Genomic DNA, 55,807 nt, shown 5'->3' on the forward strand with positions numbered 1-55,807 from the left:
GTCACAACCGTCTCTCCGGCCCGTCACCAGCAACCCTCAAGCGCCGGTGAAGGGCTATTTACGGAACACCTCAAATACCCGCAACCCCCATTTCACATAAAAAAACGGAAAAACTTGGAGGAATATTGGTTTGCTGTTCTTATTCAGTGAGTTATGCGCCACTGGAACGGCGAAATTCGGCTGAAACCGCATCCGGGCAGACAACTCTCATACGCCTCAACCACAGAATCCCCGGCACAGCGGCAGAAACTCACAAAGTTACCTACAGACTCGCTGACCTGAAGCGGCGACTCGGCCTCGAATCCTGGCTGGATCAAGCCGCCAGTTTGCGGCGAGGCAACGGCAGGCGCAGGGCCAACAACCCGAGGATGACCGCGAGATACACGAGCGGTTCAAGCTGGAACCCCTTAGCCAGCATCACATAGTGCAGCCCGCCCAGAACCGCCGCCGGATAAACCAGCTTGTGCAGCGACCGCCAGCGCGGCCCCAGCTTGCGCACCGACCAGTTGTTCGACGTCACCGCCAGCGGCAGCAGCAGCGCGAAACCGGTCATGCCGATTGTAATGTAGGGCCGCTTGAGGATATCCGCCCAGATCTGGCTGAGGATCTGCACGTCCAGCACCAACCAGACCAGCAGATGCAGCGCCACATAAGAAAAGGTCAGAACCCCGATAGCGCGCCGGAACTTCATCAGGTTGAGCCCCGCGAGCCGCCGCAGCGGCGTCACTGCCAGCCCCAGGATCAGCAGTTGCAGCGCCAACTCGCCCAGCTCGTGCTCAAGCGCCTTGACCGGTTCGACCCCGAGACCGCCGGTCATGCCCAGATAGAACAGCCAGGGCGCGGGCAGAGCTCCGATCAGATAGATCAGCCAGACCGGCACACGGCGGAGTATCGAGTTCACGTTGCTCATGGGATTAATAGTATTTCGACAGGTCCATGCCTTCGTATAGACCCGCGACCTCTTTTTCATACCCGTTGAACATCAGCGTCGGCTGGCGCTTGGCGAACAATCCGCCGCCCAGACGCCGCTCGCTGGTCTGCGACCAGCGGGGATGATCCACGTTCGGGTTCACATTGCTATAAAAGCCATACTCGCCCGCATTGGCCATGTTCCAGCTTGTCGGCGGCTCCTTGTCGGTCAGCGTGATGCGGACGATCGACTTGATCGACTTGAACCCGTATTTCCACGGCACCACCAGACGCAGCGGCGCGCCGTTCTGGTTCGGGATCGGCTTGCCATAGATGCCAGTGGCCATCAGCGTCAGCGGGTGCATCGCCTCGTCCAGCCGCAGCCCCTCACGATAGGGCCATTGCAGCACCGGGAATTGCGTGCCGGGCATTTCCTCGGGCCGGTAGAGGGTTTCGAAGGCCACGTATTTCGCCCCTTCCTTGACGCCTGCCATGTTCAGCAGGTCGGCCAGTTCAAACCCGTTCCACGGCACCACCATCGACCAGGCTTCGACACAGCGGAAGCGATAGATGCGTTCCTCGATGGTCATCTCGGACAGGATGTCCTTGAAGTCGTAATCGCCCGGTCGCTCCACCAGACCATCGATCTTGACGCTCCACGGTTCGGTGGTGAGCCTGTGGGCATATTTCGCCGGATCCTCCTTGCGGGTGCCGAACTCATAATAGTTGTTGTAGTTGGTGATCTCTTCCCAACTGTTCAGCTCCAGTTCTTCGGCGGCCACGGGGCGGGCCATCGCGGCCAGTCCTAGACCCATCGCCCCGGCCATGAAGTGCCGCCGGTTGAGAAAGGCGGCCTCGGGGGTCGCGTCGGCGTGGGTCAGGTCATTCGTCCAGCGATGGGCCATTGGGGTCTCCGGTCATTTCAGTCGCAATCGACTTAGCCCTGCATACAGGCAAAGCCAAAGCAAATGCTCTCACAATCAGGCTATCGGATTGTAACTTGGCAGAATCTCATTCATCGGCACCGACCGTCCATTGGCCTGCATGATCCGCACATGCCGCCGCCGCATCTGGCGCGGCTCGGGGACGCCGACGGAGTGGGCAATGGTCTCGACCTCGTGGATCATTTCGCGCGCATAACGGGCGACGCGTTGGTATTTATGCTTGACCACCAGCCCCTTCTGGAAACGAGGATTATGGGTGGTGATGCCAGTCGGGCAGGTGTTGCGGTTGCATTTCAGCGCCTGAATGCAGCCCAACGCAAACATGAACCCCCTGGCGGAGGTGATGAAATCCGCCCCCGCCGCCAGTGCCCAAGCCACGTCGCTGGGGTTGATCAGCTTGCCGCTGGAAATCACGCGAATCCGATCCTTGAGCCCGTGTTCATCGCGCAGATTGGCAACCAGAGGCAGCGCCTCGCGCACCGACATGCCGACCAGATCGATGAGCGGCATCGGCGCGGCGCCAGTGCCGCCCTCGCCGCCATCGATGGTGATGAAGTCAGGGGCACAGTCGGCGCCGCGTTCCTGAATGGTCTGGAACAGGTCGCGCATGACTTCTTCCGAGCCGACGACCGTCTTGATTCCAACGGGTTTTCCGGTCACGTCGCGCACGCGCGTGATCATGTTCAGAAGGTCATCAAAGCTTTTGACCTCATGGTGCCGGTTCGGGGACTGGCTGTCCTTACCCCGATGGATGCCCCTTATCGTGGCGATTTCGTTGGTGATCTTTTCGGCCGGCAGGATGCCGCCCTTGCCGGGTTTTGCGCCTTGCGACAGCTTGATTTCGAACATGCGCACCGTCTCATGCGCGGCGATCTCGCGCAGTTTTTCATCACTCAGATTGCCGTCGGTATCGCGGACGCCGTATTTGGCGGTGCCGATCTGAAAGACGATGTCGCAGCCGCCTTCGAGGTGGAAGGGGCTGAGGCCGCCTTCGCCGGTGTTCAGCCATACGCCTGCCTCTTTCGCGCCGCGGCTCAGAGCCTGCACGGCGGGTTTCGAAATGGCGCCGTAGCTCATGCCGGAAATGTTGAAAAAGGACGGCGCCATAAAGGGTTGGCGGGCGGTGGGGCCGATCATCAGCGGCTCGGTTTTGGCGGCCTGATCATCGAGCGGCGGAAAGGGCGCATTCACGAAGATCGCGGTGCCGGGGACATTCAGGTTGCGGGTCGAGCCGAAGGCGACGGTGTTCCCCTTGCCGTCCGAGGCCCGTCCGACCCAGTCCCGCTGGGCGCGGTTAAAGGGCAGTTCCTCACGGTCCATGGCAAAGAAATACTGCCGGAAGAACTCTCCCAACTCGCTGAAAATATGGCGGAATCTCCCGATCACCGGATAGTTGCGGCGGATCGCATCGCTGGTCTGGAACCGGTCGATGAAGAAGAAGACCAGAGCGGTCAGGGCGACAAGGCCGATGAGGCTGACGAAGAGGAAAGCCATGGCCTCGATTGCATTCATCGCAAAACCCATGCGAAAACTCCGATATGTTAATCTGGCGCGTTGGGGCCAGACTGGGCGGGAACGGCCACCTGCGCAACCCACGGGTGTTCACAAAGGGAGAAGAAATTTGAAACAGATTTTGGTGAGTTTGGCGCTTATTTTGTGGGCTTCTTCCGTGACGGCACAAGATATGGTGAGCTACACGACCTCCGAGAGTTTCGACGACGTTACCTTTGGAGTCGAAAGCGCCATTCTGGACCGGGGGCTGCGGATCGAGCATGTGGCCCATGTGGGCGAGATGCTGGAGCGGACGCGGGCCGATGTGGGCTCAGACAAGGTACTGTTTTCAAACGCGAATGTCTACTCGTTCTGCTCGGCGTCACTGTCGCGCAAGGTGATGGAGGCAGACCCGATGAACATCATGTTCTGCCCCTATGACGTCTTCGTTGCAGAGTTGGCGGACCGACCCGGAGAGGTGATCGTGGGCTATCGCGGCTATCCGGAGGGACCGATGCAGGAGGTTCAGGCGCTGCTCGACGAGATCGCCCGGGAAGCGGCGGGCGAGTGAATTCTTCCGGATTGTACAGGGTTTGAAGGGGCGATCTTTCGAATTGTACAAAGGGTTTGGTGGTGCGAGTTGCGGTTTGAGGGCAAAGTTCAGGTGGGTTCCGACCATTCTTGGATGACGCCCTGGAGTCCAACTTGCAACTGCGTCGCGAGACCGCAAATGGCTGTGTCGGTCGGCGGGCCGCCATCGGAGAGCTGCCCACCGAGCCGTGTTGCGGAAGGTGTCAGAACTTTCCGTTTTCGTGCGCCATTTCTTCGGGGATCGGCGAAACGACATCCCAATGCTCAACGATCTTGCCGTCTTCGACGCGCCAGAGGCCAAAAAAGGCCCAGGGTTGGCCACCCATGATTGCATCGGTCGCGACGAAGACGAAATTCCCCTCGGCCACCGCGAATTGGGGTTCGAATTTGGTGATGACCTGACCCTGCGCGGCAAAGGATTCAACCGCTGCCATGAGCCCGTCCAGACCATCGTCGATCATCGGGTTGTGCTGCATGTAGACCTCGGGATCCATGTAATTGGCGACATTTTCCGGGGCCGCCCCGGCCAGCACGTCGCGAACAAAACCAAGGACAAGCTCTTTGTTGGCCTGGGACTGATCCAGGTCGGTGATTTCCGTGGCGCCGTCTGTCATTCCGCGACCGGATACGGTGGTGTCCGGAACCGGCTGCAGATTGTCCCAATGTTCGGCGACTTTGCCGTCCTTGACCCGGAAGACATCGAATGCGGCAAGTGACGATGCGCCAAAGGCATCGGCATTTTCATAAGTGTTGTGGAGCACCACCAGATCGCCCTCGGCGATCACCCGGTGCGTTGTCACCGTCATGCCGGATTGTTCGACCAGCGGTATGAGCCCCAACAGACCTTCAGCGCCGGTGGGGACCTGCGGATTATGCTGGATGTAGTCGGGCGTCACCAGTTGGCCCGCGGCCTCGGGGTCGTGCTCGACGAAGGCTGCGGTGAACAGGGCAAGGACCAGTTCTTTGGGGGTCATGATGTGATTCCTTTCGATTCGCGTTATGGCAATAGTTGGTATTAAATCTGCACCACATTGCAATTACGCACTTGTTAGGAACGTGGTTGTGTCGAGGATACCGCGTTGAAATTCAGGTGCTTGAATCAGGAAGATATGGTACTATGATCGTCTCTAGTATGAAAAATGAACCAGAGGTTTCAATGCTACCTGTAGGTGTCAACAGTAAAGCGGAAGCATCGAACTGCTCCATTCGTTCCGTTCTGTCCAATGTCACGGGTAAGTGGCGGATGATCATCATTCTGGCGCTGGAAGACGAACCCAAACGGTTTGGAGAGATCAAACGCTGCATCGGAGATGTGACGCAGCGCGTGCTGACCGAGAACCTGCGCGGCCTGCAGCGCGACGGCTACCTGACCCGTACCGTCGATCCGGGCCCTCCGGTTGCCGTATCCTACGAACTGACCCCATTGGGCCGCAGCCTGCTGGAACTGCTGAAGCCGCTTGTTTTCTGGTCGCACGAGCAAATGGAGCACGTGAAGACGGCGCGTATGGAGTACGAGCGGTCGCAGTCAAAGTGACGCCAATACCTTCGTTGGCGCTGATCGCAGCAAATGTCGGCGACGTCCGCACTGCCGTCGTTGACGCCGCATGACCCGCCATAAGCCCGACCAAATCCCTCAGATGACCGGTGTGAGCCCAAAGTGTCGAATGCTGCAAGGTTTTCTAAAGACGCCAACGCGCAGAGGAGCGAACATCGGGAAGTTTAGTGAGGCCTCAAGCAGATCAATCAAGAATTGAAGACCGTATCGTCGACGGAGTATGATTTTCTCTAGCGCAGCAATAAAGAAAAACGAGATTGACGAATGAACCTGTTCATTGATGCCAACATATTTTTGGACTTTTACCACCTTAGCGGCGGCGACATTGAGGAGTTGAAGAAGCTCGTAGCGCTAGTCGAGAACGGCGATATAGCATTGTACTCATCACCCCAGCTCCGAGAAGAGGTCAAGCGCAACCGCGACGCCAAGATATCTGACGCTATGCGAGATTTCAGGAAAGCCAGCTTTAAGCTCTCGTTCCCGGCATTTTGTAAGCACTATGACGAATACGAAGAGCTACGCACGTGCATAAATGATGCGAATAAGAAGCATGCAGAGTTGGTCCAGAAGGCTATGAGCGATGTGAAGGGTCGCTGCCTTGCTGCCGACGTGTTGATTGAAGATCTACTTGGAAAGTCCAAGAACATTGAGCCAGTGAAGAAGCTCTTTGATGCCGCTATCAAGCGCTTCCGACTGGGTAATCCGCCGGGCAAGAAGAAAGTCACACTCGGGGACGAAATCAACTGGGAGTCCCTACTTGCCGGTGTACCCGACGAAGAGGACCTCATGTTTATCTCCGGTGATGGAGACTTCTGTTCGCCCATTGATGGCGACACCCTAAACGCATTCCTTCTCGAAGAATGGGAAGAGAAGAAGGCGTCCAAAATTCATTTCTATAAGTCGCTGTCTGACTTCCTGAAGGACAAGTTTCCGCATATTCACCTCGCCAGTGACGTTAAAACTGCCTCTTTAGTAGAACAACTGGCGCAATCTGGCTCGTTCGCAACGACGCACGCCGTCATCGCCTCTCTGAGCAAGTTCACTGATTTCTCGGCTCATCAGGTCGAAGAGTTGGTCAACATTGCCGAGTTAAACAATCAAGTCGGTTGGATCATCGACGACGATGACGTCATGGAATTCTACAAAGGTATCTTGGGGAAGTACAGCGACGCCATGAAGCCTGCCTCGAAAGAAAAATTGGAGGACATGCTAACGCCGAAGGAGGCATTGCCTGACCCAATCCCCGATGAAATTCCGTTTTAGCAGCGTCCGCTTCGGGCTATGCGGCAGACATTCCGGTCTGCTGAATGAAAAGTGGCTTTGTCCGCTCAACAGACCTCGGGAGCAAAAAAGCACGGACTTCGAATTCTCGAAGCTGCGTGACCGCTCTAACCAGCCGGTTTGAACTTGGCGGCTATCCCGCCAGCCTTCTGCTGCGCCGTCGCGAAATCTGCGCTTGAGTAAGCCCGAACCGTTTTCAAATTCGACACCGTACCTGATGCTCCCGCGACCATCAGAGCAGGGAGAATATCTTCCCCGTCAGCAGCCTCGCAGATCATCAAAAAATCGGTCTCTCCCGTCGTTGCATAATAGGACAGCATCTGTCCGCCTGCGGCCTCGACCAACGGTTTGACGGCAGCGGCTCGATCCGATGGGTTTGCAATCATACCCTGGATCGCCTTGGCCGTGTAATTTCCGGTAACGATAAAAGTCGGCATTTGTTCCTCCCTGAAACTTGTTCCAACAATTGCCAACGATAACACGTTTCCTAGAGATGGCCGCAGGTTCTCGCCTGAGCAACCCTCTTGGGGGCAAACAGGCGATTGTATGATTGTCCAGCGCACGACTCGAATGGCAGCAATGGTCCGCAGTGCTGCCATATGCGGTTTTTCCTGTTGCGCTGGATCCGATGCGGTGCGGCTGTTTCTGCTGGCCGTGTCGAAACGCGCCGTATGCTAAAACGTGCATTATTTATCCGCATCGCAAGCAAACCCCCGCAATAAAGACGAGGGCTGTCAGCGATCTGTGGCGGGCTGAAGCCCGCCCTACTCTTTTGTGGACAGGCCGAAGGCGCGGACGATCTGGCGGAGGGCTTTGGCTGCGGCTTTGGTTTCGCCGTCGCGCGATTTGCGGTCGGCGATCCCCAGCGCGGTGGTCAGCTTGTCGCCGATCTCGGGGTTTTGCCGAGTTTTTCTGTCGGCCAGCCGTCCGACCGCCTTGCGCAGCGCTTCCCAAGACGGGGGTTTTTGCGGGGCCTCGGATTCGGGCGGTGGTTGTTGCGCCTCTTTATGGGGTGTGGCGGGCTCGGCCAGTTGCACCCGCAGCTTCAGGCCGTGGCTGTGCAGGTAGCGTTTGACCTTGCGCGCCAGTCTGGGCGGGGGCCGGTTCGCGCAGGTCAGGGTGAGCACCCTGCCCTTGGTCGACGCGGTGCCGAAAGCGATCTTTGGGGTCTCTCCCTGTTGACGCGCCTCGCGGGCCATGGCGTCGGGCGCGCGGTCGCGGTGCATGACCAGAACCGAGGTCTCGACCTTTTTACCCAGGCAGAACCCAAAGCTCAGGTCGCGCTGCCGTGACAGTGCGATCAGGTTTTTCAGCTCATCTATGTCCGGCCCGGAACTGCCCATCCGCCTGCACCTGCCTGTTTCCTGCACACAGCATAGACGCAGGCCGGGCGAGAACTCAAAGCAGAGATGACGATCCGGGCCAAAGTGCAGCCCGGCATCGGGGCTCAGCCGCCCTGGGTCAGATCCTGCGCGAGCATCAGGGCGTTGCCATCGGGGTCATAGAAGGTGGCGGTGCTGACCATGCCCTCGATCGTGTCGGTGTCGCCATCGAACCGGACGCCTTCGGCCTCGAGCTTGCGGCGCGCGTCATGAATGTCGGCGATGCCGAAGACGGGAACCATGTTGCCCGGCGAGGGCTCGGCCTGCTCTCCCAGACCGAGGGTCACGCCGCTGGTCCTGGTTTCCAGTTCGCTCCATCCGGCCTCGTCAGCATGGTAGAGAAGATCGAACCCCAGTTTCTCGGAGTACCATTTGGCGCTGGCGTGCCGGTCGCGGACGGACAGGGCGATGGTGATCGTGTTTTCCAGAGAGATAACGGACATGGTACTTCCCTTCGATCCTAAAATATAGTAACTATACTTTATGGACATTGATCTGGTTGTCAAGATTACCTCTCGCGCCTGGTCGCTGAAGATCCTTGCCCTGATGCAGGCCGGTGTTCCGGGCCGGCAGGCGCCGTTGTTGTCCGCGTCGGGAGCCAGCCGGACAGCGTTTTCCCAGAGCCTGAAACATCTGGTCGACCTTGGGCTGATCGAGCGGAACCCCGGCCACGGCCATCCGCTGCGCCCGGAATACCGGCTGACGGCTCTTGGTGCGCAGATCGCGCAGGTTGCCCGGCGCATCGAAATGCTGGCGCCGCGGCCCGACGAGACCGCCCTGCTGCGCAGATCGTGGACGGTTCCAATATTGGCGGTCAGTCAGGCGCCCAGGCATTTCTCCGAGATCAAGACCGCGCTGCCGCCGATCACCGACCGCGCGCTTTCACAATCCCTGCAGCATCTTCAGGCGCAACACTGGCTGCAGCGCCGCGTCAACACATCGTCGCACCCACCGCGCCCGTTGTATCAGGCGACCAATACCGGGGCGCAGATTGGGGCGGCACTGGGTTTGGTGGTTTGAGGGCGTGCGTTTGGCGTCGCGGGTCGAAAGGTCTCGATAGAGCCGGTTAGTGGATTATCAATGCGAGGCAAAGTTGCCACTCGATGGATTCGCCGAATAACCGCTTTGGATCGCTAGAAACACACAAGTTTCATTGTGTCGTGCCAATCACTATGCTTGAAACCATCGTGGTGAGAATGCTGGTTTTCTGAGCCTAGTTTAAGCAACAAGCGCGGGAAATCTCTCCACCGTATCGCAGCAACGGTATATGCCAGTGGAGTGACAATACACAGCACCAATCGCAGGATTTTCCATTCATCATTTTCGCTAAGTCATTTTTAACAAATGGCGCAGCCAGAGGCGGATTGATGTGATGTCGATGAAGCCAAGGTAGCTTTCGGCGGTCTTGTGATAACGGGTGGCGACACGGCGGGCATTCTTCAGCTTGTTGAAGCCGCGCTCCACCAAGTTGTGAAGGCGATAGAGCCACCGGTGGACACCGACACGTTTCTTGCGTGATTTCCGCATGGGGATGACCGGCAGCACGTCGCGGCTGTTCATGGTTTTGCGAATGCTGTCGGCGTCGTAGCCACGGTCAGCCAGCAGGACGCTCGGCGTGGGCGGATTGCCTGCCATGAACAGATCGAAACCGAGATAGTCGGATGTCGTAGGGACTGACGGTGTCGTGGATCGTCTTGGTGGCGACATGGGTGTATCGCGCCGTGGTTGCCAGCTTGGCGTGGCCGAGCAGGACCTGGGTAACGCGCCCATCGGTGTTGGCTTCCAGGAGATGCGTCGCGAAGCTTTGCCGGAGGGTGTGCAGTGTCGCGACCTTATTAATCCCTGCCATGTTCTTGGCTGACGTGAAGGTGCGGCTCAGTTGGCACGGCGGGATCGGGCTGTTCTTCGGCTTACCCGGGAACAGCCAGCCCTCGGGCCGAGCTTCGGGACAGTACTCGCGCTGCAAGCCGAGCAGGCCTGGAGCCCCATGCGCTCACCACTCCCCGTGCACGGGATCAAGCGGTTTGGATCAAGTGCGCGCAATCGGCACCGAAGGGAGTGGAACAACCTGAAGGATGTCTCCGTTCTTGATTTTTCCAACTAGAACGGGCGGATCCGTCAGGAGTTCGGCAGATGAACTTCGCCACAGGTTTCCAGAGACGTCCACCGTGCGTCAGCCATAGAAGAACGGATGCAAGCCATAATAAACTGCATCCCCAGGCGGCCATCCATGATCCCTGGTAGTTGGTTTAAGTGCGATCGACGGGGATTGACCCCGGCCTCTCGGATCAGCGCTGCTGCCTCCGAGTAAATTGTTGCGAAACCTTCGATGTATCCTTCGGGGTGACCGGGAGGCACTCGGATCGTGCGGAGGCCACCTTTGGTAGCTCCTGCACCGCCTCTGGTCATTATCTGTTTTGGTTGTCCGAAACGGGTGAATGTCATGGCATTTGGATTCTCCTGTTGCCAGGCGAGCCCCCCCTTGTCGCCATAGATGCGAAGGCGCAGCCCGTTTTCTTCTCCTACAGCGACCTGAGATGCCCAGAGCATTCCCTTTGCGCCCCCTTTGAAGCGCAGAAGAACCTGCACGTTGTCATCCAGTTGCCGGCCTTCGACAAATTTATCGAGATCGGCAGACAGTTCTTTGACTTCAAGACCCGTCACAAAATGGGCCAGATTCAGGGCGTGCGTGCCAATGTCTCCGACGCAGCCGCCTGCGCCTGCGCGCTTTGGATCGGTGCGCCAATCGGCTTGTTTATTGTCCAAGGGTTCGGCCAGCCAGTCCTGAGCATACTCCACTTGCACCACACGAATTTTGCCCAAATCTCCGCGCGCCACCATCTCACGCGCCTGTCGCACCAGAGGATAGCCGGTGTAATTGTGGGTCAGGATCAGATGCTTGCCGCTGTCTTCCACCGCTTTCGCAATGGTCTCCGCCTCAGCCAGCGTGGCCGCCAAGGGCTTGTCGCATATGACGTGAATGCCCGCCTTCAGAAATGCGAGTGCGACGGGAGCATGCATGTGGTTTGGCGTCACGATTGCCACCGCGTCAATTCCATCAGAGCGTGCTGCTTCCGCGCGGGCCATCTCCTGGAAGTCAGTATATGTGCGATCGGATGCCAGACCCAACTCGGCGGCCGAGGTTCTGGCACGCGTGGGATCTGAACTGAGCGCCCCGGCCACCAACTCCCAGTGGCCGTCAAGCCGGGCAGCCATCCGATGAACCGCGCCGATGAACGCCCCTTGACCGCCACCGACCATGCCAAGCTTTAGTTTCTTCATCACGCAGTCCCCAGCATGGCTTTGATCCGACCAGCGTCCGTGTCGCCGCCTGCGAAATCGTCAAACGCCTTGTCGGTCACATCGATAATGTGACGGGAGATGAACGGAGCCCCCTCGATAGCGCCTTGTTCCGGTGATTTGAGACAGCATTCCCATTCCAGCACTGCCCAGCTGTCGTAACCATGGGTGGCAAGGCGGGAAAAGATGCCGGCAAAATCCACTTGACCGTCGCCCAAACTGCGAAAACGACCCGCGCGTGAAATCCAAGGCTGATAACCTGAATAAACCCCTTGGCGTCCGTCCGGATTGAACTCGGCGTCCTTGACGTGAAAGGCGCAGATACGCTCATGGTAGATGTCGATGAAGGCCAGGTAGTCCAGTTGCTGCAGCAGGAAATGCGACGGGTCATAGTTGATCCGGCAGCGATTGTGTTGATCCAGCGCGTCAAGGAACATTTCGAATGTGGCGCCGTCAAAGACGTCTTCGCCCGGGTGGATTTCAAATCCGACATCCACTCCGTGCTCTTCGTAAACATCCAGGATTGGGCGCCAGCGCCGGGCCAGTTCGGCAAATGCCTCGTCGATCAGACCCGCCGGCCGCTGTGGCCAAGGATAGAGAAACGGAAAGGCCAACGAGCCTGTGAAGCTCACCGAAGTATCCAGGCCAAGCCTGCGGCTGACTTTGGCAGCCTTTTTCAGCTGCTCTGTCGCCCACTGTGTTCGTGCGGTCGAATTACCCTGCAAGGATTTGGGCGCAAAGGCGTCAAAGGCAACGTCATAGGCCGGGTTCACGGCCACCAATTGGCCTTGCAGGTGGGTCGAAATCTCAGTGATCTCGACACCGGCATCAGCGCAGACCCCTTGGACTTCCTGGCAATAAGTGTCGCTTTGAGCCGCTTTATCCAGATCGAAAAGACGCGCATCAAATGTGGGTATCTGGACCCCTTTGTAACCAAGACCTGCGGCCCATCCGACAATAGATTCCAGCGAGTTAAACGGTGGTTCATCTCCGGCGAACTGCGCCAAAAACAGCGCCGGCCCCTTGATTTTTCCCGGCATTATTCTCTCCTTGACATGTGCGTGATTGTCAGGCGCATGTGTTATGCGCCAGCGGCCTTTAGATTTTCCGATTGCGGCGATACCCGTCCTTCATTGCAGCAACTCTCTTGCCTCTGCCGGAGAAAGCGGCGCCGGCCGATCGCATCGCGTCGATATGTCGATAAATGCCCCCTCTTCGCCGGAGCGAAGGATAGCGGTCATCACCTCGACCACATGCAACGCAAACACACTGTTGCAGCGATGTGTTTGCTCTTCGATTATGGCGCTGGCCATGTCGGCCAGACCAGCGGCGCGGTAATTGGCGTTTGGTCTTTCGTTGACCCGTGCAAACGGGTGATCCCACTTCGGAACCTTAGCGAACTTCCCGCCGGAGGTGACTTTCACTTCTCCCCCGAAGAAATTCGGATCCGGCACATAAAGCGTACCTTCGGTACCGTAGAGCTCCATGTTGGAGTGCCCGTGGTGCTGCACGTCCCAAGACGTGCCGTATAAGATCTGCGCGCCGGTTTCGAATGACAGAAGGGCGTGTACGGTGGTCGGCGTTTCCACCTTTATCTTCTCTCCGCGCCGCGGTTTGGATGTGATGGTGCGATACTCGGTTGCGGCGGACGTGATGGCCGCCACCCGATGAACGGATCCCAGGAGCTGTACAAGGTTCGAGATGTAATACGGCCCCAAATCAAGGACCGGACCTCCACCCGGCTTGAAGAAGAAATCAGGATGGGGGTGCCACATTTCCATGCCGGCGCTTTGCACGAAACACGTGCCGGATGTCACTTTGCCCACTGCACCATCATCGATCAACTTACGGGCCAATTGATGAGCGCCGCCCAGAAACGTATCCGGTGCCGAGCCGATGCGCAGACCTTGTTCCTTGGCGATTGCGGTCAGATCAAGCCCTTCCTGAAGGCTCAGTACAAATGGCTTTTCCGAATAGACGTGCTTTCCGGCCTTCAGTGCCTGTTTCGACACCTCGAAATGGGCGGAGGGAACCGTCAGGTTCACAACGATGTCAATATCGTCGGCAGCCAACAGATCTTCGACGCCCTGCGCGCGGAGGCCGAATTCCCTGGCCCTGGTTTGGGCGGCCTTCGCATTTACGTCAGCGCAGGCACGTATTTCGATCCCTTTGAAGAGCGGCGCAAGGCGCATGTATGCCGCCGAGATATTGCCGCAGCCCATCACGCCGATACCGAGCTTGTTCATGGTGTCTCCTCAGAAGCTCTTGAAGGTTTCGATGGAATTCCGGGCAAACCGAGCATCATCTGACGGGTTGTCGTGCTCCATGATAAAGAGGGTGACCCCCTTTCTGCGCAGACTTGCGGTCAGCCCGGCCCAGTCCACAATTCCATGGCCGAGATCGGACCAGCCATCTTCGTCCGCATTCAGGCCATCGGGTGCTATGTCCTTGACATGTGCGGCGGTGATCCGGTGGCCGTATGTTTCGATCCATTCAACCGGGTCTGCACCACCGCGGATGATCCAGGCGATGTCAGCTTCCCACTCCAGCGCGGGATCAGCCTCAAGAAGGATCCGCATCGGGATGCCGCCATCCTCCAATGGTCTGAACTCAAAGTCGTGGTTGTGCCAGCCGAAACCAAAACCCGCATTTCTGAGTTTGTCTCCGATGGCCGACAATCTGGCAGCGAAATCGGTCCAGCCTGCCGTGTCACGCGCCCGATCCTCTTCTCCGAGATAAGGCGCAAAGATCTTCTGCACTCCAAGCAGCCTTGCCTGAGCCACCGTGGCGTCGAAATCGTCTTCCAGCGCCTCGATGCTGAAATGCCCCGAGGGCATGGACAGCCCGTTCTCATCCAGCAACTGGCGAAACCTTACCGGGTCATCGTAGACTGCGCCGAAACCCTCGACTTGCGTGTAACCAAGCGTAGCCAGAGTCTCTATCACGTTGGACCAGGGCGTAAAATTTCGTGACGAGTAGAGCTGATAAGAGACGCTCATTTAGGATTCCTTTCCGGGTCCAAGACGTTTCAAAGCCGGTTTTCACTGGTCTTGGAGAACAGGTTGACGAGATTGGCGTTGAAACCGAGAGGCAGGTCAGCGCCCGGTTCGATCGGCGTTTGTCCGTCCAGACGCGCCCAGACCGATTGACCCGCAACGTCGCACCGCACCAATGTGTCGGAACCAAGTGGCTCGACCAGGTCGACGGTTGCCGGCAGCCGCACCTGAGCAGTCGCGGCCTGATCACCGGTCAGAATATGTTCGGGACGAATACCAAGCAGGGTGGCACCAGCTGACGGAGTTGCAGCAAACTCGTAACCTTCGACCGAGAAATCACCCTGCGGGCACGAAAATGCCGTTCCCGATAACGTGCCGTCAAAGAAATTCATGGTGGGCGAGCCTATGAATTCGGCAACGTACTTGTTCGCCGGGCGGTTATAGATCTGGTTCGGGGTATCGAGCTGCAGGATCTTGCCGCCCTTCATGATCGCGATACGATCCGCAAGTGTCATCGCCTCGATCTGGTCATGAGTCACGTAGATCATGGTATTGCCAAGCGTCTGGTGTAGTTGCTTGATCTCGACCCGAAGCTCGGCGCGCAGCTTTGCGTCCAAATTGGAAAGCGGTTCGTCAAACAGAAACACCTCGACGTCCCGAACCAGAGCCCGACCAATGGCGACGCGCTGGCGCTGGCCGCCAGACAAGGCGCGCGGTTTGCGCTTGAGTAAAGGTTCGATCTGAAGTGTCTTGGCCGCTTGCGCTACCTTTTCGGTGATCTGCTCTCGTGACACCCCCGCGTTTTTCAGCCCGAAGCTGAGATTACCTTCGACGGTCATCTGCGGATAGAGCGCATAGGACTGGAAGACCATGCCGATGCCTCGGTTAGATGGCTCCTCCCAGGTCACGTTGCGTCCTCCAATGTGAATCTGGCCGTCCGTGACATCCAACAAACCGGCGATGCAGTTCAGCAGGGTGGATTTGCCACAGCCAGAAGAGCCTAACAGCACCAGAAACTCGCCCTTGGCGACGTCCAGATTGAGATCCTGAAGAACGTTGATTGCGCCAAAGCTAAGGTCGAGGTTCTTGATGGCGATATTTGTGTCCATTATGATCAACCTTTCACAGCGCCGGCAGCAATGCCGCGCACAAACAGTTTTCCGGAAACGAAATAGATGATCAGCGGCACCAGCCCCGTAAGCAGGGTTGCGGCCATGTTGACGTTATATTCCTTGATACCCTGAACCGAGTTGACGATGTTGTTCAGTTGCACCGTCATCGGGTAAGTGTCTGGCTTTGTGTAGATCACACCAAAGAGAAAGTCGTTCCAGATGCCGGTGACCTGCAGGATGATCGCGACGACGAAGATCGGCAGTGACATCGGCAGCATGATGCGAAAGTAGATGCCCCAGAAACCGGCTCCATCGATGCGTGCAGCTTTGAACAGCTCCTCTGGAATTGCCGCGAAATAGTTGCGGAACAGAAGTGTCAGGATCGGCATGCCGAAGACCGTATGAACCAGCACCAGCCCACCGAGTTTGCCCATAAGGCCGATCTCGCGGAGGATGATCACCAACGGGTAAAGCATGGTTTGATAGGGGATGAATGCCCCGATGATGAGGATGGTGAAAAACAGCTCGGAGCCGCGGAATTTCCAGTTTGCCAGCGCGTAGCCGTTCACCGACGCCACCGCTATGGACAGTATCACCGAGGGTATGAGGATCTGGACCGAGTTCCAGAAGCCACGCGATAGCCCGTCGCAATTGATCCCGGTACATGCTTCGGCCCAGGCCTTGACCCAGGGCTCGAGCGTGACCTCCACCGGCGGGCTGAAGATGTTGCCAAGCCGGATCTCTGGCATGCCCTTGAGCGAGGTCACGACCATCACGTAAAGCGGCAGCAAATAGTAGAGCGATACCACAAGCAAAGTGCCATAGAGCATGATGTTTGCCGGACTCAAACGACGGCGCGGCTTTGGTCCTCTGGGACCGTCAAACGAGAGCTGGACGTCAGTCACGTTTCTTTCCCCCGAACTCGAGATACGCCCAGGGCACGAGGATGATGATGACCGAAACCAGCATCATGGTGGAGGCCGCAAAACCTTGCCCGAGATTCTGCGCCCGAAACATGTAGTTGATCACGTATTTCGCAGGCACCTCCGAGGCGATGCCTGGGCCGCCGTTGGTTTGTGCGACAACGAGGTCATAGAGCTTGATGATGCCCGAGGCGATCAGCACGAGCGCGGTGATGAACACCGGGCGCATCATGGGGATGATTACGCGGATATAGGTCTTCCAGGTGGGAATGCCGTCAACCCGCGTTGCCTTCCAAATGTCCTCGTCGATTCCGCGCAGTCCCGCGAGCATTATCACCATGATCAGCCCGGTGCCTTGCCAGAGACCGGCAATCAGGATGCCAAAAATCACGATGTCCGGATTGTTCAGCGGGTCGAACGTGAAGCTTTGCCATCCAAGGCTGCGCACCGTGTTCTGGATACCGAAGTCAGGGTTCAGGATCCATTGCCAAGCCAACCCCGTGACCACGAAGGACAAAGCAAAGGGATAGAGAAAAATCGTCCGGAACACCGCCTCCCCACGGATTTTGCGATCCAGAAGTGCAGCCAGGAAGAAGCCAATGGACAGTGTCAGGATCAGAGAGCAAACCCCATAGATCGCGAGATTTTCGATGGAAACAAGCCATCGCCGGGTGGACCAAAGCCGCTCGTATTGGTCGAAGCCAACGAATTTGAGCTTGGGCAACAGTCGGGAGCCTGTAAAGGAATGCAGAACCGTCCAGGCGGTTCCGCCGACAAAGACGACCAGAGCCGTCAGGATCATCGGAACAGATGCGATTTTGGCGCTTAAGTTCTTGAATACGGAAAGAGGCTTCCGGGCCGACTCCATTTTCACCCTCCCTGGACACGAGTTTTTCCGGAGCAGGTGCGCCAACGGTACAGCGCACCTGCGTCAGGAGTAATCAATCGGCCGAAGCAACAATGCTTGCGTAGCGCTCCTGAGCGTCTGCAGCGCTCATGTCTGAGGTCCAGAACTCGGCCATAAGATCTTCAATCTGGGTCTGCGTATCCGCGCTCAGGTTCATGTCTCCTGACGGAAGGACATTCCCCTTAGCGAGAATTTGCAGACCCTTTTGCATGCAGTCGTTCGCTGTCGAGAGGTCAATGTCGCCACGGACCGGCAGCGACCCCTTCTTCAGGTTGAAAGCGACCTGAACCTTGGGTGACACAATAAGCGAGGCCAGTTCCAGTTGCGCCGCTTTGATGTCATCGTCTTCGATAACCGGGAAATAAAAGGCATCTCCACCGGTATCCAGAATTTCATTCACGCCGAGCCCTGGAAGACAGGTATAGTCGGTTCCGGCAACCTGCCCGGCAATCTGGAATTCACCCTGCGCCCAGTCCCCCATGATCTGGCCGCCAGCTTTGCCGGTAATGACCATGTTTGTGGCCAGGTTCCAGTCCTGGACGTTGGAGGAACGGGCAAGTTCGCGGGCGTCGGCGGCGGCCTGAAACACTTTTGCGTATTCTGGCCCGGCTGCGACCTCTGCATCCTTGTCGACCAGAACCTTGCGCCAGGCGTCAACACCGGCAATGGCAATCTGCAACGTGCCAAAGGCCAGATTTTGCTGCCAGCCTTGCTGGCCCATTGCCAATGGCACTATACCGGCTTCTTCCAGTTTGGGTGCCGCAGTAACAAACTCCGCCCAGTTTGCTGGCACATCAAGACCGGCTTGCTCATACGCGCTGTGGCTAAGCCATAGCCACTGGGCTGAATGGATATTGACCGGCGCGCAGTATATGCGGCCCTCATAGGTGCAGGCATCAAGCAATGAAGGCGGGTTGACGATGTCCCGCCAGCCTTCCTGTTCCGCCAATTCGGTCAGGTCTGTGAGAAGGCCTGCCTCGATCAACTCTTCCGCCTGGCGACCATGATTTAGCTGCGTTGCGCCCATCGGATCGCCACCGAGAATGCGGCTGATGATGATCGGGCGGGCTGTACCTCCGGACCCGGCGATAGCGCCGTCGACCCAATTGTGTTCCGTGTCATCGAAGGCTTTCGCCAGTTCACTGACGGCCGCGGCCTCGCCTCCGGACGTCCACCAATGGGTGACCTCCAAGTCCGCTGCGGCAACCGATGTGGCAGCGCAAAGTGTACTGGTGGCTATCAACGTCTTCCGAATTGCTTTCATCTTCTCTCCTCCCTGATCGGGCCCAATTCTCAACTTGAGCCTGGGCCTTGCCCGCCTGGTTCACGCAAGAGCGGCGCTGTAATCGATTACATTTGAGGTCGAATCGCCTTGCATGTAATCGATTACATAGATAATCATGTCTTGTGGAAAGCTGTCAAGCGCCCCTTGATGGGAAAACCAGAAGGTCTTTGATGCCCAGACGAGAACCAGAAAAATCAGTTACAGTACAAGATGTTGCGCGACAGGCCGGCGTGTCGGCGGCAACTGTCAGCCGCACGATCAGTACGCCGGAAGTCGTCAGTGAGCAGACCCGGGATCTGGTTCTCGAAGCCATTCAGCATACCGGATACCGAGTCAATCAGGCTGCACGCAACTTGCGCAAAAAGAGGTCGGGTGCAGTTCTTGTGCTTGTACCCAATCTTGGAAACCCGTTCTTCTCGCAAATCCTTGCCAGTTTGAATGCGACATTCTCCAATGGCGGGTACTCAGTTCTGATCTCCGACTCGAACGTGCAGGAATCACCGGGGCGCCAGGTGGTCGACTATTTGCTTGACGGAAGGGTTGACGGGGTCGTCTGCCTGGATGGCTCTCTCACGAATGACGATCTCGAACAATTCCGTTTGAACGGCCTGGAGAACCGCATCGTTTTTGCCTGCGAATGGCTCCAGGATGCCCCTTACCCGTCGGTGCGAAGCAACAATCGCGAGGGTGCGATAATGGCGGTCGAACATCTCTATGAGTTCGGCCATAGAAAGATTGCCCACATCACTGGGCCGCGCGGAAACGTCCTTACGGCAGCACGGCGTGAAGGCATGCTGCACGCCCGTCGCGAGCTGGACCTCCCGCTGAGAGATGAATGGATCATACGTGGCGATTTTTCGGTGCAGTCAGGGTGGAAGTCGGGTGACGATATCTTGAAAATGAAGGAGCGCCCCACAGCAGTTTTTTGTGCTTCCGACATGGTTGCGCTTGGCCTGATTGCACGTCTAAACGCAGCGGGCCTTTCGGTGCCTCAAGACATGTCGGTTGTTGGGTTTGACGACATCGAACTGGCGGCATTCAGCCTTCCGTCCCTGACCACGATACGCCAGGACCGTAGCGCCCTGGGAGAGCAAGCTGCGGGTCAACTGCTTAAACGGCTTGAAAACGATGGAGAGCTTAGCGCTGCGTGCGAGATTAAAACGATCGACGTAACCCTGATCAGCAGAGATAGTTGCTCGGCGCCCGTGGCCAACCCCACTTAAGTGGTCCGTTGCGATTGGTAGTACGGGCGTGGATTGAAGCTTTGCCGTCTTCGGCTCAACGAAAGGCATATCAGGCTGACGTGCCGCAGTGACGATCGCCTCGGCACCAGCATGATCATTCTTATACCGATTGGCGAACTTGCCGGTGTCATAGTGCTTGCTCTCTCTCTTTGGAACATGAGCCTGGACGCCTTCCGCGACGAACTGTTTCAAGCGGCTCAAGGGCTGGCAGCTTGATGCCCTCTACAAGGAGCTTCTGGACCTCACCGATGCGGCGGATGCCTTCCGGGCCTTCGCCAAGTCGAAGAAGGGTGAGAAGTACGAGGCGATGCACAAGCTGTTCAACGATGCCGACCACCAGAAAGCGTTGGGCGTGACCGCCGAGCAGAAAGCCCGCATCGACGCTTGGGTTCCCGAGTGCTTCTGAAACCAGCAGAGCGCGAATGCGCCCTATCCCCGGCGGGAGATACAACCGTGTTCGATGTGACCCAATACAAACACACGACTTGGCCCGGGGTCAGTGAGCCAGTCGAGAACGCAGACCTCAGAGTGTTTTCGCTGGGCGCGGGCGTCCAAAGCACCACACTCTCCTTGATGGCTGCTCACGGTGAAATCGGTCCAATGCCCGACGCGGCGATTTTTGCCGACACCGGATGATTTAAACCGGGAAAAAATGACTGTTCCTAATCCGTTGATAAAAAATGAAATAATCCACGGCTGAAAACTCCCCATTCACTGATCTTCTTAATTAGGTCACTTGTGGCATTACCGATCGGACTTGCGAGCTGATAATCAGTCACAACGATAACCATGCTTTTAACATGTCAAATCGGCCTTAAACTTGCGCCTAATTATTCCAACGCACCCACATTTTGACCTTCGTGTTTTCTGGTCACGTCGCAAGTTGCATGAATTACGGGATACAACAGAGCGGATATTCAGTCGGAGTGCCATATTGATCGCAGTGGACTCAGAATTGACATTCACCCACACAAGAAGGCCCGCCGGTTTCGGCGGGCCTTCTTGTTGTGCGGCGGGGTGCGGCCCCGCCCCTTGGTCAGTGGATCACCGCGTCGTCCGGGCGGGGGCGGTCGGAGGTGCCGAGGCGGTCTCCGATGATCAGGCCGTCGGTGCCTGCGGTCACCGGAACGGTTTCGCCGTCCTTGACGTCTCCAGCCAGCAGCAGTTCCGCCAGCGGGTTCTGCAGGGCGCGCTGGATCACGCGCTTGAGCGGGCGGGCGCCGAAGACCGGGTCATAGCCTTCGTCGGCCAGCCATTTGCGGGCGCCCTCGTCCAGGTCCAGCGTGATCTTGCGGCCGGCCAGACGTTTGCGCAGGCGGGCCAGCTGGATGTCGACGATGCCGTCCATATCGGCGCGGGCGAGCCGGTCGAAGATGATGGTCTCATCCAGACGGTTGAGGAATTCGGGGCGGAAATGGGCCCGCACCGCATCCATCACGTCGCGCCGCGCGTCCGAGGCATCGGCGCCTTCGGGCAGCTGGCTGAGTGCCTGCGCGCCGAGGTTCGAGGTCAGCACGATCAGCGTCTGCTTGAAGTCCACCGTGCGGCCCTGACCGTCGGTCAGCACCCCGTCATCGAGCACCTGCAACAGCACGTTGAACACATCCGGATGCGCCTTTTCCACCTCATCGAACAGCACCACCTGATAGGGACGGCGGCGGACGGCCTCGGTCAGGACACCGCCCTCGTCATAGCCGACATAGCCCGGAGGGGCGCCGATCAGGCGGGCAACCGCGTGTTTCTCCATGAACTCGGACATGTCGATGCGGACCATCGCGTGTTCGTCGTCGAACAGGAACTCGGCCACGGCCTTGGTCAGTTCCGTCTTGCCCACGCCGGTCGGCCCGAGGAAGAGGAAGCTGCCCAGCGGGCGGTTCTCATCGTTCAGGCCCGCGCGCGCCCGGCGCACGGCATTGGCGACGGCGGTGACGGCGGTGTTCTGGCCGATCACGCGGGTGTGCAGCTGGTCCTCCATGCGCAGGAGTTTCTCGCGCTCGCCTTCGAGCATTTTCGAGGTCGGGATACCCGTCCAGCGTTCGACCACGCTGGCAATCTGTTCCGGGCGCACGGTTTCCTCGGCCATCATGCCGCCCTCTTCGCGGCTTTCGGCCTCTTGTAGCTGTTTTTCCAGCCCCGGGATGACGCCATAGGAGAGCTCCCCGGCCTTGGCCAGGTTGCCCTCGCGCTTGGCGATGTCCAGTTCGGCACGGGCCTTGTCGAGCTGTTCCTTGAGCGACTGCGCCGCGTTCAACTTGTCGCGTTCGGCCTGCCACTGGGCGGTCATCTCAGCCGAGCGTTCCTGCAGCTCGGCCAGATCCTTTTGCAGGGTTTCCAGCCGGTCCTTCGAGGCCGCATCGTCTTCGAGCTTCAACGCCTCTTCCTCGATCTGCATCTGCAGGATCTGGCGGTCGAGCTGGTCGAGCTCTTCGGGTTTCGAATCCACCTCCATGCGCAGGCGCGAGGCGGCTTCGTCCACAAGGTCGATGGCCTTGTCGGGCAGGAAGCGGTCGGTGATGTAGCGATGCGAAAGCGTCGCCGCCGAGACCAGCGCCGAATCCGAGACGCGGACACCGTGATGGAGTTCGTATTTCTCCTTGATGCCGCGCAGGATCGAGATGGTGTCCTCGACTGTGGGTTCGGTGACCATGACCGGCTGGAACCGGCGGGCCAGGGCTGCGTCCTTTTCCACGTATTTGCGGTATTCGTCGAGCGTGGTGGCGCCGATACAGTGCAGCTCCCCGCGTGCAAGCGCCGGTTTGATCAGGTTGGCGGCATCCATGGCACCGTCGGATTTACCGGCGCCGACCAGCGTGTGCATCTCGTCGATGAAGAGGATGATCTCGCCTGCGGCCTCGGTGACCTCGGTCAGGACTGCCTTGAGCCGCTCTTCGAACTCGCCGCGGTATTTGGCACCGGCGATCAGCGCGCCCATGTCGAGCGCGAGCAGTTTCTTGTCGCGCAGACTCTCGGGCACATCGCCGTTGATGATGCGCAGGGCCATGCCCTCGGCAATCGCGGTCTTACCGACGCCGGGTTCCCCGATCAGGACCGGGTTGTTCTTGGTGCGGCGGCTGAGCACCTGCATCGAGCGGCGGATTTCCTCATCGCGCCCGATGATCGGGTCGATCTTGCCTTCGGCCGCCGCCTCGGTCAGGTCGCGCGCGTATTTCTTGAGTGCGTCATAGCCCTCTTCCGCCGACGCGGTATCGGCGGTGCGGCCCTTGCGGATGTCGTTGATCGCTTCGTTGAGTTTCTGGGCGGTCACGGCACCGGCGTCCAGCGCCTCCTTGGCCTTGGATTTCACCATGCAGAGGGCCATCAGCACCCGTTCGACCGGGACAAAGCTGTCGCCTGCCTTCTTGGCGATCTTTTCGGCCTCATCCAGCACCTTGGCGGTCTGGCCGTCCAGATAGACCTGACCGGCATCGCCGCTGACTTGCGGGATCTTGGACAGCGCCACATCCAGCGCCTCGACCACGCGGTTGGGCGCGCCGCCGGCACGGGTGATCAGGTTGCTTGCCAGCCCCTGGTCGTCATCCATCAATGCTTTGAGAATATGTTCGGGCGCCAACCTCTGGTGCCCCTCGCGCAATGCAATCGTCTGCGCCGCCTGCACGAAGCCTCGTGCCCGCTCGGTGAACTTCGACAAGTCCATCTTTCTCTCCTTTTCCAAGCGCCCAAGGTCTCTGCGCCCGCTTGGCGGCACGCGTCGGTCTGGGCCTCGCATTCAATCTGGGAGATATCTTTGACGGTTCAAGAGGCTAAGGCACAGAAACCAGCCCTATATTTGCGGTATCGTGTAGACCGTGTAACCGCCCGTCTCGGCCACTTGCTGCGCGCCGTAAGCCTCGACCAGAGTTTGCGCGGCGGTGCTGCCGGTCGGGCAAGAAACCAGATCGGCGGTGTGATCCAGAAATTCTGCGGTAAAGGCGGTTTCGCCGGTCAGCTGGCACCAGTCATCCCCGGCCCGGTAGCCGCGCACAAATTTCAGATCGTCATTTGTCGGGTCCGGTGCGGCGCCTCTTTCCCATTCCGGAGCCTCGTCACAGGCCCCTATGGCCAGCAGCACTCCAAGCAAAGCCAGCTTTCTCATGTTCTGTCCCCCGTATTGAACAAGCGTCTCAAGTGCGGGTACCATAACACAAGTCATCAGCGCGCCACGCATGGACAGATCGCGCCAAACCCGCTAGGACGCAAGCGTTTGTCAAAAAGGAGCCCGCCGAATGTCCGATGACCGCCTGATTGTCGCCCTTGACGTGCCCAACGCCCTGCAGGGGCTGGCGATGGCCGAAAAGCTGGGGGACAGCGTGTCGTTCTACAAGATCGGGCTGGGGATGCTGACCGGGGGCGGGCTGGCGCTGGCCAATGAGCTGAAACAGGACCACGGCAAGCGCATCTTTCTGGACATGAAGCTCTTTGACATCAGCAACACGGTTGAGAATGCGGTGCGCGGGCTGGCGCAGTTCGATCTGGATTTCCTGACCGTGCATGGCGATCCGCATGTGGTGCGGGCGGCCAGGGAGGGCGCGGCCGGCAAAGACCTGAAGATCCTTGCGGTGACGGTCCTGACCTCGCTGAACCGCGCCGATCTGGATGCGGGGCTGATCAAGCCGGGCGAGGTGCAGGAGCTTGTGCTTGAGCGTGCCGCCCGGGCGTTCGAGGCCGGGGCGGATGGCGTTATCGCCAGCCCGCAAGAGGCGGCCTTGATCCGTGTCTTGCCCGAAGCGGAGGGCCGTCTGATCGTCACCCCCGGTGTGCGCCCGGCTGGGGCGGCGGCGGGTGACCAGAAACGGGTGGCAACCCCGGCCCAAGCGATCGGCGACGGGGCGGATCACATCGTGGTGGGACGCCCGGTCTATCAGGCTGCCGATCCGAAGGCGGCGGTGGCGGCGATCCTGGAGGAGATGGGGTCGCTGCAGGTGCATTGAGGTCGACACGACGGGCGGGCCGAACCAACCGCAGTTGACGATATCGCAGAACAGAGGGCAGCGCCCGACCGTGGGTGGGCGCTTCTGCCGATGGCGGTTTGCACTTTATGGCGCCGCCACATCCAGCGCATGTGCGGGTCACAAACATCAACATAGCGCCCGCCCATAGGGGCGGTCGGGCGCTGCCCGGCGGCACTGCGTGCCTTGATTCCGGGCTGGGTGCTTGAGCCGAACAGCCTCGTTTCTCCTCACTGGCCACGCCAATCCACCCTGTGCCCGCAAAAGCACATGATACAGGCAGGTTTTGGGGTGCGGGAAATCCGGACTACCACCAAGAGCGTTTTTGAGCGATTCTAAGACTGAGACACTCCCCAACGAACCGTCTCTTCCTGTGGTTCGTTACCTCCCCCCCGCCCACTTTGCGGGGGGATTTTCTGAGAAGACAGTGATTTACCCGGAGCCGCGCCGGTCAGGCCGACGCGGTCTGGCGGCGCAGGATCAGGTAGCGCCGGATCTGATCGGCGAAATGCGGCACCGCCTTGGGGTGATCGGCATATTCCTCGGGCGGCATCAGGCGCCAGCCCTGCCCTTCTGAGCCGAAGCGAACCCGGTCCACCGTTTCCGGCGGCAGGTGAGCCACGAAGAACCAAACATCGCCGCGCGGGCGGTGATAGGCGTTGCTCCAGGCAATATCGTCGGCACTGAGGCTCAGTCCGACCTCTTCGAGGGTCTCGCGCAGGGCACAGTCGAGCGGTGCCTCGCCATCCTCGCGCCCGCCACCGGGAAAGTCCCAGTGATCGGGATAGGGAATGTCGGGGTTGTCGTCCCGGCGGATCACCAGCAGATCGGGGCCCATGAAAAGGGCGATTTTCGCGCCTGAAAACTCCATGAAGGACTGCCTTGCCTTTGAACGATGCCGCGACTCGGGTTAGATATGGGCCGCTTATACCCCGAAACGAAACCTCATGCGCGTAAAAGAGTTGATGCCCGGCCTGTGTCGCGACTGCCTGACCTGTTTTGACGATGCACGGCGCTGTCCCGACTGCGGCAGCCCGAGGGTCACGCTGCATCCCGAGCTGTTCGATCTGAGCATCGCGCATATGGATTGCGACGCCTTCTATGCCTCGGTGGAAAAGCGCGACAATCCGGAGCTTGCGGGCAAGCCGGTGATCATCGGGGGCGGCAAACGGGGCGTGGTGTCGACCGCGTGTTATGTGGCGCGCATCCGGGGCGTGCGCTCGGCGATGCCGATGTTCAAGGCGCTGACGCTGTGCCCCGACGCGGTGGTGATCAAGCCGCGCATGTCGGTCTATGCGGCGATCTCGAAACAGATCCGGGCGATGATGGATGAGCTGACGCCGGTGGTGGAGCCGCTGTCGCTGGATGAGGCATTCATGGATCTGTCCGGCACCGAGCGGCTGCACGGCGCGCCGCCTGCGGTGATGCTGGCGCGGCTGGTCAGGCGGATGAAGGATGAGTTGGGGCTGACCGGCTCGATCGGCCTGTCCCACAACAAGTTCCTGGCCAAGGTGGCCTCGGATCTGGACAAGCCGCGCGGGTTTTCGGTGATCGGTCAGGCCGAGACGGCGGAATTTCTGCATGACAAGCCGGTGCGTCTGATCTGGGGCATCGGCCCGGCGGCGCAGGAGTCGCTGGAGCGCGCCGGTATCCGCACCTTCTCCGACCTCCTGCGCTGGGAGCAGGAGGCGCTGACCGCGCGGTTCGGCTCGATGGGCTATCGGCTGTGGCATCTGGCGCGGGGGCAGGACCGACGGAAAGTGTCGGCACATGAGCCGATGAAGTCGATCAGCAACGAGACCACGTTCTTCGAGGACACAGCCAACCCGGATGTGCTGGACGGGCATTTGTGGCGGATGGCCGAGAAGGTCTCGGACCGGGCCAAAGCCAAGGAGTTGGCCGGGCGGGTGGTGACGCTGAAGCTGAAGAAGGCCAATCATAAGATCCTGACCCGGCGGGTGTCGCTGCGGGATCCGACACAGATGGCCGACCGGATTTATCGCACCGCGCGGGGGCTGTTCGATCAGGTGGGCGATGAGGGGCCGTACCGGTTGCTGGGCTGCGGCCTGTCAGATCTGTGCGATGCGGAGCAGGCGGATGTCTCGGGCGATCTGCTGGACCCCGGCGCCTCGCAGCGGTCGGGCGCCGAGCGGGCCACGGACGAGATCCGCAAGCGGTTCGGGACGGATGCGATCCTGAAAGGACGGGCGCTGCGGTAGCGGCCAAAGCCCGGTGGGAGCAGTTACTCGGCGGCCAGCGGAACCTCGTCCCGCCCGATCCCCGCAATCTCTTCGATCACGCTGCGCAATGCGGTGCGGAAGGTGTTGAAATTGGCATTGGGCAGGATGCGCTCTTCGTCGATATAGAGCGAGCGGTCAATCTCAACCTGCACCGCGTGCTGATGCCGGGACGGGCGGCCATAGGTCTGGGTCACATAGGCGCCCGCAAAGGGCGTGTTGCGGGTGACGTTGAACCCGGCGGCGGCAAAAGCGGCCTCGATCCGGTCCACGACATCCGCGCTGGCCGCGGCACCGAAGCGGTCGCCCAGCACGATCTCGGGGCAGGACGTCTTGCCACGGGCGAGGCCGGCGACCGCCTCATGCGGCATCGAATGGCAGTCGATCACGATGGCTTGCCCGAACGCATCGAACGACTCGGTCAGAAGCGATTGCAGCCGCGCGTGATAGGGCCGCCAGTAGGCGTTGATCCGACGCTGCGCCTCGGACATCGGCAGTTTGCCGCTGTAGATCGCGCGCCCGTTTGCCACCACCCGTGGAATCACCCCCAGCCCCGAGGCCACCCGGGGATTGTGCCCGTGCTTGCGCGCGCCCTGCACCAGCGCCGGGTCCAGCTCCTCAACACTGCGGTTGAGGTCCAGATAGGCGCGCGGGACCGCCGCCTTAAGCAGCGGCGCGCCAAACTCGGCCGCCGGTTCGAAAAGCAGATCGACAAAGGCATCCTCGGACGACCGAATCGCGTGCCGGTCCAGAACCGAACGCCGCAGGAAGTCCTGCGGATAGTCGCGACCGCTATGGGGCGAGGAAAAAACCACGCAGGAGCTGCGGTCTGCCGGGGCACTGAGATGGTAGGCTGCGTTCTGCATGGTCACTCCTTGTCGGGAAGAAACATAGACCGGAAAATAGTTCTTCCAAAGCCCTTGATCCCCGCCGCGACTCCTTTTATAGACCCCTCCACCGGCGCGGAGTTCCGCGCCCCATTTCGTTATGGGGCAGGGCACGCAAAGGTTTCATGGGCGGTTAGCTCAGCGGTAGAGCACTTCGTTGACATCGAAGGGGTCACAAGTTCGATCCTTGTACCGCCCACCATGAATTCACTGTTTCGGCCCTTGCAAGAGGTCACCGGGGCACCCGCAACATGAAGGCGCTGGCCCGCGCCGAAGGAACAGGAGACAGGCCATGAAGGTCAAGAACTCGCTCCGCTCGCTGAAGAACCGGCACCGTGACTGCCGGGTCGTGCGTCGCAAAGGCCGCGTCTATGTGATCAACAAGACGCAGCGCAAGTTCAAAGCTCGTCAGGGCTGAGAACGTCGCATACCGAGATTTACGAAAGCCGCGCCTTCGGGCGCGGTTTTTCTTTTTGGGCCGTCGCAGAGAGTTGGATCCAACAGAGGGCCGCGCCCTCCCTCGGGTGGGCGCCCGCGACGAGTGTGGTCTGCGATTTATCCTGAAAGCTCCGAACGACGTTTGAGCGGCACATGACATCGCCAGTGCGCCCTCCCGTGCGGAAGGGAGGGCGCGGCCCGGCGGGCTTTGCCCTTGATTCCGGACCAGGAGGCCGGTGAACCGGGGCTGAGATGCGTCATTTCCGGTCACGTGTTATCCTTTGGCCAGAACAACGGAGCGGGGATGACATGTCGGGATCGGACATCAAGGTTCTTGTGGGCACCACCAAGGGCACGTTCATCGTGAATGGAGGAGCGGACCGGTCCGGCTGGACGGTCAAAGGCCCCTATTGCGATGGCTGGTCGATCAACCATGTGATCGGCGACACCGAGACCGGCACGCTGTGGGCCGGGGGTGGTAGCGACTGGCATGGCGCGGGGGTCTGGCGCTCGGACGATGGCGGTGAGAGCTGGGAGGTCACCCGGCTGACCAAGGGTGAGCAGGACGAGTGGGCCGCCAATGATCCGGGCTTTGCCGAGATGATCGGATGGACGGACGACCCGCTGCCCTTTGGCGACCGGTTCTCGCAGATCTGGTCGCTGCGCTATGCCCATGGCACGCTGCTGGCCGGGACCAAACCCGCCCGGCTGCTGGCCAGCCGCGATGGCGGGCGCACGTGGGAGACACTGGACGGTCTGACCAACCATCCTTCGGCGGACAGCTGGAACCCCGGCGGGGCGGGGCTGGTCCTGCATACCATCCTGTCCGATCCCGCCGATGCGCAAAAGCTGTGGGTCGGCATATCGGCCGCCGGGGTTTTTGCCACCGAGGATGGCGGCGAGACCTGGGAGCGGCGCAACCGGCTCTCGAACGCCGATGCCTGCAGGCATCATGACCATCCGGCGGCACCGCGGGACGGCGAGACCGGGCATTGCGTGCACAACATGATGCGGGCAAACGGGTCGGCGGATCTGCTCTATCAGCAGAACCACCACGGGGTCTGGCGCTCGGGCGACGGGGGCCGCAGTTGGGAGGATATCACAGAGGGCCTGCCCTCGACCTTCGGATTTCCGATTCATGTCCACCCCCGCGATCCCAACATGATCTGGACGCTGCCCCTGAACGGCGACAGCATCGGACGCTATCCGCCGGATGCGGCGGCGGCGGTGTGGCGGTCCTGCGACGGCGGGCAGAGCTGGCAGGACCACCGGCAGGGGCTGCCGCAAAAGGGCTGTTTCTTCACCGTGCTGCGTCAGGCGATGGCGGGCGATACGCGTGATCCGGCGGGGATCTATTTCGGCACCAACAGCGGCTCGGTCTTTGCCAGCACCGATGAGGGTGCAAGCTGGGACGAGGTGGCCCGGCATCTGCCGACCATTCTGGCGGTCGAGGTGCTGGACCAGGCGTAGAACCCGGCGCCCCATTCCCCATCGGCAGGAGCCCGCATGACCCGAGCACCCAATGTCATCCTGATCCTTGCCGACGATATGGGATTTGCCGATCTCGGCTGCACCGGGTCCGAGATCAGAACGCCCAATATCGACGCGCTGGCGCGGGACGGCGCGCTGCTGACGGCCATGTATAACTGCGCCCGTTGCTGTCCGACGCGCGCCTCGCTGCTGACCGGGCTTTATCCGCACAACGCGGGGATCGGGCATATGGGCGCCGATCTGGGCACCCCCGCCTATCAGGGGTTCCTGCGCAATGACGCGGCCACCATTGCCGAGCATCTGCGCGCGGCAGGCTACCGGACCGGCATGTCCGGCAAGTGGCATGTGGGCGGTGATTTCATGGCGCGCGAGGTCGACAGCTGGCGGGTCGGCGATATCGACCACCCCACACCGCGCCAGCGCGGGTTTGACCGGTTCTACGGCATCGTGGACGGGGTCACTCACTTCTTCTCGCCGCATTACATGCTTGAGGATGACGCCCGCGTCGAAACCTATCCCGACGACTTCTACTTCACGGATGCGATCACCGACAAAGCCATCGGGATGATCGAGGAATCGGTGGCGATGAAGCAGCCGTTCTTCCTGTATCTCGCGCATACCGCCCCGCATTGGCCGCTGCACGCCCATCCCGAGGATATCGCCCGCTATGACGGTGTCTACGACAAGGGCTGGGATGCAACCCGCACGGCCCGGCACGAGACCATGAATGCGATGGGGCTGTTTCAGACCAACTGGCAGATCAGTCCGCGCGACACGGACGTGCAGCCCTGGGTGGCGGAAACCAACCGCGACTGGGAAGCGCGCAAGATGGCGACCTATGCGGCGATGGTGGACCGGATGGATCAGTCCATCGGCACGCTGATTGCCGCGCTGAAACGGCTTGGGCAGTTCAAGGATACCCTGATCCTGTTTCTCAGCGACAATGGCGGCTGTGCCGAGTTCATGGCCGAGGATGGCTGGGCCAAGTTCTTTCCCGACACCACCCATGACGGACGCCGGATCGCGATGGGCAACCGCCCCGATGTCATGCCCGGCGATGCGCTGACCTATCAGAGCTATGACAGGCCGTGGGCCAATGTCTCGAACGCGCCGTTCCGGCTGTTCAAGCATTATGTGCATGAGGGTGGGATCTCGACTCCGTTGATCGCGCATTGGCCCCGCGGCTTTGCCCCGCAGGCGCCGGTGCATGCGGCCTGTCATGTGGTCGACCTCCTGCCGACGATCCTGGAGGTGACCGGCGCCGGGTATCTGAGCGAGCTGGGCGGGCACGCGATCCAGCCCTGTCAGGGTGAAAGCCTTGTGCCCCTGCTGCGCGGTCAGGCGTGGGAGCGCGAGCAGCCGATCTTTTTCGAGCATGAGGGCAACGCGGCGATCCGTCTGGGCCAGTTCAAGCTGGTGCGCCTGCATGGCAAGGACTGGGAGCTTTACGATATCGAGGCGGACCGGACCGAGTTGCACGATCTGATCCATGCCGAGCAGGACCGCGCCCGCGATCTGATCCGGCACTATCAGGACTGGGCGGACAAGACCGGCGTGCTGGATTGGAACGCCGCCCTGCCGCGATTGCTGGCGGCCTGGGAGATGGACAGCGCCGAAGGGTGACGCTTGCGACGATTTTGTCCGAGTAATTCTGTCGGAAATACTTGCATCCGGCGTGGAATCGTATAATTGAGCAAATCAGTCGGGTTATTGCCCGTTGCACAAGAGATACTGGGACACGCCATGCTGAAATCTTCCACCTGCATCGCTGCCGCGCTGACGGCGCTGATCGCAACATCGGCCGCCGCCGAGGGCGAGCTGAACCTCTATTCGTCGCGCCACTACGACACTGATGAGCGCCTTTATACCGATTTCGAAGAGGCCACCGGCATCACCATCAACCGCATCGAGGGCAAGGCCGACGAGCTGATCGCGCGGATGGAGGCCGAGGGCGCCAACTCGCCTGCCGACGTGCTGCTGACCGTGGACACCTCGCGCCTGGCACGCGCCAAGGAGGCGGGCATCCTGCAAGCCATCGACAGCACCACGCTGGAAGAGCGCATCCCCGCCAACCTGCAGGACGCCGACAACCAGTGGTTCGGCTTCTCGCAGCGCGCACGTATCATCTTCTACGACAAGAACGACGTGGCCAACCCTCCGGCAACCTATCTGGATCTGGCCAAGCCCGAATACAAAGGTCTGGTCTGCATCCGCTCGTCGACCAACACGTACAACCAGACGCTGCTGGCCTCGATCATCACCCATCACGGCGCCGAAGCCGCCAAGGACTGGGCCGCCGGCGTGGTCGACAACATGGCGCGCGAACCGCAGGGCGGCGACACCGACCAGCTGCGCGGTATCGTGTCGGGCGAGTGCGAGATTTCGGTGTCGAACTCCTATTACTACGCCCGGGCGCTGCGCAAGGACGTGAAGGGCCTGTCGGATGCGATTGACTCGGTGTCGGTGCAGTTCCCCTCGCAGGAAGCCGAGGGCGCGCATATGAACCTGTCGGGGGCCGGTGTGGCGGCACACGCGCCGAACAAGGATAACGCGGTCAAGTTCCTGGAATATCTCGCCGGTGAACAGGCGCAGGTCTATTTCTCGAACGGTAACGACGAATACCCCGCCGTCGCCGATGTGCCGCTGGCCGAGAACGTCTCGGCGCTGGGTGCGTTCAAGGCGGATGAGGTGAACCTGTCCGACGTGGCCAAGAACATCCCCGAGGCACAGAAGATCTTTAACGAGGTCGGCTGGAAGTAATCTGCCGGAAAATCAGGCAGTCTTGGGCGCAGAGGAATTCTCTGCGCCCTTTTCTGTTTGCTTTCCATTCCAGTTCAGCGCAGCATTTCCGGATATGAGAATCTATTTCGGATATGAGATATGCTGGATGACCTCTCCCACCGCCTGTCACTGCGGCTGAAGGAACTGCGGCAGGGGCGCGGCTGGTCGCTGGACCAACTTGCCGCGCAGAGCGGGCTGAGCCGGGCGACCCTGTCGCGCATGGAAAAGGGTGAGGTGAGCCCGACCGCCGAAAGCCTGGGACGTTTGTGTGCCGCTTATGGCCTGCCGATGTCGCGGCTGATGATGATGGTCGAGGAGACCTTTGCGCCCAAGGTGCCCTACGAGCGGCAGACCGAGTGGACCGATCCCGAGACCGGCTATACCCGCCGCTCAGTGTCGCCGCCTGCCGGGGGGCTGAGCGGTGAGGTGCTGGAATGCCACCTGCCGCCGGGTACGCGGATCGCCTATGACGCGCCTCCGAAACCGGGGCAGGAGCACCATCTGATCATGCTCGACGGGGCGCTGACCCTGACCGTGGATGGCGTGCCGCATGCGCTGAGCGGCGGCGACTGCCTGCGCTATCACCTGTCAGGCACGACCGAGTTCGTGACCGCTCCGGGCCGCGGAGCGCGGTACATGCTGGTGCTGATTTGATCCGGCGGTTGGAGCGCGCGGCGCTGCCGGAGGCGCTGGAGGATTTGACCGGCCTGTTGCGGGACTGCGTGCAGGCGGGCGCCAGCGTGGGGTTCGTCCTGCCCTTCCCGGTGTCAGAGGCGCGGGCCTATTGGGCGGACCAGGTGTTTCCATCCGTGGGGCGCGGGGTCGAGCTGTTTGCGGCCTGCTATGGTGGGCGGGTCGTGGGAACGGTGCATCTGGCCATGGCGGCGATGCCAAACCAGCCGCACCGCGCAGATGTGGCCAAGCTGCTGGTGCATCCCGACGCACGGCGGCAGGGGCTGGGCCGGGCCCTGATGCAGGCGCTCGAGGCGCGGGCGCGAGAGCTGGGCAAGACGCTGCTGGTACTGGATACGCGCAGCGGCGACCCCTCGCAGGCGCTGTATCAGGGGTTGGGGTTCCAAGTGGCCGGAGAGATCCCGAACTATTGCCGCAACACGTTCGAGGAGCTCTATGAGCCGACCACCTATCTCTATAAGGTGCTGGCGTGATCGGGGTTCTGGTCCTCGCCGTGATCGCGGGCGGCGCGCTGATCGCGGCGCAGGGGCCGATCTATACCCGCATGGCCGGGATGCTGGGCGGGCCGGTACAGGCGTCGATGCTGGCCTTTGCCGTTGGGGCGCTGGCGCTTTTGGCCTTGCTTGCAGGCCTGGGCGGCCCATTTCCCCGGCGCGCGGAGATGGCGGCGGTGCCCCTTTGGGTCTGGGCTGGCGGGTTGATCGGGGTCTATGTGGTGCTGGTCTCGATCCTCGCCGTGCCACGGCTGGGCGTGGCCTCGTACATGGTCTGCGTGATCCTGGGGCAGCTTGCGGCAAGCTATGCCTATGACCGGGCGGGAGCGTTTGGGATGGCGGCGCGGGAGTTCTCGGTGGCTAATCTGGTGGGGCTGGCAATGGTGGGTGCCGGGGCGGTGTTGGTGGTCTGGCGATGACACGGGCGAAGCCGCTTGCAAGCGGCTTAAGCGGTTTGCAAACCGCTTCAAGGCGTTTCCAAACGCCTTTTTCGCCAGCCGCTAACGGTTGCGCCCGACCTGACGGCAGATCAGGATCACCGGCAGCAGCCCCACGGCGAGGATGGCCAGCGATGGCACCGCCGCCCCTTCGAGCCTTTCATCCGAGGCCAGCCGGTAGGCCTGCACCGCCAGCGTGTCGAAGTTGAAGGGGCGCATGATCAGCGTCGCGGGCAGTTCCTTCATCACGTCGACAAACACGATCAGCAGCGCCGTCAGCAGCGAGGGCGTCAGGATCGGCAGATGCACCCGGCGCAGGGTGCCGAACGGGGTTTGACCAAGCGAGCGGGCGGCGGCGTCCATGTTGGAATGCACCATGCTCTGCCCGCCTTCATAGGCCCCCAGTGCCGCTGCCAGAAACCGCACCATATAGGCCGCGACCAGCAGCCAGATCGAGCCGGTGAGCAAAAGCCCGGTGGAGATGTCGAACGTCGCCCGCATCCACGCGTCCAGCGTGTTGTCGAAGGCGGCGAAGGGCACGATCAGGCCCACGGCGATGACGCCTCCGGGCACCGCGTAGCCGAGCCGCGCCAGATAAGCCGCTGTGGCCGAGTTGCGGCCCGGTTTCAGGCGCTGGAAGAACCCCACGCATATGGCAGCGCAGACGGTGACAAAGGCGGCGGTTCCGGCCAGTGTCAGCGAGTTGCGGATGAAGCCGACATAGCGCTTCGACAGCAAGTTCTGTTCCGAATCCATCCCCATCTGCACCAGGATCACCACCGGCAGCAGAAAGCCGAGCACCACCGGAATGGCGCACAGGATGAACGCGGCGACCGCCTGCCAGCCGTGAAGCTCGGACGCGGGCATCGCCGCGTGCCGCTTGCCCGACTGGTAGTATTTCGCCTTGCCGCGCTGGGTGCGCTCGATCACCGCAAGCAGCAGCGCGAAGCTGAGCAGGCACAGCGCCAGCTGCGCCGCCGCCGCCCGGTCGGCCATCGAGAACCAGCTGGTGTAGATGCCGGTGGCAAAGGTCTGGACGCCGAAATAGGCGACGGTGCCGAAATCGGCGATGGTCTCCATCACCGCCAGCAGAACACCGCCGGCAATGGCCGGGCGCGCCATCGGCAGCGAGACCTTCCAGAAAGCCGACCACGGGCTCGACCCCAGCGCGCGGGCCGCAAGGAAGGCGGTGGCGCTCTGCTGCAGGAACGCCGCGCGGGCCAGCAGATAGACGTAAGGATAGAGCACGAGGATCAGCATGATCGCGGCGCCCTCGGTCGAGCGGATCTCGGGGAACCAGTAGTCGCGCGGACCCCAGCCGGTCACCTGCCGGAGCGTGGATTGCACGATGCCGGGGTGATCCAGCACGAAAGTATAGGCATAGGCCAGCACGTAAGCGGGAAAGGCCAGCGGCAGAACCAGCGCGATCTCCATCAGGCGGACGCCGGGAAAGCGGGTCATGGTCACCAGCCAGGCCGCGCCCACGCCCAGACAGAAGGTGCCACAGGCCACCAGCCCCACCAGCAGCAGCGTGGTCAGCGCATAGCCGGGCAGCACCGTTCTGATCAGGTGCGAGATCGTGTCGGTGCCGCCGGTGATCGCCGCCAGCGCCACGGCCAGCATCGGCAGCAGGCAGGCCGCCGCCACGGCAAAGGCGATCCCGCCCAGCACCCGTGTTCCAAGCGCGTTGCGGTGGCGTGAGCCCTGTTCTGAATACTCGATATCGGCCATGGCGGGTCGGTTGCGGGATTGCCTTTGCCTCTTATTCGACCAGATTGGTCGGAAATACCAGTGCCCCTGCCGCGCAATCGCATGGCCAGGGCCAAAAAATGCCACCGCAGCAGAGCCGGGGCCGGGCCGAAAGCGTGCATGGATCTTTCGATTTCAGGATGCCCCGGACGGTCGGTTGGCCGGTATTCAGCGACGCGCTACTGATCTCGCTCTTTTCGATGATGATCGCGGACGGGCTTAATGGTCCCTGATCCCGGGCTCCTCGAAGAACGCGCGGATATCGTCGAAGACTTCGGGCCGGGACACGAACAGGACATGCCCATGGCCGGGATAGCCCAGGATGCGCGGGCTACCGAGCTTGCGGGCGAAGCGCCGGGTCTGGGTAGGGCGGAAAACCGGATCGCTGGTCCCGACAAAGAACCGGATCCGGTCGGCATCCAGCACCGGCACCGGAGGCAGGCGCCAACGGCGCAGATCGCGGGTCTGTGCGCGGCTGAGCGCAATGTCGGGCTGGATCAACCTGTCACGCTCCTGCTCGAGCAGCTGCGTGGCTCGTTTGCGCCGGTCGGGGTCGCGCAGCCCGTCGCGGCCGAACAGGAGGGTCTTGTAATACTCCAGCCAGACCCGGTTGAGGTCGAGACTGCCGCTGCGAAGAGCCGCCGCAAGGATATCGGCGGCACCGTTCAGCGCGGTGCGCAGGCCGCCTGCGTGCTCGACTGCTGAGGACATCGCCGCCACGCGGGTGTCGTCGCGATCGATCCCGGCCGCGGCGATCAGGGCGATGGGGGCGCCGGTCGAATAGCCGATCAGCCGGATTTTCTTGCCGGGGTGGCGATTGGCAAAGGCGGCGATCTCGGCCGCGGCCTGAGATATGACCAGATCGTAATTCGACGGCGCTCCGTCCATGCCGGGAAACCGGTAGTAGACCGGCGCATAGCCCGACGGCGCCCAGGACCGGACCGGGTCGAAGATCTGGCCGGGGGTCAAGACGCCCGGCAGCAGGAACACGATGCTGTGCGCCCGGGCCAGTTCTTCCTGCCGATAGACAAAAGGGTCGGGTGCGGATGGCGGCCGGGGATGCGGGGCGGAACAGCCCAAGAGCAGGCCCAGTATCGACAGAACCCTCATCACCCGCATCATCGCGCCGCCCCTGTCATCGGCCAAGGATACCTTGGATCGGGGCGATGGCAAGCGGGGCGGCCAGGGCCGAACCGGTCAGTCGTAGACGCGCTGATCCTCGATCACCAGCCCGTCCTTGGGCAGGGAGCCGGGGGCCACGACCTCGACCGCGCCTTTGAGCTTCAGTACCTCGACCACCGATCTGGCATAGGCGTCGTCATTGCCGCAGGGGCTTTCGATCTGGACGGTCATGGCGTCCATCTCGCCCTGGCGCGAGGCGATGACGCGGGCCTTGACGATCTCGTCGTGTTTCTCGACCAGCGCGGCCACTTGCTCGGGGCGCACGAACATGCCCTTGATCTTGGTGGTCTGATCGGCGCGGCCCATCCAGCCCTTGATCCGCATGTTGGTGCGGCCGCAAGGGCTCTGCCCCGGCATCATCGCCGACAGGTCGCCAGTGGCGAAGCGAATGAGTGGATAGTCGGGGTTCAGCGAGGTCACCACGACCTCACCCACCTCGCCGGGGGCCACGGGGGTGCCGGTGCCGGGGGTGACGATCTCGACGATGACGTGCTCGTCCACGATCATCCCCTCCATCGCCGGGCTTTCATAGGCGATGTTGCCCAGATCGGCGGTGGCATAGCTTTGCAGACAGGTAATGCCACGGTCGGCATATTCCTGACGCAGGGACGGGAACAGCGCCCCGCCCCCCACGGCGGCCTTGGAGAAGCTGAGCGCCACGCCCATCTCGTCGGCCTTGTCGAGGATCACCTTGAGGTAATCCGGCGTGCCCGCGTAGGCCGTACAGCCCACATCGCGGGCGGCGCTCACCTGCAGCTCGGTCTGGCCGGTGCCGGCGGGCAGCACGGCGGCACCGACAGCACGGGCGCCGTTTTCAAAGATCATGCCCGCAGGGGTCAGGTGGTAGCCAAAGCAGTTCTGCACGATATCGCCCTGCCCGATCCCGGCGGCGTGCAGGAACCGGCCCATGCGCCACCAGTCGTGATCCACCCCGCCCGGTTCATAGATCGGACCCGGGGACTGGAAGATATGCGCGAACCCATGCGCGGGTTTGACCGTGAAGCCGCCAAAGGGCGGATGCTCGGCCTGTGCTCGGCTAAGCTCGGACTTGCGCAGTACCGGCAGGGCGGCCAGCGCCTCGGGGCTGGTGACGGCGGCGGGGTCGGCATCTGCCAGCGCGGCAAAGCCGGGCGCGGCCTTGGCCCGCGCGATCTGTTCGGGCAGTGCCTTGGCTATGTCCGCCGCGCGTTGATCCGCGCTGCGGGTCTCGAGGGCATCATAGTGAACGGTCGTCATGACAAGTTTCCCTGAGCTGTCTGCTGAGCGGGTTTGGGAGGAAAGCGCCAGGCAAGGAGTATTCCGAAGCCGATGATCATGATGTGCGGAAGCAGCACCGTGCTGTTCCAGAACGCCTTGAGGTAACCTGACAGAGAAACCTTGTCGAAGCCGTTTGCCCAGGTTTCAAACCCTTGCAGTGGCTGTGTCGAGAGTTTCGACAATTCGACCTGCGGGTTTTGGACAACTTGACGCAAAACCTCTTCGATTTCGTCGATGCGCAGCAGATACCCATGCTGAAGCGCCTTCCACAAGGTGTCAAGAGCAAGGAACGGCAGGACCGAGCAGGCAGCGATCAGCACGGCCAGACGGCCCGGACGGTCGGGCGGTTTTGCAAGATAGGCCGCCAGGATCGACGCCATGCCGACGGTGACGCTCCACCCTTTAATCAGGAGGCTCTGATTGTTGTAATCCTCGTAGGTCTTCACGAGAAGCAGATACTCTTTTTCGTAGAGACCTATGAAATCCGCGAGGGTGACTGGATCTGTCATTGGCTCACAACCACCTCTTGCGGCGGCGGTAGGAGCGCACGTCGCGGAAGCTTTTGCGCCCCTCGTCCGACATGCCGAGGTAAAACTCCTTGACGTCCGGGTTCTCGCGCAGTTCGGCGGCGGGGCCGTCCATCACCACGCGCCCCGATTCCAGAATGTAGCCGTAATGGGCAAAGCGCAGCGCCACGTTGGTGTTCTGCTCGGCAAGCAGGAAGGATACGCCCTCTTTCTCGTTGAGGTCCTTCACGATGCCGAAGATCTCCTCGACCAGCTGCGGCGCCAGACCCATCGAAGGTTCGTCCAGCAGGATGGTCTCGGGCCTGGACATCAGCGCGCGGCCCATCGCCACCATCTGCTGCTCGCCGCCCGAGGTATAGCCGGCCTGAGAGCGACGGCGTTCCTTGAGGCGGGGGAAATAGTTGTAGACCAGTTCCAGATCCTGCTGGATGTTGGCCTTGCCGTCCTTGCGCGTGTAGGCGCCGGTCAGCAGGTTTTCCTCGACGGTCAGGTGTTCGAAGCAGTGGCGCCCCTCCATCACCTGGATCACGCCTTTCTCGACCAGATCGGCCGGGTCGCTTTCATGCACGCTCTGGCCGCGATACTTGATCGAGCCCTTGGTGACCTCGCCCCGTTCGGAATGCAGCAGGTTCGACACCGCCTTGAGCGTGGTGGTCTTGCCCGCGCCATTGCCGCCGAGCAGGGCGGTGATGCCGCCCTTGGGCACGGTGAGGCTGACGCCCTTGAGCACGAGGATCACGTGGTTGTAGATCACCTCGATATTGTTGACCTCAAGCAGGGTGTCGGCCTGCACGTCGGTGGTATTTGCCGCATCCAGCATCAGCGTTCGTCCTCATGCCTGTCCCTTGCAGGACTTGTCCGGTTCGGAGCGGCAAGGCACCTGCCGCCCCTGGTGTTTGTCCGTCCCGGCGCCGGGCCGGGGCAGGCTCGGCTTAATTGCAGCCCGCCGAGATGTTGTTTTCCGAGGCGTAGGCGCCGGAATCTTCTTCGATCAATGCACCGATCACTTCGCCATCGGTGGGTTTGAAGTCGGAGATCAGCGACCATGTCTTGTTGGCCGCATCCCACTGGGTCACACCAACCAGCGCGTCGCCGCCGTGGTTTTCGCAGGTAACCGAGAACGCCGGACCAAAGTTGGGCAGGCCCAGTTCGGTCATCTTGGCTTCGGTCATCTCCAGCGCTTCCATCCCGTCCCGCATCATTGCAGACGTGATGTCGGCGGTGCCGTGGATTTCCTGCGCCTTCTTGGCGGCTTCCGCCGCCAGCATCGCGGCATAGAGACCCCGGTTGTAGAGCACGGTACCGACCTGATCGCCCGCACCGGCCGCCTTGCCCGCGTCGATCACGTGGGTCTTGAGGTCTTCAAAGACCGGGAAGTCGGTGCCCACATTGTGGAAGGTCAACGCCTTGTAGCCGTTGGCGGCTTCGCCGGCGGGCATGACGTCATGCTCGGCGCCCGACCACCAGATGCCGATGAAGTTCTCCATCGGGAAGCGGATGTTCGCGGCTTCCTGCACCGCAACCTGGTTCATCACGCCCCAGCCCCACATCAGGACATAGTCGGGACGGTCACGGCGGATTTGCAGCCACTGCGACTTCTGCTCCTGCCCCGGGTGGTCGACCGGCAGCGCGACCAGTTCATAGCCGTGCTTCTTGGACAGTTCCTCGAGCGTGCGGATCGGTTCTTTGCCATAGGCCGAGTTGTGGTAGACCAGCGCGATTTTCTTGCCGCTCAGGTCGCCGCCGTTTTCGTCCAGCAGGTAGTTGACCGCGCCCGAAGCGCCATCCCAGTAGTTGGCGGGATAGTTGAAGGTGTGGCTGAACACGGTGCCGTTCTTGGCCGAGGTGCGGCCATAGCCCATCGAATGGATCGGAATATCATCCACCGTGGCTTTGGGAATCAGCTGATAGGTGATCCCGGTCGAGAGCGGCTGATAGACCAGCGCGCCTTCGCCCTTGGTGGATTCGTAGCACTCCACGCCTTTTTCGGTGTTATAGCCGGTTTCGCATTCGATCACCTTGATCGGAACGCCGCCGATGCCGCCATCGCGCTCGTTCAGCAGGGTGAAATAGTCGGCATAGCCATCCGCAAACGGGATACCGCCCGCAGCATAGGGGCCGGTGCGATAGCTGAGCGACGGGAACACGAGGTCGGCCATCGCCGGGCCTGCGGCCATCAGGGCGCTCAGCGCCACGGTTGCCAGTTTCTTGTTCATCGGGTTTCTCCTCCCTTGGTTTGTCCGATGTTGGGTCGGGGCTCTCCAGCGGCCCCCTTCGATGTCGGCGGCCCTAGTGCGGGAAGGGCCAGAGCCTGAGTTTTTCCTTGGCCACGCGCCACAGCTGCGCCAGCCCGTGCGGTTCGAGGATCAGGAACATGACGATCAGCGCGCCCACGATCACCAGCTGCAGATGCGCCACGATATCGGTGGGCCAGCCCAGCATGTCGGCCCCCACCACCTTGAGCACCACCGGCAGCAGCACCAGGAACGCCGCCCCGGCAAACGAGCCGAAGATCGAGCCCAGCCCGCCGATGATCACCATGAACAGCACCAGGAACGATTTCTGGATGCCAAAGGCCTCACCGACCTCGACCGCGCCCAGATAGACCGAGAAAAACAGCGCCCCCGAGACGCCGACGAAGAAGGAGCTGACGGCAAAGGCGGTCAGCTTGGCCTTGAGCGGGTTCACCCCGATGATCTCGGCGGCGATGTCCATGTCGCGGATCGCCATCCAGCTCCGGCCGGTGGTGCCGCGTGTCAGGTTGCGGGCGATCAGCGCGCAGACCGTCAGGAAGATCAGGCAGAACAAGTAGGTGGCCCAGGCCGGCGCGTTGGGGCCGGTGATGATGATGCCGAACACGTCACGCTCAGGCGCGTTGATCTGGCCCGAGGCCGAGTAGTTGTAGAACCACGGCACCCGGTTGAAGAGCCAGACAAGGAAGAATTGCGCCGCCAGCGTGGCCACGGCGAGGTAGAAGCCCTTGATCCGCAAGCTTGGCAGGCCGAACAGGACCCCCACCAGAGCAGTGATGCCGCCCGCAAGGATCACGTGGATGAACATGGAGACATCGGGAAGCGCGGTCATCAGCTTGTAGCAGGCATAGGCCCCCACGGCCATGAACCCGCCGGTGCCCAGCGAGACCTGCCCGCAATAACCCACCAGGATGTTCAGCCCGATCGCCGCGATGGCGTAGATCAGGAACGGCAGCAGCAGCGCGTTGGCCCAGTAGTCGTTGATGAAGAAGGGGATGATGCCAAAGGCTACGGCCAGCACGAAGTAATACCGGTACCGGTCGAACCTGATTGGAAAGGTCTGGCTGTCATCCCTGTAGGAGACTTTGAAATCTCCGGCTTCACGGTAGAACATGGCTTACTTTCCCCATTCTTCCTGCGCCCGCTCGCGGGCCGCGGCATCCAGTTGTTTCGACGACTTGGCGTAGCCGCTCTGCTCGGTGACCCGCACCAGCTTCATGTAGGCCACGACGCCCGTGACCAGCCCGGCGAAGGCAAGAACCGCGGCAACGACAAGCTGGGTATCGGTCAGCCCTTCGGCGGTGACAGCGAGGTAACCGAAAGCCCAGAACCCCGCCCAGGCGATGACATTGACGATGGCGATCAGCTTGTTCATCTCGATCCCCACCCTGTTACCCAAAGCATCAGTAGGAACATGGCCGCAGCGGCGGCGCCCATAATCGCGATTGTTCCCAACAAATCGGGCGCAGGCTCCGCCCCCGGCCCCCGGTGCCCACCATTTGAGTGGACCGAGAAACCGGAAATCACGGCTGCGAGGCAGGACACAGCCGATGCAAACATCAATCTGTGCCTAAACTCTTTCAATGATCTTCTCCCCGAACAGACCCTGCGGGCGGAACACCAGGAAGATCAGCGCCAGCACATAGGCGAACCAGTTCTCGGTGGCGCCGCCCACCAAGGGACCGATTGCGAATTCGAACAGCTTCTCGCCCACCCCGATGATCAGCCCGCCGACGATGGCGCCAGGGATCGAGGTGAACCCGCCCAGCATCAGCACCGGCAGCGCCTTGAGCGCGATGAGGCTCAGCGAGAACTGCACACCCGACTTGGTGCCCCACATGATGCCCGCGACCAGCGCCACGAAGCCCGCGACCGACCAGACCATGATCCAGATGAAGTTCAGCGAAATGCCCACCGACAGCGCCGCCTGATGGTCGTCCGCCACTGCGCGCATCGCCCGGCCCTGCTTGGTGTATTGGCTGAACGCCACAAGGGCCGCCACCAGCAGCGCCGCGATGACGGTGGCCACGATGTCCAGATTGTCGATGAAGAAGCCATAGCCGAAGATGTTGAACGTGGTCTCGTCGATCCACAGGTTGATGCCCTGCGGCAGGCCCACATCCAGCGTCTTGATCTCGGAGCCCCACATCAGGTCGGCCACGCCTTCGAGGAAATAGGCTAGACCGATGGTGGCCATGAACAGGATGATCGGCTCCTGCCCCACCAGATGCCGCATCACGAAGCGCTGCACCGCCCAGGCCAGCAGCACCATCACCGACATGGTCAGCAGGATGGCCAGAGCGCCGGGTATGTTCCAGCCGAAATGCGTGACATGCCCGCCGAAGATCGCGTTGATCAGATGCGCAAACGGCACCTGCCCCTGCATGATCCCCACCAGAGTCATCGCCGCAAACAGCGCCATCACGCCTTGGGCATAGTTGAAGATCCCGGACGCCTTGTAGATCAGCACAAAGCCCAGAGCCACCAGCGCATAGAGCACCCCGGCCATCAGGCCGTTCAGGATGACCTCCATCGCGAATACGAGTTGTTCAGGCATTATTCGCATTCTCCCTGCCAAAGATCACAAGACGCCGGAGTTTTCCCGGTCTTGACCGCGTACAGTCCCACGAGATGGCGTTCCTGCGCCTCCCAGCCCGACATACTGATTTGCAAAAAACCGCCATTCTGCGGGCGACTTGCCCACCCGTTCACGGTATGGCTCTCATCGCCACGCATCTGGATCTTCGCACGCGAGTTGCTGCGAAATTCTGACGTGTTTGCCGAGAATTTTCTGTTCCATTGGTCCTTGGCCTGTTCGACGGGCACACGCATGGTCATGATCGAGCAGTTTCCGGGCTGATCCAGGCGCATTTGGACCTGAAACCAGTTCCCACTTGGCGGCACCCAGACAGCGTCCGGTTCCTCGGAAAATCCCAAATTTCTGGAAAGTTCGGATATCTGTTCGCGGGTGAATGCTGTGACCGTTGGGTTCACGGATATCGCAGAATTGTTCAACTGCGAAAAGCAGGTTTCAGAAAATGCGTCAAAGACCTCGTCGGCCAAATCCGATGACTTGGCTGGCACTGCAACTGTAAGGGCAAGGAACGCCGCAATGCACGCGCACCGAGACCTTCTGGCAACTGTCTGCGCGTTCACGCACCCCGCTTCAGTCATGGCTCACCCCCAGATAGGCGTCGATGACTTCCTGGTTGTTGCGCACCTCGTCTGGCGTGCCGTCGCCGATCTTCTTGCCGTAATCCATCACCACGACCCGGTCGCTCAGGTCCATCACCACGCCCATGTCATGCTCGATCAGCGCGATGGTGGTGCCGAACTCGTCATTCACGTCGAGGATGAAGCGGGACATGTCCTCTTTCTCTTCGACATTCATGCCCGCCATGGGCTCATCCAGCAGCAGCAGCTTGGGCTCGGCGGCCAGCGCCCGGGCCAGTTCCACGCGCTTTTTCAGCCCGTAGGGCAGGCGCGCGACCGGTGTCTTGCGGATGTGCTGGATTTCCAGAAAGTCGATGACCTTCTCGACCATTTCGCGGTTCTCGGTCTCTTCCCGCTCGGCCTTGCCCATCCACAAAGCCTGCTGAAAGATGTTGGTTTTCATGTAGTTGAGCCGCCCGGTCATCACGTTGTCCAGCACGCTCATGCCCTCGAACAGGGCGATGTTCTGGAACGTCCGGGCGATGCCCTGCCGCGCCACCTCATAGGGGCGCATCTGCGGGCGTTTGGCGCCCCGGAACCAGACCTCACCCTCCTGCGGGACATAGAACCCCGAGATCACGTTCAGCATCGAGGACTTGCCTGCCCCGTTGGGTCCGATGATCGCGCGGATCTCACCCTCGCGGATGTCGAACGAGATATCCTTGATCGCCACCACGCCGCCGAACCGCAGGGTGATGTTCTTCATCTCCATCACCACGCCGCCGATCTTGCGGCCGTCCTCGGTGACATATCCTTCGGATGCATCAAGCATCGGCTACTCCCTGAACTGCGCGGAAACGGGACGGCGGGCGGGGCGATGACCGCAGGTCGAGCGGCGCACGGCCGGACCTCATTCCGCCGCCACCTTGTGCTGTGCCACCGGCACGACCGCGGCATCGACGATGTTCAGCGTCGCGCTGATCGAGCCCTTGCGGCCGTCCTCATAGGTCACCTCGGTCGTGGTCGAGATCGTGTCCGACCCATCATAGAGCGCGGTGATGATGTCGTCGTATTTGTCCTCGACGAACCCCCGGCGCACCTTGCGGGTGCGGGTGATTTCGCCGTCATCGGCATCCAGTTCCTTGTGCAGCACCACGAAGCGGTGCACCTGACAGCCCGACAGCATCTCGTCCGCCGCGACCGAGCGGTTGACCTCTTCCACATGACTCTGGATCGACGCCAGCACCTTGGGATGGCCCGCCAGTTCCTGATACGAGGCATAGGCGATGTTGTTGCGCTCGGCCCAGTTTCCGACCGCCGTCAGGTCTATATTGATGAAGGCCGCGCAGCGGTCCTTGCCGTTGCCGAACAGCACGACCTCAAGAATGTCGGGATAGAACTTGAGCTTGTTCTCGACATATTTCGGCGCGAACATCGAGCCGTTGGCCATCTTTCCCACATCCTTGGCGCGGTCGATGATGCGCAGATGGCCGCTGCCTTCCTCGATGAAACCGGCATCACCGGTGGCAACCCAGCCCTCGGCATCTTTGGTCGAGGCGGTGGATTCGGGGTTCTTGTAGTATTCCACGAACACCCCGGGCGAGCGGTAGTGGATCTCGCCCTTGTCGTCGATCCTGATTTCCACGTCCGGGGCCGGAACGCCCACGGTGTCGGCGCGCACCTCGCCATCGGGCTGCACGGTGATGAACACCGTCGCCTCAGTCTGACCATAGAGCTGTTTGAGGTTGATGCCGAGCGAGCGGTAGAAGTCGAAGATCTCGGGCCCGATCGCCTCGCCCGCCGTATAGCCCACACGAATACGGCTGTAGCCCAGAGTGTCCTTGAGCGGTCCGTAAACCAGCAGGTTGCCCAGCTGATATTTCAGCCGGTCCATGAACCCGACCGGATTGCCGTCCAGAATGTCGCCGCCGACCTTCTTGGCGTGGCCGAGGAAGTGGTGGAACATCCGGCGCTTCAGCGCGCCCGCATCCTCCATCCGGATCATCACATTGGTCAGTTGGGTCTCGAATACGCGCGGTGGGGCGAAGAAATAGGTCGGCCCGATCTCGCGCAGATCGGTCATCATCGTGTCCTGGCTTTCCGGGCAGTTCACGCAGAAGCCGCACCAATAGGCCTGGCCGATGGAAAAGATGAAATCGCCCACCCAGGCCATCGGCAGGTAGGACAGGATGTTCTCGCCCCGGGTCAGATGGTCGAAATCCGCCGAGTTCTTGGCGCTTTCGATCACGTTGCGGTTGGACAGCACCACGCCCTTGGGCTTGCCGGTCGTTCCGCTGGTGTAGAGCATCACGCAGGTGCTTTCATAAGTCAGCTTGGCCTGACGGTCCTGCAGGTCGGTGATCCACTCATCCCGCGCGGCGCGGCCCTGATCCTGCACATGGGAATACTGGTGCAGCGTGTGATGGTCGTATTTGCGCAGGCCGCGCGGGTCGAGGTAGAGCACATGCTCCAGCTGGTGCAGTTCGTCCTGCACCTCAATCACCTTGTCGACCTGCTCCTGATCGCTGGCGATCACGAAACGCGCACCGCAATGGCCCAGCACATAGGCCATCTCTTCGGCGACCGCGTCCTGATAGACCGGCACCGGCACCGCACCAACCGATTGCACGGCGACCATGGACCAATAGAGATAGGGGCGGTTGCGGCCGATGATGGCGACGAAATCGCCCTCGTTCACGCCGAGATTGATCAGGCCCAGCGCCAGTGCCTCGATCTCTTTCGCGGTTTCAGCCCAGGTCCAGCTCTGCCAGATGCCGAATTCCTTTTCCCGATAGGCCGGAGCATCCCCGAACTGGGTCGCGTTGCGATGAAGCAGTGCCGGTAGGGATTGCAACCCTCCGGCGCCCGACTGCGTCTGAGCCAATGTCTTTCTCCTCCCCTTTCCGGCCCCATCCCGGACCGAACGCGATCGCCGATGCGATTCTGCCCCGATTAGGGACGGCCTCAACGGTCGGCGTCAACTTTTTCCTGATGTTTTCCCAAATCTTACGAATTGTAACAGCCTTCGCGCAGGCGGGTGGCTGCCTGTTACACCTGCCCATGTCCCGCGCGGGCAGCGACCGAAAGGCCCCTACCCCCGGCGCACATCCGGTGCTAGGCCTATGTCCCGGGGAGAACGGCATTGGACATTTCCAACCAGCGCATCAAGGCAATGACGACCGCGGGGCTGAACCTGATCGGGCAGGCCCTGTCGATCTATGACAACGATCTGAAACTGGTGCTCAGCAACCGCCGGTTTCAGGAGATGTTCGATCTGCCCGATCATCTGGTTCGTCCCGGGGCCGCGTTTTCCGACACCATCCGCCATCTGGCCACACAGGGCGAGTATGGCCCGGTCAGGGATATCGAGGACGCCGTACAAGTGAGGGTGGATCAGGCGCTGGCGTTCGAGCCGCATTACATGGAACGCATCCGCCCCAACGGGATGGTGATCTCGGTCGAGGGGGCGCCGCTGCCGCAGGGCGGCTGGGTCGCGGTCTATACCGACATCACCCGAACAAAACAGGCCGAGGAGCTGCTGCGCGCCCGGTCCGAGGAGCTTTCGGATCAGCTGCTGACTCATGCCGAGGAACTGTCGGCCACCAACCGCAAGCTGGCTGCCACCATCACCGCGCTGGAAGAGGCCAAGCGGCAACTGACCGAGATCGAGTCGCGCACCCGCCTGACCACCGAGATGATGCCCGCCCATATCGCCCATGTGGGCGCCGACGGGCACTATACCTATTCCAACCGGCGGCTGAGCGCGGTGATGCCGGGGAGGCCGTCGGATATCGTGGGTCTGCATATCTCGGAGGCGCTGGGGCCCTCGGCCTTTGCCCGCATCGCGCCGCATCTGCAAAAGGCCTATGGCGGGCGCAACTCGGTCTTCGAGTTTACCGAGGATCACGATCAGCGCCGCATCCGGGTCTCGTTCACGCCGGATCAGGCGGGCGGGGTCTATATCCTGTCGATGGACGTCACCGAGGAAACCCAGGCCCGCGTGGCGCTGCAGCAGTCGCGGCGGCGGGCGCTGGCAGCGCAGATGACCAGCGGGCTGGCGCATGATTTCTCGAACCTGCTGACCATCATTCTGGGGATGCAGAGCAGGCTGGAGCGGATGGATCTGCCCGATGAGGCCGCCGAACTGGTCACAGCCACGCAGCAGACGGCGCGGCGCGGCGGGCAGCTTTTGAACCGGATCGCCGACATGACCGGCAACCGCATCCTGCAGCCGCAAGCGACGGATATGCGCGGGGTGCTAGAGGATCTCAAGATCCTCGCCTCGCCCTCGCTGCCGCGCGGGATGGGCCTGTCGGTGGTCAACCACATGCCGGACGAGGCGCTGATGCTGGACCCGGGCATGTTGCAGGACGCGCTGCTGAACCTAGTACTGAACGCCCGCGATGCCTGCGGCACCAACGGGCAGATCACGGTCAGCGCCCACGCCATCGGGCGGATCTGGATCGAGATCACCGTCGGCGATACTGGCCCGGGCTTTTCCGCCGAAGCACTGGACAAGGCGCTGAACCCGTTCTTTACCACCAAGGGCAGCGAGGGTTCGGGGCTGGGCCTGCCGATGGTCTATGACATGGTCAAGCTGGCAGGCGGCGATCTGCAACTGCGCAACACGCCCTCGGGCGCGTCGGTGATGCTGCGCCTGCCTTATCGTCCGGCACCGGCGACCCACGGCGGGCTGGCATTGCTGGTCGAGGACAATGACGAGTTGCGCAGCCAGTTCCGCGACATGCTAGTCGATCTGGGCCATTCGGTGATCGAGGCGACCTCGGCCGATGAGGCCTGCGCGCTGGCCGCCGATCTCGAGGATATCTCGCTGGTGCTGTCGGATATCAGACTGGAGGGCGCCGGCACCGGGCTGGATCTGATCCGCCGCCTGAAACCCGGCCTGCCCTGCGTGCTGATGACCTCGCTGCCGCTGTCCGATCCGCTGCACCGCGAGGCCCTTGCGCAGGGGCCGGTTCTGCGCAAACCCTTCTCGCGCGCGCAACTCTCTGCGCTGATCCGGACCGAGGCCGCCTGATGACCCAACCGCTGGTGACCATTCTCGACGACGAACCCGAAATCCGGCAGATCCTGACGGATGCGCTGGAAGAGGCGGGGTTTCGCACCCAGAGCTTTGCCCGCGCGCGCGAGTTTGAAGCCTCGCTAAAGCGGGTGACGCCGGATGTGTGCCTGGTCGATCTGTCGCTGCCCGATACCGACGGGCTGGCGCTGGTGCACCGGCTGGCTCTGGAACAGGGCGCGGCGGTGATCATCATCTCGGGCCGGGCGCAGGTGCAGGACCGGGTGACCGGACTGGAGCTGGGCGCCGACGACTACATCACCAAACCCTTCGATCCGGCCGAGGTCGTGGCCCGCATCCGCGCCCGACTGCGCAGCCCACGCCCGGTCGCGCAGGGGGGCGACACTGCGCTCTTCAACGGCTGGACCGCGCATTTCGACCGTTACGTGCTGGAGGATGACACGGGCGGCGAAACCCCGTTCAGCCATGCCGAGGGCGAAGTGCTGCGCCTGTTTCTGGAAAGTCCCAAACGCCTGATCAGCCGCGCCCAGATGCAGGAGATGCTGGGCGGTGCGGCGGGTGAGAGCTTTGACCGGGCGATGGACGTCCGCATCTCGCGGCTGCGCACCAAGCTGGGCGAGGACCCGAAAAACCCCCGGCTGATCAAGACGATCTACGGCGCGGGTTATATCTTTCTGGGCGATGTGAGTTGGCGCTGACCCCCTGCTTTTGGCAGCTTGCAGGCAATTCCTTCGGAATAGCGCACCGCAAGAACCCCGAGCGCCGGACTACTGCGCCTCGATCCTGCGGATCATCGCGGCCAGCCGTTTGCCGATCAGGTGGCTGGAACGGGGGGACGGATGGATCAAATCAGGCGCGAAATAGAACAGCCCGCCACGTGGCACCACATCCTGCATCGACACATATTCGATACCCTTTTCCTGCTGTGCCAACCGCGCGATCCGCGCCTCCAACTCATCGCCTTCGGATTTGCAATGGTCGATTGGGGTTAGCAGGCCGGGGCTGCGCAGATAACCGGTATACAGCACCCTGGCGCCGTCATCCCGAATGCGGCGCAGAAAATCCGGTATCTGTCCGGTCGAACCGTCCGCGGAAATCATCCGGTTCATGATCCGGTCGCAGCGCCCGCATCCACATCCGAACAGCAGGTCATTGCCGCCGCCATTGACCACCACCCAATCCCAGTCGCCCTTGACGTACTGGTAGGGAATGTTGAAGCCTTTCTGGTCCTCGGCATCCGGGCGGATTTGCATCCAGGCGCCGGCGACCGAGCGATCCACGACGGCCTCACCCAACTCCTGCTCAATCGTGTCAGAGATCGAACTGCCCCAGACCGCATTCCAGGCCATCAGAGAATCTCCCACGGCCAGAATTCGGGCGCCACTGTTCTGGCTGAACGATTCCTGACAGGCCGTCAGCGGCAGGGCGGCAATGAGAGTAAGCAAAAGGGGTTTAAGGCGATCAAAAGTCATGGGACCAAGCTGCGCAAAAAGAATTGTGATTCCGTTAACGCAAATTGGATCACAGCTCGGAAAGTTTAACAATCATGAGATGATTAAGATTACAAACTACAACCTTTGAGTCGCTTTATCCAACACCTTCAATCCGGCCACCAGATCCGCCTCATCCGTGTCCTCGGCAAAATCGTGGCTGATGCCGCCAATGGACGGAACGAACAGCATCGCCACCGGCATCAGGCGCGAGACATTGGTAGCGTCGTGCAGCGCGCCCGACGGCATGTGCCGCCACCGCCCGGGTGCCATTGCCTCGGCCCCATGCTCCAGCGCGGCTTTCAGGCGGTCGTCCATCGCCACCGGCTCCAGCCCCAGCAGCGGGCCGAACTCCAGCCCCATATCCCCGGCCACCTCCTCGGCTGTTTGGCGAATGATCTCCTCCATCCGCGCCAATCTCCCGGCATCGCCGTCGCGCCACTGCATCGAGAACTGCGCCCGCCCCGGCACGATGGAGGACGCATTGGGATGCAGTGATACATGGCCGATGGTCCAGACCGTGCGCGGCGTGACCACGTTGCGGAACCGCTCGTTGATCAGCGAATTGAACCGCGACAGCGCCTGAAACGCGTCGCGGCGCAGATGCATGGGCGTGGTGCCCGCGTGGTTCTGCTGGCCATCGAAGGTGATCTTCATGTCGCGGATGCCGACGATATCGGTGACCACGCCAATCTGATCGTCTTCGGTGTCCAGCGTCGGCCCCTGCTCGATATGCATCTCGACAAAACCGGAGAACTGGCCCGGGTCGACGAAATCACCCGCCAGATCCGCCATCGCCGTCCGCGCGGCACCGAAACGGATACCGGCGTGATCGGCCAGCCCATCCGCCTGGTCCAGCGGCAGATGCCCCGACCAGATCGCCGAGCCGGTGGTGACCCCAAACCGCCCCTCTTCATCCTGAAAGCTGACCACCGAAACCGGCCGATCCGAGGATCGCGCCACCTCCAGCGCCGCGATCACACCCAGCGCGCCATCGAGCCAGCCGCCCTCGGGCTGGCTGTCGGAATGCGAGCCCATGAGCAGCGATGGCCCCTCCGCCAGACCAAAAAGGTTACCGACCGGATCGAACCTGACCTGCAGCCCGGCCTCCTCCATCCGCCCCGCCAGCCAGCGCCGCGCGGCGATGTCAGCCTCACTATAGGCAGGCCGTACCACGCCCTTGCCCACGCCTGAGGCGCCAAACGACCGCAACTTGTGCAAATCCGCCAGAAACCGTTCCGCATTCACCGCCATATCGAACCTTTCGCCTCCCCTGCTTCTTCTGTTTGAAAATATCCCCGCCGGAGGCTCCCGCAAGGCACCACAAACGCCCACGCTGACAATTTCGCGCAAGCGGCCTCCAAACCCCTCTGGCCCATCCCCGAAACCTCGCCTAAGACTTGGCGCCAAGAGGAGCACACATGTCCCACATCACCCTTGTCCGCCACGGTCAGGCCAATACCGAGGCGCGCGACGAAGAGAGCTATGACCGCCTCAGCGATCTGGGCCACCAGCAGGCCCGCTGGCTGGGCGAGCATCTGGCCGAGACGCGGTCGCATCACACGCGGGTCTATTGCGGCACCCTGACCCGGCATCTGGAAACCGCGGCCAGCATGGGGCTGGCGGATCCGGTGCAGGACGCGCGGCTGAACGAGATCGAGTATTTCGCCCTCGCTCAGCGCTTCGAGGAGCAGCACGGCGTCGCCATTCCCGACGACCGCGAGGGGTTTGTCGATCACCTGCCGCGCACGTTCGTGGCCTGGTCGCGGGGCGAGATCGCCGACCCGCCCGAAAGTTTCGACCAGTTCGAAACCCGCGTCCGCGACGCGTTGGGCGAGATCGGGACCGAGGGCGGACCGGCCATCGTGGTGACTTCGGGCGGGCTGATCTCGATGGTGATGCGGCAGGCGATGGGGCTGGACATCCCGTCAATGGCGCGGGTCGCCCTTGCCATCATGAACACGTCGATGCATCGTCTCTACCCGATTGGCGCGCATCTGAGCCCGGTGCTGTTCAACGCCGTCCCGCATCTGGAACCGCCAGAGCGGCAATTCGCGCAAACCCATTTGTAAGGCAGGAGGCTTGGGATGCAGCTCTATTACGCCCCCGGCACCATTTCCGTCGCTGTCGCCATCGCGCTGGAAGAGGCGGGGCTGGACTATGACGCGGTGAAGCTGAATTTCGCCAGCGGCGAGCAGACCAAACCGGCCTATGCCCAGATCAACCCCAAGGGCCGCGTGCCGGCGCTGGCGGTCGAAGGCGGCATCCTGACCGAGACCGGCGCGCTGCTGGACTTTGTGGCCGCCAAGGCGCCGCAGGCCGGGCTGGTGCCGGAGGATCCGGTGATGGCGGCGCGGATGCGCGAGGTGATGTATTACCTGGCCTCGACCATGCATGTGAACCACGCCCACAAGCTGCGCGGGCCCCGCTGGGCCAGCAAGGAAAGCAGTTTCAGGGATATGGCGGCCAAGGTGCCCGAGACCATGACCGCCTCGTGCGACTATATCGAGCACAACGGCTTGCGCGGGCCGCTCGTGTTGGGCGACCGGATCAGCCTTGCCGATTGTTACCTCTACGTTGTGTGCGGCTGGCTGGAAGGCGACGGCGTCGATGCCTCGGCCTTTCCCAAGATCCTCGCCTTCCGCGAGGCGATGGCGGCGCGTGCCTCGGTTCAGGCGGTTAAGGCCGCCGGTATGCTTTAGCGAAGGACGAACGATGACACATCTCTGGGTCCGGGCCGAACAGCGCCCGAACGAGGAACGGGTGGGCCTGACGCCCGAGGGGGCGGCGCAGCTGATTGCAGCGGGGATCCGGGTGACGGTCGAGGACAGCTCGGTCCGCGCCCTCCCGCTGGACGGCTACCGGGCGGCGGGATGCGGGATCGCAACCGAGAACAGCTGGCCCGAGGCCCCGGCGGATGCCATCGTCTTCGGCCTCAAGGAACTGCCCGAGGACGGCACGCCCCTGCCTCATCGCCACATCATGTTCGGCCATGCCTTCAAGGGCCAGCATTCTGGCCGGGCACTGCTGGAGCGGTTCAAGGCGGGCGGTGGCACGCTCTACGATCTGGAATATCTGGTGGATGAAACCGGCCGCCGGGTGGCCGCATTCGGTTATTGGGCGGGCTATGCCGGGGCCGCCGTGACGCTGAAGGCATGGGCCGCGCAGCAGCGGGGCGCGCAATGCGGCCCGGTCGGTGTCTATCCCGGCAAGGATGCGCTGATTGCAGAGTTGGGCGCCGAGCTTGACGCCACCGGTGCGCCCCGCTCCAGCGCCATCGTTATCGGAGCGCTTGGCCGGGTCGGTACCGGGGCCGCCGATCTCTGCGAGGCGATGGGTGTTGCCGTCACCAAATGGGACATGGCCGAGACCGCAAGCGGCGGGCCGTTCCCGGAGATCCTCGGCCATGACCTGTTCCTGAACTGCATCTTCGCCCGTCCCGGCACGCCGGTCTTCGTTCCGCGTGAGGCGCTGACCGCGCCGCGCAAGCTGACCGCCATCGGCGATGTGGCCTGCGACCCGGACAGCGATTACAACCCGGTGCCGGTCTATGACCGCGCGACGACGTGGGACCAGCCCACCCTGCGCGTCGCCACCGACCCGGTGCTGGACGTGATGGCCATCGACAACCTGCCGTCGATGCTGCCGGTCGAAAGCTCCAAAGACTACGCGGCGCAACTGCTGCCCTCGTTGCTGACGCTTGGGCGGATCGAAACCGGCGTCTGGGGCCGGGCCAAGGCCACCTATCAAACCCATATCGAGAGGATCTGACAGATGACCATCCATTGGTGCGGCACCGGCCTTTCGGCCATTCCCGGGTTGCGGCGGCTGATCGGGGCGGGTCATCCCGTCACCGTCTGGAACCGGACCGTCTCCAAGGCGCGCGACGAGGTCGGAGATCTGACCGACGACATCCACGCCTTTGACATCGACGCGCTGGGCGCGGTGCTGGCCAAGGGCGATGTGATCGTGTCGATGCTGCCCGGGGACTGGCACGTGCCGTTGGCAGAACTGGCGATCTCAAAGGGCGCGAACTTCGTCTCCTCCTCCTACATCGCCCCCGAGATGCGCGCGCTGGACGAAACCGCACGCGAGGCCGGGGTGGCGCTGGTCAACGAGGTCGGGCTGGACCCGGGTATCGACCACCTGATGGCGCATGCGCTGGTGGCAGACTATCGCGCCTCGGACGCCTTCGACGCGGCCAACCACCTGAGTTTCATCTCTTATTGCGGCGGCATCCCGAAACATCCCAACCCGTTTCGCTACAAGTTCAGCTGGTCGCCGCTGGGCGTGCTCAAGGCGCTGCGTTCGCCCTCGCGCTCGATCCGCAACTACGCGCTTTTGGATGTGGCGCGGCCCTGGGACGCGATCTCCAGCTATGTCGCGCCGCTGCCCACGCCCGAGAGCTTCGAGGTCTACCCCAACCGCGACTCGCTGCCCTTCATGGCGCAGTACCACTTCGAGGAGAACTGGCCGGTCCGGGAATTCGTCCGCGGCACCCTGCGTCTGAATGGCTGGGCGGAGGCGTGGGGCGGCGTGTTCAAAGAGGTCGAAACGCTGTCTGGTCCCGAGGGCGACGCGCGCCTCAAGGAGATGTCCGACCAGTTCTGGGCCGAAAACGCTTATGACGAGGGCGAGCCGGACCGGGTGGTGTTGTGCGTGGGCCTCAAGGCCGAGAAGGATGGCGTCGCGGTCTGGGACAAGACCTATGTGATGGACGCCTGGGGCGACGCGCGCGGCACCGCGATGGCCCGTCTGGTTTCGGTGCCGGTGTCGCTGGCGGTCGAAGCGGTGCTGAACCGCGCCATCCCGGCGGGCGTGCATGCAGCCCC

General features: G+C 61.6%; 54 protein-coding genes, 1 tRNA gene and 2 pseudogenes (1 of these 57 cut by a window edge). 22 read left to right on the plus strand and 35 right to left on the minus strand.

Annotated elements, in window-relative coordinates; translation table 11 throughout:
- Window positions 1–313 precede the first annotated feature (313 nt).
- The 3 genes from msrQ to GOX53_RS14750 all read right to left on the minus strand — a co-directional run bounded on the left by msrQ (window position 314) and on the right by GOX53_RS14750 (window position 3,377).
- Entirely contained in the window at window positions 314–910 is a 597-nt protein-coding gene (msrQ, locus tag GOX53_RS14740; RefSeq protein WP_171177630.1) for a protein-methionine-sulfoxide reductase heme-binding subunit MsrQ, read from the minus strand.
- A 4-nt stretch (window positions 911–914) separates the two neighbouring features.
- A complete protein-coding gene (msrP, locus tag GOX53_RS14745) occupies window positions 915–1,814 on the minus strand; it encodes a protein-methionine-sulfoxide reductase catalytic subunit MsrP (protein WP_171177631.1) in 900 nt (299 codons plus the stop codon).
- A gap of 75 nt (window positions 1,815–1,889) precedes the next feature.
- Complete coding sequence (locus tag GOX53_RS14750) at window positions 1,890–3,377, minus strand: FMN-binding glutamate synthase family protein (protein WP_171177633.1); 1,488 nt, start codon at window positions 3,375–3,377, stop codon at window positions 1,890–1,892.
- A 97-nt stretch (window positions 3,378–3,474) separates the two neighbouring features.
- Here GOX53_RS14750 and GOX53_RS14755 point away from each other — a divergent pair, with 97 nt between their 5' ends.
- Entirely contained in the window at window positions 3,475–3,915 is a 441-nt protein-coding gene (locus GOX53_RS14755; protein WP_371810317.1) for a DUF302 domain-containing protein, read from the plus strand.
- Between the two features lie 223 nt (window positions 3,916–4,138).
- Here GOX53_RS14755 and GOX53_RS14760 read toward each other — a convergent pair whose 3' ends face one another.
- Window positions 4,139–4,909 carry a nuclear transport factor 2 family protein gene (locus tag GOX53_RS14760; protein WP_171177635.1) on the minus strand — a complete coding sequence of 257 codons (771 nt, stop codon included), beginning with the start codon at window positions 4,907–4,909 and terminating at the stop codon, window positions 4,139–4,141.
- A gap of 182 nt (window positions 4,910–5,091) precedes the next feature.
- On the opposite strand from GOX53_RS14760, the gene GOX53_RS14765 reads away from it, so the two are divergent.
- Window positions 5,092–5,469 carry a helix-turn-helix domain-containing protein gene (locus GOX53_RS14765; protein ID WP_171177873.1) on the plus strand — a complete coding sequence of 126 codons (378 nt, stop codon included), beginning with the start codon at window positions 5,092–5,094 and terminating at the stop codon, window positions 5,467–5,469.
- A gap of 285 nt (window positions 5,470–5,754) precedes the next feature.
- Window positions 5,755–6,753 (plus strand): PIN domain-containing protein, encoded by a 999-nt coding sequence (locus tag GOX53_RS14770; protein ID WP_171177636.1) that lies wholly within the window; start codon window positions 5,755–5,757, stop codon window positions 6,751–6,753.
- A gap of 125 nt (window positions 6,754–6,878) precedes the next feature.
- Here the strand turns inward: GOX53_RS14770 and GOX53_RS14775 are convergent, their stop codons facing one another.
- The 3 genes from GOX53_RS14775 to GOX53_RS14785 all read right to left on the minus strand — a co-directional run bounded on the left by GOX53_RS14775 (window position 6,879) and on the right by GOX53_RS14785 (window position 8,596).
- A complete protein-coding gene (locus GOX53_RS14775) occupies window positions 6,879–7,208 on the minus strand; it encodes a GYD domain-containing protein (RefSeq protein WP_171177638.1) in 330 nt (109 codons plus the stop codon).
- 327 nt (window positions 7,209–7,535) lie between these two features.
- Window positions 7,536–8,114, minus strand: coding sequence for a hypothetical protein (locus GOX53_RS14780; protein ID WP_171177640.1), 579 nt, complete (start codon window positions 8,112–8,114; stop codon window positions 7,536–7,538).
- 104 nt (window positions 8,115–8,218) lie between these two features.
- Window positions 8,219–8,596 (minus strand): VOC family protein, encoded by a 378-nt coding sequence (locus tag GOX53_RS14785; protein ID WP_171177642.1) that lies wholly within the window; start codon window positions 8,594–8,596, stop codon window positions 8,219–8,221.
- A gap of 40 nt (window positions 8,597–8,636) precedes the next feature.
- Between GOX53_RS14785 and GOX53_RS14790 the strand changes: the two genes are divergently transcribed.
- On the plus strand, window positions 8,637–9,173 hold the full coding sequence (locus GOX53_RS14790; RefSeq protein ID WP_171177644.1) for a helix-turn-helix domain-containing protein: 537 nt from the start codon (window positions 8,637–8,639) through the stop codon (window positions 9,171–9,173).
- Between the two features lie 306 nt (window positions 9,174–9,479).
- Here GOX53_RS14790 and GOX53_RS14795 read toward each other — a convergent pair.
- The 10 genes and pseudogenes from GOX53_RS14795 to GOX53_RS14840 all read right to left on the minus strand — a co-directional run.
- A pseudogene (locus GOX53_RS14795) lies at window positions 9,480–9,818 on the minus strand (transposase); the annotation flags it as partial.
- Window positions 9,748–10,137, minus strand: a pseudogene (locus GOX53_RS14800) (tyrosine-type recombinase/integrase); the annotation flags it as partial. The pseudogenes GOX53_RS14800 and GOX53_RS14795, both read right to left, overlap by 71 nt.
- A 134-nt stretch (window positions 10,138–10,271) precedes the next feature.
- On the minus strand, window positions 10,272–11,435 hold the full coding sequence (locus tag GOX53_RS14805; protein ID WP_254446575.1) for a Gfo/Idh/MocA family protein: 1,164 nt from the start codon (window positions 11,433–11,435) through the stop codon (window positions 10,272–10,274).
- Entirely contained in the window at window positions 11,435–12,493 is a 1,059-nt protein-coding gene (locus GOX53_RS14810; RefSeq protein WP_171177646.1) for a sugar phosphate isomerase/epimerase, read from the minus strand. Before GOX53_RS14810 ends, GOX53_RS14805 begins: the two co-directional genes overlap by 1 nt.
- Before the next feature lie 90 nt (window positions 12,494–12,583).
- Window positions 12,584–13,699 carry a Gfo/Idh/MocA family protein gene (locus GOX53_RS14815; protein WP_171177648.1) on the minus strand — a complete coding sequence of 372 codons (1,116 nt, stop codon included), beginning with the start codon at window positions 13,697–13,699 and terminating at the stop codon, window positions 12,584–12,586.
- Between the two features lie 9 nt (window positions 13,700–13,708).
- Window positions 13,709–14,452, minus strand: a complete 744-nt coding sequence (locus tag GOX53_RS14820; RefSeq protein WP_171177650.1) for a sugar phosphate isomerase/epimerase — start codon at window positions 14,450–14,452, stop codon at window positions 13,709–13,711.
- Between the two features lie 29 nt (window positions 14,453–14,481).
- A complete protein-coding gene (locus GOX53_RS14825; RefSeq protein WP_171177652.1) occupies window positions 14,482–15,558 on the minus strand; it encodes an ABC transporter ATP-binding protein in 1,077 nt (358 codons plus the stop codon).
- Between the two features lie 5 nt (window positions 15,559–15,563).
- A complete protein-coding gene (locus GOX53_RS14830) occupies window positions 15,564–16,466 on the minus strand; it encodes a carbohydrate ABC transporter permease (protein WP_367936275.1) in 903 nt (300 codons plus the stop codon).
- A complete protein-coding gene (locus tag GOX53_RS14835) occupies window positions 16,459–17,352 on the minus strand; it encodes a carbohydrate ABC transporter permease (protein ID WP_171177881.1) in 894 nt (297 codons plus the stop codon). The genes GOX53_RS14830 and GOX53_RS14835 overlap by 8 nt, the downstream gene beginning before the upstream one ends.
- Window positions 17,353–17,425: 73 nt before the next feature.
- Entirely contained in the window at window positions 17,426–18,655 is a 1,230-nt protein-coding gene (locus GOX53_RS14840) for an ABC transporter substrate-binding protein (RefSeq protein ID WP_171177654.1), read from the minus strand.
- A 191-nt stretch (window positions 18,656–18,846) separates the two neighbouring features.
- Between GOX53_RS14840 and GOX53_RS14845 the strand changes: the two genes are divergently transcribed.
- Window positions 18,847–19,899 carry a LacI family DNA-binding transcriptional regulator gene (locus GOX53_RS14845; RefSeq protein ID WP_171177656.1) on the plus strand — a complete coding sequence of 351 codons (1,053 nt, stop codon included), beginning with the start codon at window positions 18,847–18,849 and terminating at the stop codon, window positions 19,897–19,899.
- A gap of 474 nt (window positions 19,900–20,373) precedes the next feature.
- A complete protein-coding gene (locus tag GOX53_RS14850) occupies window positions 20,374–20,556 on the plus strand; it encodes a hypothetical protein (RefSeq protein ID WP_171177628.1) in 183 nt (60 codons plus the stop codon).
- Window positions 20,557–20,956: 400 nt separating this feature from the next.
- Here the strand turns inward: GOX53_RS14850 and clpB are convergent, their stop codons facing one another.
- Complete coding sequence (gene clpB / locus GOX53_RS14855; protein ID WP_171177658.1) at window positions 20,957–23,575, minus strand: ATP-dependent chaperone ClpB; 2,619 nt, start codon at window positions 23,573–23,575, stop codon at window positions 20,957–20,959.
- Window positions 23,576–23,701: 126 nt separating this feature from the next.
- Window positions 23,702–24,013, minus strand: coding sequence for a hypothetical protein (locus GOX53_RS14860; protein ID WP_171177660.1), 312 nt, complete (start codon window positions 24,011–24,013; stop codon window positions 23,702–23,704).
- 130 nt (window positions 24,014–24,143) lie between these two features.
- Here GOX53_RS14860 and pyrF point away from each other — a divergent pair, with 130 nt between their 5' ends.
- Entirely contained in the window at window positions 24,144–24,848 is a 705-nt protein-coding gene (gene pyrF, locus GOX53_RS14865) for an orotidine-5'-phosphate decarboxylase (protein WP_171177662.1), read from the plus strand.
- Between the two features lie 469 nt (window positions 24,849–25,317).
- Here the strand turns inward: pyrF and GOX53_RS14870 are convergent, their stop codons facing one another.
- A complete protein-coding gene (locus GOX53_RS14870) occupies window positions 25,318–25,737 on the minus strand; it encodes an NUDIX hydrolase (RefSeq protein WP_171177664.1) in 420 nt (139 codons plus the stop codon).
- Between the two features lie 94 nt (window positions 25,738–25,831).
- Here GOX53_RS14870 and GOX53_RS14875 point away from each other — a divergent pair, with 94 nt between their 5' ends.
- Window positions 25,832–27,085 carry a DNA polymerase IV gene (locus tag GOX53_RS14875; RefSeq protein ID WP_171177666.1) on the plus strand — a complete coding sequence of 418 codons (1,254 nt, stop codon included), beginning with the start codon at window positions 25,832–25,834 and terminating at the stop codon, window positions 27,083–27,085.
- Window positions 27,086–27,108: 23 nt separating this feature from the next.
- Here the strand turns inward: GOX53_RS14875 and GOX53_RS14880 are convergent, their stop codons facing one another.
- Window positions 27,109–27,969, minus strand: a complete 861-nt coding sequence (locus GOX53_RS14880; protein WP_171177668.1) for an N-formylglutamate amidohydrolase — start codon at window positions 27,967–27,969, stop codon at window positions 27,109–27,111.
- A gap of 148 nt (window positions 27,970–28,117) precedes the next feature.
- Between GOX53_RS14880 and GOX53_RS14885 the strand changes: the two genes are divergently transcribed.
- From GOX53_RS14885 to GOX53_RS14920, 8 genes are all read left to right on the plus strand, one after another.
- Window positions 28,118–28,192: transfer RNA gene (locus GOX53_RS14885), tRNA-Val, on the plus strand.
- A gap of 90 nt (window positions 28,193–28,282) precedes the next feature.
- Window positions 28,283–28,408, plus strand: a complete 126-nt coding sequence (ykgO, locus tag GOX53_RS14890) for a type B 50S ribosomal protein L36 (RefSeq protein WP_005648635.1) — start codon at window positions 28,283–28,285, stop codon at window positions 28,406–28,408.
- Between the two features lie 329 nt (window positions 28,409–28,737).
- Window positions 28,738–29,898, plus strand: a complete 1,161-nt coding sequence (locus GOX53_RS14895; RefSeq protein WP_171177670.1) for a sialidase family protein — start codon at window positions 28,738–28,740, stop codon at window positions 29,896–29,898.
- Window positions 29,899–29,934: 36 nt separating this feature from the next.
- Entirely contained in the window at window positions 29,935–31,542 is a 1,608-nt protein-coding gene (locus GOX53_RS14900; protein ID WP_171177672.1) for an arylsulfatase, read from the plus strand.
- A 120-nt stretch (window positions 31,543–31,662) separates the two neighbouring features.
- Window positions 31,663–32,679, plus strand: coding sequence for a Fe(3+) ABC transporter substrate-binding protein (locus GOX53_RS14905; protein ID WP_171177675.1), 1,017 nt, complete (start codon window positions 31,663–31,665; stop codon window positions 32,677–32,679).
- A 120-nt stretch (window positions 32,680–32,799) separates the two neighbouring features.
- Window positions 32,800–33,354: a helix-turn-helix domain-containing protein gene (locus tag GOX53_RS14910; protein WP_171177677.1), complete on the plus strand. Its 555-nt coding sequence runs from the start codon at window positions 32,800–32,802 to the stop codon at window positions 33,352–33,354.
- Window positions 33,351–33,866: a GNAT family N-acetyltransferase gene (locus GOX53_RS14915; RefSeq protein WP_171177679.1), complete on the plus strand. Its 516-nt coding sequence runs from the start codon at window positions 33,351–33,353 to the stop codon at window positions 33,864–33,866. Before GOX53_RS14910 ends, GOX53_RS14915 begins: the two co-directional genes overlap by 4 nt.
- Window positions 33,863–34,306, plus strand: coding sequence for a DMT family transporter (locus tag GOX53_RS14920; protein ID WP_171177681.1), 444 nt, complete (start codon window positions 33,863–33,865; stop codon window positions 34,304–34,306). The genes GOX53_RS14915 and GOX53_RS14920 overlap by 4 nt, the downstream gene beginning before the upstream one ends.
- An 81-nt stretch (window positions 34,307–34,387) precedes the next feature.
- Here GOX53_RS14920 and GOX53_RS14925 read toward each other — a convergent pair whose 3' ends face one another.
- The 12 genes from GOX53_RS14925 to GOX53_RS14980 form a co-directional block, all read right to left on the minus strand.
- Window positions 34,388–36,055, minus strand: coding sequence for an iron ABC transporter permease (locus GOX53_RS14925; protein ID WP_171177682.1), 1,668 nt, complete (start codon window positions 36,053–36,055; stop codon window positions 34,388–34,390).
- A 237-nt stretch (window positions 36,056–36,292) separates the two neighbouring features.
- Window positions 36,293–37,219: an alpha/beta fold hydrolase gene (locus tag GOX53_RS14930; RefSeq protein WP_254446576.1), complete on the minus strand. Its 927-nt coding sequence runs from the start codon at window positions 37,217–37,219 to the stop codon at window positions 36,293–36,295.
- 51 nt (window positions 37,220–37,270) lie between these two features.
- The gene (locus GOX53_RS14935; protein ID WP_171177685.1) at window positions 37,271–38,491 is read right to left on the minus strand and encodes a phenylacetate--CoA ligase family protein; all 1,221 of its coding nucleotides are present in this window, start codon (window positions 38,489–38,491) and stop codon (window positions 37,271–37,273) included.
- Window positions 38,488–39,021, minus strand: coding sequence for a hypothetical protein (locus GOX53_RS14940; protein WP_171177686.1), 534 nt, complete (start codon window positions 39,019–39,021; stop codon window positions 38,488–38,490). The genes GOX53_RS14935 and GOX53_RS14940 overlap by 4 nt, the downstream gene beginning before the upstream one ends.
- A gap of 4 nt (window positions 39,022–39,025) precedes the next feature.
- Window positions 39,026–39,859 carry an ABC transporter ATP-binding protein gene (locus GOX53_RS14945; RefSeq protein ID WP_171177688.1) on the minus strand — a complete coding sequence of 278 codons (834 nt, stop codon included), beginning with the start codon at window positions 39,857–39,859 and terminating at the stop codon, window positions 39,026–39,028.
- A 112-nt stretch (window positions 39,860–39,971) separates the two neighbouring features.
- Window positions 39,972–41,255, minus strand: a complete 1,284-nt coding sequence (locus GOX53_RS14950) for an ABC transporter substrate-binding protein (protein WP_171177690.1) — start codon at window positions 41,253–41,255, stop codon at window positions 39,972–39,974.
- 73 nt (window positions 41,256–41,328) lie between these two features.
- Window positions 41,329–42,405: a branched-chain amino acid ABC transporter permease gene (locus GOX53_RS14955; protein WP_171177692.1), complete on the minus strand. Its 1,077-nt coding sequence runs from the start codon at window positions 42,403–42,405 to the stop codon at window positions 41,329–41,331.
- Window positions 42,406–42,408: 3 nt separating this feature from the next.
- Entirely contained in the window at window positions 42,409–42,666 is a 258-nt protein-coding gene (locus GOX53_RS14960; protein ID WP_171177694.1) for a hypothetical protein, read from the minus strand.
- A 195-nt stretch (window positions 42,667–42,861) separates the two neighbouring features.
- Window positions 42,862–43,848 (minus strand): branched-chain amino acid ABC transporter permease, encoded by a 987-nt coding sequence (locus GOX53_RS14965; protein ID WP_171177696.1) that lies wholly within the window; start codon window positions 43,846–43,848, stop codon window positions 42,862–42,864.
- Window positions 43,848–44,465 carry a hypothetical protein gene (locus GOX53_RS14970; protein ID WP_171177698.1) on the minus strand — a complete coding sequence of 206 codons (618 nt, stop codon included), beginning with the start codon at window positions 44,463–44,465 and terminating at the stop codon, window positions 43,848–43,850. The genes GOX53_RS14965 and GOX53_RS14970 overlap by 1 nt, the downstream gene beginning before the upstream one ends.
- Entirely contained in the window at window positions 44,458–45,276 is an 819-nt protein-coding gene (locus GOX53_RS14975) for an ABC transporter ATP-binding protein (protein ID WP_171177699.1), read from the minus strand. The genes GOX53_RS14970 and GOX53_RS14975 overlap by 8 nt, the downstream gene beginning before the upstream one ends.
- Before the next feature lie 78 nt (window positions 45,277–45,354).
- Complete coding sequence (locus GOX53_RS14980) at window positions 45,355–47,328, minus strand: AMP-binding protein (protein WP_171177701.1); 1,974 nt, start codon at window positions 47,326–47,328, stop codon at window positions 45,355–45,357.
- Window positions 47,329–47,616: 288 nt separating this feature from the next.
- Between GOX53_RS14980 and GOX53_RS14985 the strand changes: the two genes are divergently transcribed.
- Window positions 47,617–49,482, plus strand: a complete 1,866-nt coding sequence (locus GOX53_RS14985) for a PAS-domain containing protein (RefSeq protein ID WP_171177885.1) — start codon at window positions 47,617–47,619, stop codon at window positions 49,480–49,482.
- Entirely contained in the window at window positions 49,482–50,183 is a 702-nt protein-coding gene (locus GOX53_RS14990; RefSeq protein ID WP_171177703.1) for a response regulator transcription factor, read from the plus strand. The genes GOX53_RS14985 and GOX53_RS14990 overlap by 1 nt, the downstream gene beginning before the upstream one ends.
- Before the next feature lie 69 nt (window positions 50,184–50,252).
- Here the strand turns inward: GOX53_RS14990 and GOX53_RS14995 are convergent, their stop codons facing one another.
- Window positions 50,253–50,957 (minus strand): SGNH/GDSL hydrolase family protein, encoded by a 705-nt coding sequence (locus GOX53_RS14995; RefSeq protein ID WP_171177705.1) that lies wholly within the window; start codon window positions 50,955–50,957, stop codon window positions 50,253–50,255.
- A gap of 96 nt (window positions 50,958–51,053) precedes the next feature.
- Window positions 51,054–52,229, minus strand: a complete 1,176-nt coding sequence (locus GOX53_RS15000; RefSeq protein ID WP_171177707.1) for a Zn-dependent hydrolase — start codon at window positions 52,227–52,229, stop codon at window positions 51,054–51,056.
- Window positions 52,230–52,396: 167 nt separating this feature from the next.
- On the opposite strand from GOX53_RS15000, the gene GOX53_RS15005 reads away from it, so the two are divergent.
- The 4 genes in view from GOX53_RS15005 to GOX53_RS15020 are tightly spaced (at most 15 nt apart) and all read left to right on the plus strand, a layout consistent with a single transcriptional unit that may run on beyond the window.
- Window positions 52,397–53,047, plus strand: a complete 651-nt coding sequence (locus GOX53_RS15005; protein WP_171177709.1) for a histidine phosphatase family protein — start codon at window positions 52,397–52,399, stop codon at window positions 53,045–53,047.
- Between the two features lie 15 nt (window positions 53,048–53,062).
- Window positions 53,063–53,677 carry a glutathione S-transferase family protein gene (locus GOX53_RS15010; RefSeq protein ID WP_171177711.1) on the plus strand — a complete coding sequence of 205 codons (615 nt, stop codon included), beginning with the start codon at window positions 53,063–53,065 and terminating at the stop codon, window positions 53,675–53,677.
- A 13-nt stretch (window positions 53,678–53,690) separates the two neighbouring features.
- The gene (locus GOX53_RS15015) at window positions 53,691–54,746 is read left to right on the plus strand and encodes a saccharopine dehydrogenase (RefSeq protein WP_171177713.1); all 1,056 of its coding nucleotides are present in this window, start codon (window positions 53,691–53,693) and stop codon (window positions 54,744–54,746) included.
- 3 nt (window positions 54,747–54,749) lie between these two features.
- Window positions 54,750–55,807, plus strand: the 5' portion of a protein-coding gene (locus tag GOX53_RS15020; protein WP_171177715.1) for a saccharopine dehydrogenase family protein. 76 nt of this gene lie beyond the right edge of the window; the window shows 1,058 of its 1,134 coding nt (coding positions 1–1,058); the start codon lies at window positions 54,750–54,752; its stop codon lies beyond the right edge, outside the window.

The organism is Ruegeria sp. HKCCD8929 (assembly GCF_013031405.1).
In the GTDB taxonomy this organism is placed as follows: domain Bacteria; phylum Pseudomonadota; class Alphaproteobacteria; order Rhodobacterales; family Rhodobacteraceae; genus Ruegeria.

What these genes read in the sequence shown, in the direction of transcription:
- msrQ (WP_171177630.1), bottom strand. Translation starts at nt 910, where the DNA reads ATGAGCAACGTGAACTCGATACTCCGCCGTGTGCCGGTCTGGCTGATC.
- msrP (WP_171177631.1), bottom strand. Translation starts at nt 1,814, where the DNA reads ATGGCCCATCGCTGGACGAATGACCTGACCCACGCCGACGCGACCCCC.
- GOX53_RS14750 (WP_171177633.1), bottom strand. Translation starts at nt 3,377, where the DNA reads ATGGGTTTTGCGATGAATGCAATCGAGGCCATGGCTTTCCTCTTCGTC.
- GOX53_RS14760 (WP_171177635.1), bottom strand. Translation starts at nt 4,909, where the DNA reads ATGACCCCCAAAGAACTGGTCCTTGCCCTGTTCACCGCAGCCTTCGTC.
- GOX53_RS14765 (WP_171177873.1), top strand. Translation starts at nt 5,092, where the DNA reads ATGCTACCTGTAGGTGTCAACAGTAAAGCGGAAGCATCGAACTGCTCC.
- GOX53_RS14770 (WP_171177636.1), top strand. Translation starts at nt 5,755, where the DNA reads ATGAACCTGTTCATTGATGCCAACATATTTTTGGACTTTTACCACCTT.
- GOX53_RS14775 (WP_171177638.1), bottom strand. Translation starts at nt 7,208, where the DNA reads ATGCCGACTTTTATCGTTACCGGAAATTACACGGCCAAGGCGATCCAG.
- GOX53_RS14780 (WP_171177640.1), bottom strand. Translation starts at nt 8,114, where the DNA reads ATGGGCAGTTCCGGGCCGGACATAGATGAGCTGAAAAACCTGATCGCA.
- GOX53_RS14785 (WP_171177642.1), bottom strand. Translation starts at nt 8,596, where the DNA reads ATGTCCGTTATCTCTCTGGAAAACACGATCACCATCGCCCTGTCCGTC.
- GOX53_RS14790 (WP_171177644.1), top strand. Translation starts at nt 8,637, where the DNA reads ATGGACATTGATCTGGTTGTCAAGATTACCTCTCGCGCCTGGTCGCTG.
- GOX53_RS14805 (WP_254446575.1), bottom strand. Translation starts at nt 11,435, where the DNA reads ATGAAGAAACTAAAGCTTGGCATGGTCGGTGGCGGTCAAGGGGCGTTC.
- GOX53_RS14810 (WP_171177646.1), bottom strand. Translation starts at nt 12,493, where the DNA reads ATGCCGGGAAAAATCAAGGGGCCGGCGCTGTTTTTGGCGCAGTTCGCC.
- GOX53_RS14815 (WP_171177648.1), bottom strand. Translation starts at nt 13,699, where the DNA reads ATGAACAAGCTCGGTATCGGCGTGATGGGCTGCGGCAATATCTCGGCG.
- GOX53_RS14820 (WP_171177650.1), bottom strand. Translation starts at nt 14,452, where the DNA reads ATGAGCGTCTCTTATCAGCTCTACTCGTCACGAAATTTTACGCCCTGG.
- GOX53_RS14825 (WP_171177652.1), bottom strand. Translation starts at nt 15,558, where the DNA reads ATGGACACAAATATCGCCATCAAGAACCTCGACCTTAGCTTTGGCGCA.
- GOX53_RS14835 (WP_171177881.1), bottom strand. Translation starts at nt 17,352, where the DNA reads ATGGAGTCGGCCCGGAAGCCTCTTTCCGTATTCAAGAACTTAAGCGCC.
- GOX53_RS14840 (WP_171177654.1), bottom strand. Translation starts at nt 18,655, where the DNA reads ATGAAAGCAATTCGGAAGACGTTGATAGCCACCAGTACACTTTGCGCT.
- GOX53_RS14845 (WP_171177656.1), top strand. Translation starts at nt 18,847, where the DNA reads ATGCCCAGACGAGAACCAGAAAAATCAGTTACAGTACAAGATGTTGCG.
- clpB (WP_171177658.1), bottom strand. Translation starts at nt 23,575, where the DNA reads ATGGACTTGTCGAAGTTCACCGAGCGGGCACGAGGCTTCGTGCAGGCG.
- GOX53_RS14860 (WP_171177660.1), bottom strand. Translation starts at nt 24,013, where the DNA reads ATGAGAAAGCTGGCTTTGCTTGGAGTGCTGCTGGCCATAGGGGCCTGT.
- pyrF (WP_171177662.1), top strand. Translation starts at nt 24,144, where the DNA reads ATGTCCGATGACCGCCTGATTGTCGCCCTTGACGTGCCCAACGCCCTG.
- GOX53_RS14870 (WP_171177664.1), bottom strand. Translation starts at nt 25,737, where the DNA reads ATGGAGTTTTCAGGCGCGAAAATCGCCCTTTTCATGGGCCCCGATCTG.
- GOX53_RS14875 (WP_171177666.1), top strand. Translation starts at nt 25,832, where the DNA reads ATGCCCGGCCTGTGTCGCGACTGCCTGACCTGTTTTGACGATGCACGG.
- GOX53_RS14880 (WP_171177668.1), bottom strand. Translation starts at nt 27,969, where the DNA reads ATGCAGAACGCAGCCTACCATCTCAGTGCCCCGGCAGACCGCAGCTCC.
- ykgO (WP_005648635.1), top strand. Translation starts at nt 28,283, where the DNA reads ATGAAGGTCAAGAACTCGCTCCGCTCGCTGAAGAACCGGCACCGTGAC.
- GOX53_RS14895 (WP_171177670.1), top strand. Translation starts at nt 28,738, where the DNA reads ATGTCGGGATCGGACATCAAGGTTCTTGTGGGCACCACCAAGGGCACG.
- GOX53_RS14900 (WP_171177672.1), top strand. Translation starts at nt 29,935, where the DNA reads ATGACCCGAGCACCCAATGTCATCCTGATCCTTGCCGACGATATGGGA.
- GOX53_RS14905 (WP_171177675.1), top strand. Translation starts at nt 31,663, where the DNA reads ATGCTGAAATCTTCCACCTGCATCGCTGCCGCGCTGACGGCGCTGATC.
- GOX53_RS14910 (WP_171177677.1), top strand. Translation starts at nt 32,800, where the DNA reads ATGCTGGATGACCTCTCCCACCGCCTGTCACTGCGGCTGAAGGAACTG.
- GOX53_RS14925 (WP_171177682.1), bottom strand. Translation starts at nt 36,055, where the DNA reads ATGGCCGATATCGAGTATTCAGAACAGGGCTCACGCCACCGCAACGCG.
- GOX53_RS14935 (WP_171177685.1), bottom strand. Translation starts at nt 38,491, where the DNA reads ATGACGACCGTTCACTATGATGCCCTCGAGACCCGCAGCGCGGATCAA.
- GOX53_RS14940 (WP_171177686.1), bottom strand. Translation starts at nt 39,021, where the DNA reads ATGACAGATCCAGTCACCCTCGCGGATTTCATAGGTCTCTACGAAAAA.
- GOX53_RS14945 (WP_171177688.1), bottom strand. Translation starts at nt 39,859, where the DNA reads ATGCTGGATGCGGCAAATACCACCGACGTGCAGGCCGACACCCTGCTT.
- GOX53_RS14950 (WP_171177690.1), bottom strand. Translation starts at nt 41,255, where the DNA reads ATGAACAAGAAACTGGCAACCGTGGCGCTGAGCGCCCTGATGGCCGCA.
- GOX53_RS14955 (WP_171177692.1), bottom strand. Translation starts at nt 42,405, where the DNA reads ATGTTCTACCGTGAAGCCGGAGATTTCAAAGTCTCCTACAGGGATGAC.
- GOX53_RS14960 (WP_171177694.1), bottom strand. Translation starts at nt 42,666, where the DNA reads ATGAACAAGCTGATCGCCATCGTCAATGTCATCGCCTGGGCGGGGTTC.
- GOX53_RS14965 (WP_171177696.1), bottom strand. Translation starts at nt 43,848, where the DNA reads ATGCCTGAACAACTCGTATTCGCGATGGAGGTCATCCTGAACGGCCTG.
- GOX53_RS14970 (WP_171177698.1), bottom strand. Translation starts at nt 44,465, where the DNA reads ATGACTGAAGCGGGGTGCGTGAACGCGCAGACAGTTGCCAGAAGGTCT.
- GOX53_RS14975 (WP_171177699.1), bottom strand. Translation starts at nt 45,276, where the DNA reads ATGCTTGATGCATCCGAAGGATATGTCACCGAGGACGGCCGCAAGATC.
- GOX53_RS14985 (WP_171177885.1), top strand. Translation starts at nt 47,617, where the DNA reads ATGACGACCGCGGGGCTGAACCTGATCGGGCAGGCCCTGTCGATCTAT.
- GOX53_RS14990 (WP_171177703.1), top strand. Translation starts at nt 49,482, where the DNA reads ATGACCCAACCGCTGGTGACCATTCTCGACGACGAACCCGAAATCCGG.
- GOX53_RS14995 (WP_171177705.1), bottom strand. Translation starts at nt 50,957, where the DNA reads ATGACTTTTGATCGCCTTAAACCCCTTTTGCTTACTCTCATTGCCGCC.
- GOX53_RS15000 (WP_171177707.1), bottom strand. Translation starts at nt 52,229, where the DNA reads ATGGCGGTGAATGCGGAACGGTTTCTGGCGGATTTGCACAAGTTGCGG.
- GOX53_RS15005 (WP_171177709.1), top strand. Translation starts at nt 52,397, where the DNA reads ATGTCCCACATCACCCTTGTCCGCCACGGTCAGGCCAATACCGAGGCG.
- GOX53_RS15010 (WP_171177711.1), top strand. Translation starts at nt 53,063, where the DNA reads ATGCAGCTCTATTACGCCCCCGGCACCATTTCCGTCGCTGTCGCCATC.
- GOX53_RS15015 (WP_171177713.1), top strand. Translation starts at nt 53,691, where the DNA reads ATGACACATCTCTGGGTCCGGGCCGAACAGCGCCCGAACGAGGAACGG.